Here is a 52652-nt window from a genome sequence, read left to right as displayed (position 1 = left end):
ATCGCAAGGCGCCGGAGCGCCCTCGTGGCGGAGCCACGTGGGCGTTTCGGCAACGCGGCGAGCGTGCGTGCCAGGCGCCGCGAGGCAGGCGGGAAATTTGACGACAGGGCCTAGAGGGCCGGGGCTCAGCGCAGTTCCTTGGGACAGGGTGTGCCCCGGGGCAGCTGGTAGGGCGCGGCAAGCCGGTAGACGCCGGGGCGCGGGGCGAGGAGTTCGGTCCACTTGTCGCCGGCCGTGTCCTCCTCGGTCTCCATCAGACAGCCGTTGTCGTTCCGGAACATCTTCGGAGTGCCCTCCTCGCGCTGCTTGGACGCCTCCGTCTCCTTCGGCGGCTCGACGCCCTTGCCCTCGGCGTCGACGAGTCCGAGCCACGGCGAGTACGGAATGCGGATGAGCACCAGTCCCGCCTGCTTCACCTCGATGGTCAGCTCGCCCTGTTCGGCGCGGTCGACGGTGGCGTTGGGCTCGGCGAGCGCGGTCGGGTCCTTGACGGCGAACAGCCGCCAGTTGGCGTCGGCCCACACCTGCTCGAGATAGGGCTGTCCGCGCAGTACGAGCTCGCGCTCCCGCTCGCCGCCGTGCCCGTCGGGCTCGTCCTTCGGAAGGACGACGTAGTGGACGGCCCAGCGCTTGAGCCAGTCGTGGTAGTTCGCGGAGTTCAGGGTGTCGTCGTAGAAGAGCGGGTTGCGCTCCATGTCGGCCTGCCGGTTCCAGCCGCGGGCCAGGTTCACGTACGGCGCGAGCGCGGACGCCTCGCGGTGCGAGCGGGCCGGGACGACCTCGACGCGGCCCTTCTCGGCACCGACCACCTGCAGCTGGTGGACCAGCGGGGCGAGCTCCCGCGCCCAGGACGCGGCGGGCGTCGTGTGCACCGCGTCGTCGGCCGCCTTGAAACCGATCCAGGCCACGGACCCCGCGACGGCGACGACGATCGCATACCACTTGCGTGTACGCGGCTCGGCGAACGGCAGCGCTGCCAGCAGCACCACCCCGGCGAACAGCATGGCGAGCCGGGTGATGTTGGAGCCGATCTGGGAGCTGATCAGCCAGGTGAGCAGCACGGCGAGGGCGTAGACGGCCGTGGTGAGGCGCACGGTCGTCCACTCCTTCGGTACGAGGAAGAGGACGAAGCCCGAGAACAGCAGCGGCAGCACGGCCGAGCCGAACCCCATCGGCTGGGTGCCCGAGAAGGGGAACAGCCAGGCGCACAGGCCGACCACGGCGGTCGGGGCGAGCCCCAGCGCATAGGCGCCCGGGCGTCTCTTCTGCAGGAACAGCGCGACGGCGACGAGCCCGACGAAGAGCCCGGCGACGGGTGACGAGGCGGTCGCGAGGCCGGCGAGCGGCGCGGCGACGGCGGCCTTCGCCCAGCGCCTGTACCGCCAGCGGTAGGGCCAGCAGAACACGGCGGCGACCGCCGCCAGCCCGAACATCGTGCCGAGGCCGTATGTCACACGGCCCGACACCGCGTTGCACAGCAGCGCGAAGACCGCGCCGGCCGCGGCCCACAGCGGCCGACGCACAGCACGGCTGCGGACCAGTATCAGCGTGACCAGCCCGGCCGAGACCGTGCCGGCGATCATCATCGTCGTCCGCACGCCGAGCAGGGACATCAGATACGGCGACACGACGCTGTACGACACGGGGTGCATGCCGCCGTACCAGGCGAGGTTGTACGCGGAGTCCGGGTGCCGGCCGACGAACTCGGCCCAGGCGTCCTGGGCCGCGAGATCGCCCCCGCTGTTGGCGAAGACGAAGAACCACACGATGTGCAGGACGGCCGCGACGGCCGTCACACAGGTCACCGGGTGGCGGAGCAGCATCAGCAGCCCGGGCCGGCCCGGACGTCCCCCGCTCGCGGAGGCGGTCGGGGGCGATGTGGGTTTCTGGGGCGACCGGGTGGGGGCCGCTTCAGAAACCTCGGGTGCGGCGTACTGCTCACGCCGCTGGGCGGGCAGCGCTATTCGCGCACCACCCTTTCCGTCATCCGGCTCCGCGTCGTCGGCCCGCGTCGGCTCCGCAGTGGCCACTCAAGACACTCCCCGTACGTGTGTAGTCCTCGTTCGGGGTCCCGGGGTCGTCCACCCCGGGCAAGCCCCGGCACCCGCCCCGATCCCCGCGACGCTAGCACGGGGACCGCCGGGAGGCTCCCTGACGGTTCGTCCCGGGGACGGTTCCAGGTCGTCTGGCGGACGGCTCGCGGTCACCCCGGGGGCATCGCCCCGGGGTGACCGCGGGCAGGGTCACCCCAGCCGGGTCAGCGCAACCGGGTCAGCCTGGCGCTGAAGGCGGGCTCCTTGAGCTCGTCCCGGAGCGCGATGGGGACCTCGACGGCGGTGCCGGAGCCGTCGCCGACGCTCAGCACGCCGACCTTGGCACCGGCCTTCGCCGTGTGCGGGACGGTCGTGCCGTCGTCGCCGAGCTTCAACCGGACGGTGAGCCCGGCCCAGCCGACCGCGGACACGTCCTTCGTGACGACCACCGGCGTGTGCCCGCCGAGACCGTCGTCCACGTACCCGACGACATCGCCCTTCTTCAGGATCGTCGCCCCCTTCAGGGCCTCCTGGGCCGCGAGCATCGCCGTCTTGCTGACCGCGTTGACGGTGTCGATGATCGGCGGCGTGTGCTGGCCGAGCACGGCGCCGACGACGGTCACCGTCTCCCCGCCGACCTCTTTGGTGGCGGCGAAGAGGAGGTTGCCGCCGGCCTTGGTGGTCGAGCCGGTCTTGATGCCAATCGCGTTGTCGTACGGCACCAGGCGGTTGTAGTTCTGCCAGACCGTGCCCGAGGGGTCCTTCCAGGTGGGCAGCTTGGTGATGTCCGTCAGCGCCTTGATCTTCACCAGCTCGTTGCCGAGCTTCACCTGGTCCTCGGCGGTGGAGACGGTGGTCTCCTTCAGCCCGGAGGGGTCCGTGTAGGTGGTGTTGGTCATGCCGAGCTTCTTGGCGGTGGCGTTCATCTTCTTGACGAACGCCTCCTCGGAACCGGCGTCCCAGCGGGCCAGCAGCCGCGCGATGTTGTTCGCGGACGGAATCATGATGGCGGCGAGGGCGTCCTTCTCGGAGAGCTTGTCGCCCTCCTTGACGGTGTTGAGCGTCGACTCGCCGTCGGCGTCGTACCCGCCCTCCTTCTGCGCCGTCGCGTCGACCGTGATCGACGGACCGTTCGCGCCGGACTTGAGCGGGTGGTCCTGCAGCGCGACGTACGCGGTCATGGCCTTGGCCACGGAACCGATCGGTACGGACTTCTGCTCGCCGAACTCGTCCATGGTGCCGAGGCCGGTGACGTCCATCCAGCCCTGGCCCTCCTTCGGCCACGGCAGCGACACCTTGCCGCCGTCGAAGGCGTACTTCGAGTCGGCCGTCAGCGTGAGCACCGGCGTCGGCAGCGGGCGCACCGCCTGCACGACCCCGAACACGATCACGAGCAGGATGACCAGCGGCGTCCAGATCTTGACCCGGCGCACGACGGTACGCAGCGGGGTCTCCGGCGGCGGAGGCGTGTTCGTCAGCTCGGCCAGCAGATCGAGCGGCGGCCTCGGCGGCAGGGGCTGCTGCGCGGTCCGCTCGGGACCGGCGTTCCCGGGCACCGCGGATCCCGTGGGGGCGGGGGCGGGGGCGCCGGGCTTCTTCGCCGCAGCGGGCTCGTCGAGCGGCTTCAGCGCCACGAACTTGCTGGCGCGCTCGGCATCGGGTTCGTCCTTGCGACGCCCGGCGCCGCGCGCCGCGTCCCCGCCCGCGGGACCACTTTTGCGGTCGCTCGGGGCACCCTGCGCCCCGTCGGACCGCTTCTCGTCGCCGCCCGGCTCGGCCGCACGGCCGTCAGCGGCCTTCTCACCGGGCTTCCGGCCGCCGATCTTCAGCATGGTCGTCGGCTGATCGACGGGGGGCCGGACGGTCCTGAACACGGCGGTGGCCTGATCGACACCGGGACCGGAGTCACCACGGTCACCGGTGTCGGCGGGCTCGGCGTCTGCGTCGGCGTCGGCAGGGGTGTCGGAGCCGGACGGGGCGTCGTCCGCGGAGCCGGTCTCGACGGCGGCATCGGCACCGGAGCCGTCGTCAGTTCGTGAATCGGCGTCAGCGGCGGAGCCGGCGTCACCCTCGGTCTCGGAGTCCGCGTCGGCGCCGATGGCCGAAAGCGAACCAGCACCATCGGCGGTACTCGGCTTGCCGTCTCCGGCGTCCGCCGCGTCCGCCGACATCGACTCCGGCTCCGACTCCGGCTCCGGCTCCGGCTCCGCACCAGCAGCAGGCCGAGGCCCGGCGGCCTCCGCCGCAGAGCGGGACTTCGGCTCGGCTTCGGCATCCCGGCGCGCATCCGCGCTCTGCGCGGGCTCGTCCGCGGCCGCTGCCGCAGACCCGGCATCCGCAGCCGACTCCCCCGGCTCCTCGCCGGCGTCGGCCGCGTGGTCCGCGTCGGCGTCCGCACCCGCCGCCCCCGCCGCGGACACGCGCTCAGAGCCCGAGCCTTCAGCGTCCGCGCCCGTCACCCACGCGGCCACAGCCGCACGAAGCCGCGCGTCGCCGACCGCGTCGGCACCGTCATTCGCGCTCTCCCCGTCACCGGACCCGCCCGACGCGACCGCGTCGGCGTCGGCCGGCGTCCTCGTGTCCGAAGAACCCGCCGTGTCCGCGTTCTCCGTCGCAGACGACGCCTCCCGGCGCGCCCGCGTCGCGAAGACCGCCGTCGGCTGGTCGACGCGGATGGAGACCTCGCGGGCGACCGCGAGCCGGGGGTCGCCGCCCCCCGAGGACGGCGCCGGAACCGGCACCTCGGCCGGATCCCCCGACGACTTCTGCTGCTCCGACATGTCGGGGGACTCGCCCGCCACCGATGCCTCCTTCATACGTCCGGCGCCCAACCGCTCAGTCTGCCGAACCCGCTGTCCGAACCATGTACCAGTGTCCTGTGTGAGGGCTTGGCCCTGCTGCCAGACGAGAACGACATACCTACCGGTTCCCTTACGAACCGGTCACGCACCCTCGACAGACCATTGTGAGAGGGGTCACCCTGTCATTCATCCACGCGGGGAGGCATGGATGGGCAGGAGCCGCAGAACTATTCCGGAGGAGCTACTGCTTCTCGCTCTGGACCCGGCCACGGGTACCACAGCGCAGCCGCAGTCGCTCGACCTCGGTCTGGCCGGAGCGCAGCTAGTGGAGCTGGCGCTGGCCGGACGTATAGCCCCAGACGGGGATCGTATCGCCGTGGTGGTACCACGGCCGACAGGAGATCCGACCTTGGACTCCGCACTGGAGCTGCTGCGCAGGCGCGGCGCTCCGGTCCGGGCTGTCCACTGGATCGGCGGGCCCCGCCTGGGGCTCCGCCAGACGTATCTCTCGCATCTCGAGCGGTGCGGCATGGTGCATGCCGTGCCGGGACAGATGTGCGGGGTACTGCCGACCACTCGCTACCAGGCGACCGACACGGAGATCAGCCGGGAGATAAGGACCCGGCTGGATTCGGCGATCCGTACCGGCGTGCCGCCGGACCCACGGACCGCGGCGCTCGCCGCACTGGCCCACGCGGTCGGACTCGGCAAGCACCTCTACCCGGGGAACGAGGGCCGCTCGTCGCGCTCCCGCCTCCGGGACCTGATCAGGCACGACCCCATGGGCGGCCTCGTGGCGCACGCCGTGATGGACGTCCAGAACGGTGTCGGTGTGCAGCCCCGCCGGGGCGCAGCCGCCGCCGGTGGTCGCCAGGGCGGCAGGGCGGCGGATCCCGGCAGGGTTCCGATGCAGGCACACCACGGGTCCATGGCACGCGCCGTGGCCCACTGAGCGGCACCACCCGCGCCACAGCAACACCGCAGCACCGCAGCACCGCAGCACCGCAGCGAGTGAGCCGAAGGGGCCAATGGCGCCCCGGAGGCGAACGAGCCCGAGAAAGCAGTCCCCTGACCCGGTTCGGGAGCCGCTGGACCGCGCGGGGCAGTGACGCCGGACCGTCGGAACGACGATTCGGCGCACCGCCCCGCGCGGCCGCTTTTCAAGGGCCCCGACGACCCCGTCAAGCCGCCGCCAAGGGCCCCATCACCGGCCCCAGGACTCGCAGGGACCCGACTGGCGTACTGCTGGCCCGTACAACTGACGCGTATGCGCCGAACATCCGGTGTTTTCCAGCGGTAGGAAGCACGTTGGTGGCAATCTGCTGAGCACCAGATACGCGAAGTTGACAGGCCCACAGCCGGAGGTGCACGTCCCGTGGCGTCCAATGTCAATCCCACCGTCAGGCGACGCCGACTGGGCCAGGAGCTGCGCCGGCTCCGAGAACAGAAGGGCATGACCGCCGAGGAGGTGGCGGAGCGACTGCTCGTGTCGCAGTCGAAGATCAGCCGCCTCGAGAACGGCCGCCGCTCCATCAGCCAGCGCGACGTCCGTGACCTGTGCGGCGTGTACGAGGTCGAGGACCACCGCATAGTCGACTCGCTGATGCAGATGGCCAAGGACTCGCGCCAGCAGGGCTGGTGGCATTCCTTCGGCGACATCCCCTACAGCGTCTACATCGGCCTGGAGACGGACGCGGCCTCCCTGCGCGTGTACGACCCGCAGGTCGTGCCCGGCCTGCTCCAGACCCGGTCGTACGCGGAGGCGCTGATCGCCGGCGCGCTGCCGGAGACGGCGCCCACCGACATCGACAAGCGCGTCCAGGTCCGGATGCGCCGTCAGGAGCGGATCTCCTCGCCCAGCAATCCGCTGCGGCTGTGGACCGTGCTGGACGAGGCGGCGCTGCGCCGGGTCGTCGGCAGCCGCAACGTGATGCGCGATCAGCTCGAGCACCTCGTGGAGCAGTCCCAACTGCCGCATGTCACGGTGCAGGTCATCCCGTTCGACATGGGCGCCCACCCGGGCCTCAACGGCCAGTACGCCATCCTCGAGTTCCCCGACACGGCCGACTCGAGCGTGGTCTACATCGAGGGCGTCACCAGCGACCTCTACCTGGAGAAGGCGAACGACGTCCACAAGTACAGCGTCATGTACGAGCATCTGCGCGCGCAGGCGCTGAATGTGGAGCAGTCGCGGAACTTCATCGCGGACATCGCCAAGGACTACGCCCGGTGATCCCGTCGATCCCGTCGACGAACAGGCCGTAAGAACCGCGAAGGGGACATGGATCCGCCCGAACCGGGAAGGCGCCGCACCGTACACCTTCGCCACATCCGGGCGGAAGCCTCCAATGGAATATGCCATCCGGTCGAGTGAATGGCAGCTTCGGTTCCGGATGTTGGCGGGTAGCGTCGATCACGCCACCGTGCAAGAACGTTGGCGCACACCGCACAGTCCCGACGGCGTTGGCCTCGGCCAGCATCCGCACGGCACTGCGGGAGCAACTCGACAACTGGGTAAACCGGAGCAAACATGGCAATTCAGCAGGGCGCCACGGATACGTGGGTCAAATCCTCGTACTCCACGGGAAACGGCGCATGTGTCGAGGTCAGGTCCCCGGTTCTGCACGCGATCGCCGTGCGGGACTCCAAGGTTCCCGAAGGCCCCGCCCTGGGCTTCGCGCCTGACTCCTGGAACACGTTCGTGTCCGAGGTGAGCCGGGGAGCCTTCCGCCTCGGCTGATGCACCACTCACACCGGAAGACCAGCACAACCGACAACTGCACAAGCACCACCCGACAGCCCTCTCGACTGGCCCGCCGTCCCGGCCGAGGGGGCGCTCCCTTTTTTTAAAGCTCGGTTCGCTGTGGGGAAGACAGCTCAGCCGACAGGGCGCGACCAGATGGGTCTGCCTACGGTCAGCGCAAGTTGTCCACGTACTTGTCCGTTCCCGGCACCGTCGGAATGAACGGCGCCACCAACTCCACCCGACCCAACCCCGTCTCGGCCACCTGGGCATCCAGCCCCCTGAAGTGCCCCTCCCAGCACTCCCTCGGGTCCGCCTCCAGGAACCACAGCAGCGTCAGCCGTGTGTCGACGCCCTCGACCTGCTTCACATACGTCATCCGGTCGCCCGGCAGCGGCGTCGGCCGGAACACCGTGACCATCGCGGCCGGTGAGCCCGCCAGCCGGTTCGGCAGATGCCGCGACCGCAGCCACTCCAGCAACTCCGCCCGCGCGCCCGGCCCTTCCGCGTCGACAACCTCGACGACCAGCCCCGCATACGGATGGTCGAGCGCATGGAAGTCGCGCGGGCCGGCTGCGCCGTCCCGGTAGACCGTCGCCTCGTGGTCCTGGAACGCCGTGAAGACGTGGCGGCGCTCCCGGTAGACCCGGCCGTCCCTGTTGAGCCGCTTGTTGATGCCGACGGTCCACTTCATGTGCTCGTCGTAGCGGCCCTCGGTGACCCAGTACACCGAGATGTAGCAGCCCGCGGTCACCGGCTCGGCGACCGCCGACTTCTCCGGGTAGCGCAGCAGTTGCAGGTCGCGTGTGGCGACCCAGCGGCGGCCGGCGTACATCCAGGGCATCGCCATCGCGCCCGCGTAGAAGTGGTCGTCCTCGTACCAGCGGTTGTAGGCGTACTCATGGCCGGGGTGCGGTTCCACCATGGTGATCAGGGCGTGGCCGGGGTGCACGCCGTAGGGCCCCACGGCGGCCAGCTCCGCGTACACGTCGCTGCGGGTGCCCGCGGTCGCCTCCGCGGCGGTCCCTGCGGCTGACTCCTCGTTCATGGCTGTCCCCTTCCTTCCTCCGCCGGACGGCCCTAACCTGACCCCGCCCACTCTGACGCTCCGTCAGAAAATCCACCAGACCCCGGAGGCGCATGTGTTGCTGGAGGGGAAGACCGTCGTCGTATCAGGCGTCGGCGCCGGGCTCGGTCACCGCGTCGCCTCGGCCGTCGTACGCGACGGGGGCAACGCCGTGCTGGGCGCGCGCACCGAGGCGCATCTCGCCAAGTCCGCCGCCGAGATCGACCCGGACGGCACCCACACCGCGTATCTGCCGACGGACATCCGGGACGAGGGCCGGTGCGAGGCGCTCGCGGCGCTGGCGCGGGAGCGGTTCGGGCGCATCGACGCGGTGGTCCATGTCGCCGCGTGGGACAGCTACTTCGGAGGTCTCGAGGACGCCGACTTCGCCACCTGGCAGGAGGTCATGGACGTGAACCTGCTGGGGACGCTGCGGATGACCCGGGCCTGTCTGCCGGCGCTGAAGGAGCGCGGCGGGTCGGTCGTCATCATCGGTACGCAGTCGTCGGTGGCCGCCCCGTCGCAGGTGCGGCAGGCGGCGTACGCGGCGTCCAAGGGCGCGCTGACGTCGGCGATGTACTCGCTGGCGCGCGAGCTCGGCCCGCACCGGATCAGGGTCAACACGGTGCTGCCGGGCTGGATGTGGGGCCCTCCGGTCGAGGCGTACGTGCAGCTCACGGCGCTCACCGAAGGGGCGCCGGAGGAAGAGGTACTGCGACGGCTCACCGACAGGATGGCGCTGCCCGAGCTGGCCACGGACGGGGATGTGGCGGACGCGGCGGTGTTCCTGGCGTCCGACCGCGCGCGGGCGATCACCGGACAGTCGCTGCTCGTGAACGCGGGGGAGCTCATGCGGTAGCGAACGGCGTTCGCGTCACCTCCTTCTCGGCCGCCGCACGGGACCCGCATCCCGCGCGGGCGTACGTCTGTGCCTTCGTAGCCCTCGTAGTTGCACGGCGCCTGACGAAGCGCCCGCCCATGGTGGGCGTTTCGTCGCGCACACGACAACGCCCCGAAAGGTCAAGAACAAGCAAAATGGTTCGACTTTCTGATCCCTGTTCACGTCCATGACCGAAATGACGTCTTGACCGGTCCGCCGAACCGAGAGTTGAATCCCCGAAGTCCCCAACTCCCGCACGGGGGCGCCCGCTGAAACGGACGTACTGACGAAGAGCCGCAACGTTCACAAGGCGGACCCCTGGAGGGGGCACATGAACAGTCTCGACTGGGTCGTGCTCATCGGCTACTTCGGCGTGATGGTCGCGATCGGGCTGTGGTCGCACAAACGCGTCGACAACGTCAGCGACTTCTTCACGGCCGGCGGGAAGATGCCGTGGTGGCTGTCCGGCATCTCGCACCACATGTCCGGCTACAGCGCCGTGATGTTCACCGGCTTCGCCGGTATCGCCTACCAGTACGGCATCACGTCCTTCGTCACCTGGTCCTTCCCCATCGCCATCGGCATCGCGATCGGCGTCCGGCTGTTCGCGCCGCGACTGAACCGGCTGCGCTCGCGCCTCGGCGTCGCCTCGCCGCTGGAGTACCTGAAGGACCGCTACAACATCGCCACGCAGCAGGCGCTCGCCTGGTCCGGCGTCCTGCTGAAGATCGTGGACGTGGGCGCCAAGTGGGCTGCCATCTCGACGCTGCTGTCCATCTACACGGGCATCACCATCACGCAGGGCATCTTCATCACGGGCTTCATCACCGGCATCTACTGCACGGTGGGCGGCCTGTGGGCCGATGCGCTGACCGAGATGGGGCAGTTCGTCATCCAGTTCTTCGCGGGTATCGCGATGCTGGTGGCGGTGCTCGTGGAGCTGGACGGCATCTCCACTTTCTGGACCGTCTGGGACAAGCTGCCCGAGGGGCACGGCCATCCGACGGCCGGGCCGTACACGGTGACGTTCTTCGTCGCGATCACCTTCATCAAGACCTTCGAGTACAACGGCGGCATGTGGAACCAGGCCCAGCGCTACATGGCCACCCACTCCGCCCGTGACGCGGCCCGTTCCGCGGCCCTCTCGGCCGTCCTGTGGGCCGTCTGGCCGCTGATCCTCTTCTTTCCGATGTGGTGCGCCCCGCTGCTGGTCAAGGCCCAGAAGCCCGACGCGTCCGATTCGTACGCCCTGATGACCGAGCAGTTGCTGCCGCACGGCCTCCTCGGCCTGGTCATCGTCGGGTTCTTCTCGCACACGATGGCCATGTGCTCCTCCGACGCCAACGCCATCTCCGCGGTCTTCACCCGGGACATCGCCCCGGCGCTGGCGAAGAGGGCGCGCACCTGGTCGGAGAAGGCGGGCCTGGTGGCCGCCCGCTGGTCGACGATCACGTTCCTGCTGCTGTCCATGGCGATCGCCACGCAGGTCAACTCGGCCACGTTCAAGGACATCATCACCGTGGTGGTGAAGTGGGTCGCCGGGCTGATGGGCCCGATCGCGATCCCGTTCATGCTGGGCCTGCTGGGGACGTTCCGCAGGTCGGGCCCGACGGCCGCGCTGACCAGCTGGGCCGCGGGTCTGCTCGCCTTCTTCTTCGTCAACTACAACCTGGACTTCTCGCAGCGCACGGACGTGCCGCTGCAGTACCAGGTCTCCGTGCCGCTCGCGATCTCACTCGTCCTGTACATCGTGATCGGTTTCGTGAAACCCGAGGACACACCCGAGCGCGACGCGATCATCGACCGCATCAATGTGGACGGAGACTCGGCGGCCGCGGCGGTTCCGGCGCCGGCGGGTCCGGTGGAGGACACCCTGGGGGCGCGGGCGAAGGAGTGAGAGGGCGGCGGCTGCGGGGCATCGTTTCGGCGGCTCGCCCGGTGCCCCGCTGCTGCCCCGCCTCACCCTCGCGGATACCGCGCCAGCCACCCGGGAGACGACCCGGCCGGCCCGTGCAGGGCCGGCCCCTGGGTCATCTCCATCGCGAAGTCGTCGGCGAGTTCGAGAAGCGTGGGACGGCCCTCCAGCTCGGCGAGCCAGCCGGGCGGGAGGGCCGTCTCGCCGTGCAGGGCGCCGAGCAGCGCGCCCGTGAGCGCCCCCACGGCGGCCGAGTCGCCGCCGTGGTTGACGGCCATGCACAGCCCGTGCCGCATGTCCTCGGCGACGAGCGCGCAGTAGACGGCGGCCGCGAGCGGCCCCTCCGCCGTGCCGGGCGGCCCGGCCAGCTCCTCCACGCGGGCGGGCGTGGGCAAGCCCTGCCGCACCGCGCCCAGTGCGTGCTGCAGGGCGTCCGTGACGGGCTGGTGGCCCGGGCGGGCGGCGAGCAGCGACAGGGCCCGCTGCACGGCCGCGTCGAGGATCTCGCCGCGGGCCAGCGCATGCACGATCACCGCGTACGCGCCTGCCGACAGATGCGCGACCGGGTGACCGTGCGTCTGGACGGCGCACTCGACGGCGAGCTGCGCGACGAGCCCCGGCTCCCAGCCGACGAGCAGGCCGAAGGGCGCGGAGCGGAGCGCGGCCCCGGCGCCCCGCTCCTCGGGGTTCTTCGGCTTCTCGAGCGTGCCCATGGTGTCGTCGCCGAGTCCGTTGAGGCAGGCGCGGGACGGGTCGCGGCGGGCGTAGAGCCACTCCTCGCGGGCCAGCCAGCCGTCGTCCTCGCGGCGCTCGTCGGGGCCCCAGTCGCTCTGCGTCGCCGCCCAGCGGCGGTAGGCGCGGTGCAGGTCGGTCGGCGGATGCCAGGCTCCGGTGTCGCGCCGGACCTGGGCGCGGATGAGCCCGTCCACGGTGAACAGGGTGAGCTGCGTCGTCGCGGTGACGGCGCCGCGGCGGCCGTGTGCGGAGGCGAGGTCGGTGAGACCTTCGTCGCCGTGCTCGGCCCGGATCTCCTCCAGCGAGACGGTCGCGACGGGGGCGCCCAGGGCGTCGCCCACGGCGACCCCGAGGAGCGTGCCGCGGACCCGGCTGCGGAAGTCCTGTTGTTCCGCACGGCCCCAGACCGCGCCGAGTGCTGCGCTCACCGGGCCCTCCTTCCTGCCCTCCCGCGTACGGCTGACTGCGCAGCACTGTAATCGAACGCGAATCGCCGGTTCAGGACCTTGATCGGAACGGGTGCGGGGCGCCCACGGCGCCCGCCGTTCCGGTTGGCGCGAACGCCACAACCGTTGGGCGGGCTTGGCGGTCAAGGTGAACGACTGCCGTACACAGACCCAACTGCCGGTGCCGCGCGTGCTGGTGCCGCCGGCGAACCGACGTACTGGAGAAGAGCCGATGTCCCACGCCTCCCGCCACCGGGCCGTCGCCGCGCGCTGCGCCGCCGTGGCCGCCCTGCTGACCACCCCCTTGGTGGTGTCCGGCGGTCTCGCCGCACCGGCCGTCGCCGCCCCCGGCGGGGCGACGCCCGTCGTCGACTTCAACGGGGACGGATACGCGGATCTGGCCATTTCCGCGCCCTACGGAACCGTGTCCGGGATCCCCGAAGCGGGCTACATCTCCGTCGTGTACGGCTCCTCAGCGGGCACCGACACCGCGCATCCGCAGCTGATCACGCGCGCGACCGCGGGCGTGCCGGGGGACCTCGCGCAGTACGAATCCTTCGGCCGCACCACGGCCGCCCGCGACCTCGACGGCGACGGCTGCACGGACCTCGTCGTGGGCGACTACGCCGCGCCGGCGGTGCTCTGGGGCTCCGCGAAGGGCCTGCGCACAGCGACCGCCCTCCCCCTGCACGCCTACACACTGGCGGCGGGCGACATCAACGGCGATGGCCACGCCGACCTCCTGACCAAGGGCGACGAGGGCCTTCAGGTGAGTTACGGCCCCTTCTCCCGCGCCGGGGTCCCCTCCTCCACGGAGACCCTCCCCTTCGAGGACGGGGACTTCCCCCAGGCCGTCGCCGTGGGCGACATGACGGGCGACGGCGCCGACGACATCGTCACGACCCACGGCTTCGAGGAGAAGCAGGGCAAGTCCCGCTTCTGGGCGGGCGGGAAGGACGGCCTCAGCCACACCTTCAAGACCACCGGCTACTACACGGTCGGCGGGATCATCGCCGACGTGGACAAGGACGGCTACGGCGACTTCATCGCCCTGCAGACCGACCAGGTCTCGGAGGACCGCGACTGGGAAGCCGGGGCGATCCGCGTCGTCTACGGCTCCGCGTCCGGGCCCTCCACGCGTACGGCGAAGATCGACCAGGAGACGCCGGGCGTCCCCGGAGTGAGCGAGGAGGGCGACCACGACCTCCATTCCGGCGACCAGTTCGGGTACTCCCTCGCCGCGGGCGACGTCACCGGCGACGGCTACCCGGACGTCGCCGTGGGCGTGCCCGGCGAGGACATCGGCTCGGTCCCCGAGGCGGGCGCCGTCGTCCTGCTCAAGGGCAGCGCAGCGGGCCTCACCGGCAAGGGCGCGCAGGCCTTCCACCAGTCGACCAAGGGCGTACCCGGCATCTCGGAGGAGGGCGACTACTTCGGCATGTCCGTGTTCCTCGCCGACGTCAACGCCAACAACCGCGCCGACCTGGCAGTGGGCACCCCCTACGAGGACGGCACCTACGCGGACTCGGGCGCCGTATGGGTCCTGCGCGGCTCGAAGTCCGGCCTGACCACGAACAACATCACGTCGTTCGGTCCGCGGGCGCTGGGCGCGCCGCAGAAGGAGGCGCGCTTCGGGGACAGCTTCGCGCGGTAGGGACAGCTTCGCGCGGTAGGAGGACGCCCAGCGGCGGCGGCCGTCAGTCCAGCACCGGCAGCAGCTCCGGCAGATGCCCGTCCGACGCCTCCGCCGCGCGCTGCCGCTCCTCCGAGACCTCCCCGTACACCGTCGTCCGCGGCCGGGCCGGGCGGCCCGCCGCATCGGCGATGGCGACGAGGTCCTTGATGGAGCGGTACGAGCCGTAACTCGAACCGGCCATCCGGGAGATGGTCTCCTCCATCAGCGTGCCGCCCAGGTCGTTCGCGCCGGAGCGGAGCATCTCCGCCGCGCCCTCCGTGCCGAGCTTGACCCAGCTGGTCTGGATGTTGGGGATGTGCGGGTGGAGGAGGAGGCGGGCCATGGCCGTCACCGCTCGGTTGTCGCGGGTGGTCGGGCCCGGGCGGGAGATGCCCGCCAGGTAGACCGGGGCGTTGGTGTGGATGAACGGGAGCGTCACGAACTCCGTGAACCCGCCGACGCCCTTCGCGAGCGCCGTCTCCTGGATGCGGGACAGGGTCCGGAAGTGGCCGAGCCAGTGCCGCGGCTGGTCCACATGGCCGTACATCATCGTGGACGAGGAGCGGATGCCCAGCTCATGGGCGGCCTCCACGACCTCGATCCAGGTGGCCGTGGGCAGCTTGCCCTTGGTCAGGACCCAGCGCACCTCGTCGTCCAGGATCTCCGCCGCCGTGCCGGGGATCGAGTCGAGCCCCGCCTCCTTCGCGGACGCCAGCCAGTCCCGTATCGACATTCCGGTGCGCGTGGCGCCGTTCACGACCTCCATCGGGGAGAAGGCGTGGACGTGCATGCCGGGCACGCGCGCCTTCACGGCGCGGGCGATGTCGAAGTACGCCGTGCCGGGCAGGTCCGGGTGGATGCCGCCCTGCATGCAGACCTCGACCGCGCCCACGTCCCACGCCTGGGCGGCGCGGTCGGCGACCTGCTCCAGCGAGAGCGTGTACGCGTCGGCGTCCGTGCGGCGCTGCGCGAAGGCGCAGAAGCGGCAGCCCGTGTAGCAGACGTTGGTGAAGTTGATGTTCCGCGTGACGATGTACGTCACGTCGTCGCCGACGACCGATTTACGCAGGTCGTCCGCGATGGAGCACAGGGCGTCCAGCGCCGGGCCGTCCGCGTGCAGCAGCGCCAGCGCCTCGTCGTCCGTCAGCTTCGTCGGGTCGTCGGCGGCCGTGGCGAGGGCGGCGCGGACGTCGCCGTCGATGCGCGACGGCACCATCCCGGGCGCGGCCTGCTCGCGCAGCGCCTCCCAGTCGCCGTAGACCTCGTCGAAGTCGTCACGCCGGTCGGACGTACGCCCCTCGGTGTCGATCGTGCGGTGCAGGTCCGTACGGCCGGCGGCCACGAACCCCTCGTCGGGCTCCTGCCAGGGGCGGCCCACGACCTCCGCGTCCGGGTTCGCCAGGCCCGTCTCCGGGTCCGCCAGCGCCCGCACGTGCGGCAGCAGCCGCGGGTCCAGCCAGGGCTCGCCGCGCCGCACGAACTCCGGGTAGACGCACAGGCGTTCCCGCAGCTCGAAGCCGGCGGCCGCGGACCGCTCGGCCAGCAGCTCGATCCCCGGCCACGGCCGCTCCGGGTTCACATGGTCGATCGTCACCGGGGAGACCCCGCCCCAGTCGTCGATCCCGGCGCCGATCAGCCGCTCGTACTCCGCGTCGACCAGGTTCGGCGGGGCCTGCAGACAGGCCGACGGGCCCATGATGTGGCGGGCGACGGCGACCGTGGCGACCAGGTCGTCGAGCTCGGCGTCCGGCATCCCGCGCATCGCCGTGTCCGGCTTGGCGCGGAAGTTCTGGATGATCAGCTCCTGGATGCCGTGGTACGAGCGGGCGACGCGGCGCAGCGCGAACAGCGAGTCCGCGCGCTCCTCGTACGTCTCGCCGATGCCGATCAGCAGGCCGCTGGTGAAGGGGACGGAGGAACGGCCCGCGTCCTCCAGGACCCGCAGCCGGACCGCGGGCTCCTTGTCGGGCGATCCGAAGTGCGGCCCGCCGGGCTCGCTCCACAGCCGCTCGGCGGTCGTCTCCAGCATCATGCCCATGCTCGGCGCGACCGGCTTGAGCCGCTGGAAGTCCGTCCACGACATGACCCCCGGGTTGAGGTGCGGCAGCAGACCGGTCTCCTCGAGGATGCGGATCGCCATCGCCCGGACGTACGCGATGGTGTCGTCGTACCCGTGGGCGTCCAGCCACTCGCGGGCCTCCGGCCAGCGGTCCTCCGGCTTGTCGCCGAGGGTGATCAGGGCCTCCTTGCAGCCCAGTTCCGCGCCGCGGCGGGCGATGTCGAGGACCTCGTCCGGCGACATGAACATCCCGTGGCCCGCGCGCCGCAGCTTGCCCGGCACGGTCGCGAACGTGCAGTAGTGGCACTTGTCGCGGCACAGGCGCGTGAGCGGGATGAAGACGCTCTTCGAGTACGTGATGACACCCGGGCGCCCCGCGGCCGCCAGGCCCGCGTCCCGCACCCGGGCGGCCGACGCCGTGAGGTCCCGCAGATCGTCCCCGCGCGCCTGCAGCAGCACCGCCGCCTCGGCGGTGTCCAGCGCGACGCCGTCCCGCGCCCGCCTCAGCGCACGGCGCATGGCGTTCGCGGTGGGGGCGGCCCCACCGGCGGGCTGGGTTCCGAGCGGCTGCGCAGGCTGCGGATCATTCATGCCCCCGAGCATACGAGCGCGCACCGACATCGTCTGCGACGCGTCGAGTGCCACTGATCACGCCTTTTCATGTGCCCGTTCACGTTTGGTCTCGCCGTCGGTGGTGGCGCGCGGCGCCAACCACGGTCGGCTTCCGGCCGAGAGAGGCGCCTGCTGGGCGATACCTGCCGCTCCCCTTCCCTTACAAGGACGTCACGGCTCACCACCAGGGTTAGGTGTATGACCCACCGTCACCGGCGACCCCCGGGAGCCGGCATGTGCGAGGACCACGACATCGGACGACGCGTTCGTGACGGAACCGGTGCACCCGACTTTGTGTACCTCCCCGTCGAAATCCCCGGCGGCGCAAGCGAGATCCGCGTCGGCTACACCTACGACAAGCCGGCCGTGCCCGCCGGAGCGGGCCAAGGGCCGGGGCCGCGCCCGGTACCGCGGCGACTGCCATCTGCACTCCTGGTACTCGGACGGTCCGAGTCCGCCGCTCTGCGCACCTGGCTCAGCGAGCATCGGGCGTGGTCCGGGTGGCCAGCGATCTGGCACGCGTCGAGGTTCACCAGCAGCACATTGCGCCGTGCCGCTGCTGCCCTCCCACGGGCCGTCACGGCGCTCAAGGGAGTGCACCTCATTCCGCTGGGCGACCGTGTGGTGACCAAGGCCATGTCTGTCGGCGACTCGGCACTCCGCAGCATCGACGCACTGCATCTGTCATCAGCCATGCTGCTCAAGCCGCGGCTGACGCACTTCGTCGTCTACGACAAGCGGCTCTACGACGCAGCCCAGGCTGAGGGCCTGCACCCGATGCGGCCGGGAGCGTAGCCGTGGTCGGCCTCACCCCTGCCACACGATCGCCTGCAGCTCGCTGTACGCATGCAGGGCGTACGAGCCGACGTCCCTCCCGACCCCGGACTTCTTGAACCCCCCGAACGGCGCCTCCATGTTGCGCCCGACCGTGTTGACGCCGACCCCGCCGGCCCGGAGCCGCCGTGCGACGCGGAAGGCGCGGGCCACGTCGCCGGACCACACGTAGTCGATCAGCCCGTAGTCGCTGTCGTCGGCGAAGGCGACGGCCTCCTCCTCGTCGTCGAAGGGGACGACCACGACGACCGGGCCGAAGATCTCCTCCCGGACGACCCGCATGTCGTTGGTGCAGTCGGTGAGGAGGGTGGGGGCGACGTAGAAACCCCTGTCGAGCTCCGGCCGCATCCCGCCCGCGACCACCCGCGCGCCCTCCTTGCGGCCCAGCTCCACGTACGACTCGACCCGGTCCCGGTGGGCCGCCGAGATCACCGGGCCGACGACCGTGCCCTGCTCCCTCGGGTCGCCGACCTTCATGAAACCGATGTACCGCGTCAGCTGCTCGACGAGCCGGTCGTGGACGGGCCGCTGGACGAGCACGCGGGTCGGTGCGGTGCAGATCTGCCCGCTGTAGAAGGCGTACGTCGTGCCGATGCCCGCCACGGCCGCGTCCAGGTCGGCGTCCTCGAAGACGACGGCCGCGCCCTTCCCGCCCAGCTCCATCAGCTGCCGTTTCATGCCGCGGCCGCACACCTCGGCGATGCGCTGTCCGACGGCGGTCGAGCCGGTGAAGCTCACCATGTCGACGTCCGGGGATTCGACGGCGGCCTCGCCGACGCCGGCGTCCGCGCCGGAGACGACGTTCACGACGCCCGGTGGAGCCCCGGCCGCCTGAAGCGCCTCCGCCATCCGGTACACCGACAGCGGGTCCTGCGGCGCGGGCTTCACGACCACCGTGTTGCCCATCGCCAGCGCGGGCGCGACCTTCCCGGCCGGGTTCGCCCAGGGGTTGTTGTACGAGGTGATGCAGGTGACGACGCCGACGGGCTGCCGTATGGCCAGGGCGCCCATGACGCCCGCCTTCCCCATCGGGCCCGCCTCGTTGATCTGCGGCGGAAGCGGGGTCTCGACAGGCTCCAGCGCCCCCTTCGCGTACCGCCGGAAGCGGGCCACGCTCACCCCGACCTGCATGGCGCGCGCCGTGCCCGTCGTGGCGCCGCTCTCGGCCTGGGCGAGGTCTGCGTACGGGACGAAGTTGCGCTGGATCTCGTCCGCCGCCCGGTCGAGAATCGCGGCGCGCTCCTCGGGCGCCGTACGCGACCAGGACGCGAAGGCCTCGCGCGCCGCGCGCGCCGCCTCGTGCACCTGGGCGCGGCTCGCCTCCGGTGCGAGCCCGACGGTCTCCTCGGTCGCCGGGTCGGTCACCTCGTAGTGGCCGCAGTCCGGCTCGGCCCACTCGCCGCCGATGAACAGCCGCTGTGTATCGGTCACCGGGTGCTCACCGTCCTCGTGTCCCGCCCTGAGCGCAGCACCTTGCCGGGCACGGCGCCGGTCACCACGTCGTCGCGGATCGCCTCGACGCCGTTGACCCACACCGCGTTGACGCCGATCGCCTTGGCGTCGAGGCGCGGGCTGTCGCCGGGCAGGTCGTGGACGAGGGTGGCCTGGCCCGCCTCGATCCGCTCGGGGTCGAAGAGGACGAGGTCGGCGTGGAAGCCCTCGGCGATGCGCCCGCGCTCCCGCAGGCCGAAGAGCCGCGCCGGATCGTCCGTCAGCATCTTCACGGCCTGCTCCAGCGTGACGAGTTTCCGCCCGCGCAGGCAGTCCCCGATGAAGCGTGTCGTGTACGGGGCACCGCACATACGGTCCAGGTGGGCGCCCGCGTCGGAGCCGCCGAGCATGACGTCCTCGTGGGCCCAGGTCTCCTGGCGCAGCGCCCAGGACGCCGGGTCGTTGTCGCTGGGCATGGGCCACAGCACCGTGCGCAGGTCGTCGTTGGCGCAGATCTCCACGAGGCACTGGAACGCCTCCTGGCCGCGTTCGGCCGCGATGTCCTTCACGACCCGTCCGGTGAGGCCCTCGTTCTCCTCGCTGTACGTGTCGCCGATGACGTACCGCCCGAAGTTCGCGAGCCTGCGGAAGACTCCGGCCTCCTTGGAGTCGGCGCGGCGCAGCATCTCCGCCCGTACGTCCGGGTCGCGGAGCCTGGCGATCCGCTCGGGCACGGGCAGGCCCAGGATCTCGCCCCAGCCGGGGATGAGGTTGAGCGCGCAGAAGGTGCCGAGCGACATGTTCATGGGCGTGAGGATCGGCATGGTCAGCGCCACGATCCGGCCGCCCGCCTTGCGGGCGCGCTCGCTGGGGATGAGCTGGCGCGGCACGCGCTCGGGCACGGCGGCGTCGACCGTCAGCACGTTCCAGTTGAGGGGCCGTCCCGCGGCCGCGCTCATCTCCACGAAGAGGTCGATCTCGTCGTCGGAGAACTGGTCGAGGCAGCCGGCGACGATCGCCTCGAGCTGGGTGCCCTCGTGCTCGCCGACGGCCTTCGCCAGCGCGATCAACTCGGCCGGTCCTGCGTGCCGGGACGCGACGGGTTCGCCGTCCCCGTCCGAGTGCGTGGAGGACTGGGTCGTGGACAGGCCCCACGCGCCCGCGTCCATCGACTCGTGGAACAGCCGGAGCATCTCCTCCAGCTGCGCGGGCGTCGGCTGCCCGCCGACCGCGTCCGCCCCCATGACGTACCGCCGCAGCGCGCAGTGCCCCACCATGAAGCCCGCGTTGACGGCGATGCGCCCCTCCAGCGCGTCGAGGTAGTCGCCGAAGGTGTGCCAGTTCCAGGGCGCGCCCTCCTCCAGCGCGACCAGCGACATCCCCTCGACCTTGGACATCATCCGCCGTGTGTAGTCGGCGTCCTCGGGCCGCTCGGGGTTGAGGGGCGCGAGCGTGAAACCGCAGTTGCCGCCCGCGACGGTCGTCACGCCGTGGCCCAGGGACGGCGTCGCGTACGGGTCCCAGAAGAGCTGTGCGTCGTAGTGCGTGTGCGGGTCGACGAAGCCGGGAGCGAGGACGAGCCCGGTGGCGTCCTCGCTGGTCCTGGCCTCCTCGGTGACGGTGCCGGGCTCAGCGACGACGGCGATGCGGCCGTCGCGTATGCCGACGTCGGCGGTGTACGAGGGCGCGCCCGTGCCGTCCACGACGGTCGCGCCCTTGACGAGGTGGTCGAGCATTGGCGGCGCCCCTTTCGAGTACGAGTCCGCGTACGAGAGGTCAGGCGGCCTGGCGGAACCGGGTGGTCCGGTGCACCGGATCCGTGTCGATCTTCGGGATGACGTGCTCGCCGATGAGCCGGATCGACTGCAGCGTGTCCTCGCGCAAGATCCCGACCGGCAGGCCGAAGGAGATCTGGTCGGCGCCCGCCTGCTCCCAGCGCTTGCACTGCCTGAGCACCTCCTCCGGGTCGCCGCAGATCAGCAGCTCCTCGGCGATGAGGAGTTCGATGATCTCCTCGTTGTACTCGGGCAGCGTCTCGGGCCACTCGGGGAAGCCCTCGGGACGCGGGAAGGTGTCGTGGTAGCGGAAGACGAGGGACGGCAGATAGTGCAGTCCGCCGTTCGCGGCGATCCGCACGGCCTCCTCGTGCGTGGGCGCGCAGACGGCGGTCGTCGTCACCATGACGTTGTCGTTGACGAAGTCCCCGACCGGCTCGGCCTTGGCGATGTTCGACTTGTACTGCTCGAGGACCCACTCCATGTCGGAGACCTTCTGGACGCTGAAGCCCAGCACCCCGAGGCCCTTCCTCGCCGCCATGGCGTACGAGGGCGGGGACCCGGCCGCGTACCACATCGCCGGGTGCGACTTCCCGTACGGCTTGGGCAGGATCTTGCGCGGCGGCAGCTGCCAGTGCTTGCCCTGGAACCCGGCGTACTCCTCCTGGAGCCACATCTTCGGGAACTCGGCGATGGTCTCTTCCCAGATCTCCTTCGTGTGGTTCATGTCGGTGATGCCGGGGAGGAAGCCGAGGATCTCGTGGCTGCCGGCGCCCCGGCCGCTGCCGAACTCGAACCGGCCCTCGCTCAGGTGGTCGAGCATGGCGACCTTCTCGGCGACCTTCACCGGGTGGTTGACCTGCGCGAGCGGGTTGAAGATCCCCGAGCCGAGGTGGATGCGCTCGGTGGCGTGGGCGAGATAGCCGAGGAAGACGTCGTTGGCGGAGAGGTGCGAGTACTCCTCCAGGAAGTGGTGCTCGGACGCCCAGACGTACTTGAAGCCGGACTTGTCCGCCTGGATCGCGTACTCGGTCTCCTCCATCAGCGCCTTGTGCTCCGCGAGCGGGTCGGTCTCGGCCCGCTTGCCCAGATATCCCTGTACGAAGAGCCCGAATTCCAAGGAGGTTCACCGTCCCCTGTCAGAGTTTCTGACGTACCGTCAGATTCACAGCTAGCGCCGACTGTCGCACCGCACCCTCGGCCCGTCAATACCTGACCGACCGTCAGATCACGCTGACCCCCGCCAGCCACCCGCCGTCGATCACGAACGGCTGTCCCGTGATGTACGAGGAGTCCTCGCTGGACAGGAACAGCGCGAGGCGCGCCACCTCCTCCGGCTGTCCGATCCGGCCCATCGGCACGAGCTTGCGGTAGAGCTCGTCGACGGCCGCCGAGATCTCCTCGGCGTGCGCCGCGCCGGGGTCGAGCTGCGCGGGATTGCTCATGGCGGTGTCGATCGCACCCGGGCAGACGGCGTTGACCCGGATGTTCTTCGCGGCGAGCTCCAGCGCGGCGACCCGGGTGAGGCCGAGGATGGCGTGCTTGGTCGCTGTGTACGCGCCCACGCCGGCCATGCCGGTCACCCCCGCGTACGAGGCGGTGTTGACGATCGTCCCGCCGCCGGCCGCCGCGATCTCGGGCGCGACGGTCTTGATGCCGAGGAAGACGCCGACCTGGTTGACCTGGAGGACCTGCTGGAACTCCTCCAGAGGCGTGGAGACGAGCTCGTTGAACCGCAGGATGCCCGCGTTGTTGACCAGCCCGTCGATCCGTCCGTACGCGCCCTTGGCCGCGGCCACGGCGGACCGCCACTCGGCCTCCTGGCTCACGTCCAGGTGGAGGTAGAGGCCGCCCAGCTCCTTGGCCAGCGCCTCGCCCTGGTCGTCCAGTACGTCTCCGAGGACGACCTTGGCCCCTTCGGCCGCGAAGAGCCGGGCCTCCTGTTCGCCCTGCCCGCGTGCCGCGCCGGTGATGATGACGACGCGGCCGTCCAGCTTGCCCATGACGCTCCCTAGGTGAGGTGAGGTGTGGTGTCGGTGCGGCTTGGATGCAGTGCGGTGCGGATCAGCTGAGATGCGGCGCGACGTCGGTGCCGAAGGCCGCCATCTGGTCGGTGAGTTCGGTCCGGCTGCGGCTGCGGAACCGCACCTGGATCTGGTGGACGCCCATCGCGGCGTACGCGCGCAGCGATTCGGCGAGCGCGTCGGGAGGGCCACTGAGGGTGCGGCGTCCGACGTCCCAGCCGGGCTCGCCGACGTACAGGGGTTCGGTGACGGCGCCGATGGTGACCGGGGCCGTGATCCCGGCCTCCTCCCGGAGCCGCCTGAGCCGGGCGATCTGCTGCGGCATCCGGTCGCGCGGGTCGCCCTGCGGCAGCCAGCCGTCGCCCTTGAGGGCGGCACGGCGTACGGCGGCGGGCGAGGACCCGCCGACCCAGAGCGGGACCCGGGCCTGGGCGGGCCGGGGCCGCTGCCCGAGCCCCTCGAACGCGTAGAGCTTCCCGTGGTGTTCGGGGAACTCGTCCGGCCCGAGGGCCGCCTTCAGCGCGTCGATGGCCTCGTCGAGGACGGCTCCGCGCCCCGCGAAGTCGACGCCGAGGGCCTCGAACTCCTCCGCCACGTGCCCGGCGCCGACCCCGAGGATCAGCCGGCCGCCGGAGAGATGGTCGAGCGTCGCGTACTGCTTGGCCGTGACGAGCGGATGGCGGAGCCCGACGACGGCGACATGGCTGAGAAGCCGTACGCGCTCGGTCACTCCCGCGAGGAAGGCGAGGGTGGCGACGGGGTCGTACCAGACGGTGCTCATCGCCGTGGCGAGGCGCCGCGGGATGGCGACGTGGTCGCAGCCCGCGATGTAGTGGAACCCGCTGCGGTCGGCGGCCCGGGCGATCTCGGCGAGGTCGGCGGGGCCGGCGGTGGCCTCCCAGGGCTCGGCGTAGATCGTGCTCTGCGACTGGACCGGGAGCTGCATTCCGTAGACGAGCTCGACATCCTGGGCCATCGCTAGACCCCCGCCCACAGGCCGTCCTCCGTCAGCCCGAGCAGATCGATGGCGTTGCGCCGTACGATCCGGTCGACGACGTCCGGCGGCAGGTGTCCCATCTGGGCCTCGCCGACCTCCTTGGACTTCGGCCAGGTGGAGTCCGAGTGCGGGTAGTCGGTCTCGTACAGGACGTTGCCGACCCCGATGGCGTCCAGGTTCCTGAGGCCGAAGGCGTCGTCGAAGAAGCAGCCGTAGACGTGCTCGGCGAAGAGCTCGGACGGCGGCCGGTGGACCTTGTCCGCGACTCCGCCCCAGGCGCGGTTCTCCTCCCAGACGACGTCGGCGCGCTCGAGGATGTAGGGGATCCAGCCGATCTGCCCCTCGGCGTACATGACCTTGAGGTGCGGGAAGCGTTCGAACTTCCCGCTCATCAGCCAGTCGACCATCGAGAAGCAGCAGTTGGCGAAGGTGATGGTGGAGCCGACGGCGGGTGGCGCGTCGGCGGATGTGCTCGGCATCCTGCTCGACGACCCGATGTGCATGGCGATCACGGTGCCGGTCTCGTCGCAGGCGGCGAGGAGCGGATCCCAGGCGTCGGTGTGAATGGACGGCAGGCCGAGGTGGGGCGGGATCTCGGAGAAGGCGACGGCCCGTACGCCGCGGGCGGCGTTGCGGCGGACCTCGGCGGCGGCCAGCCCGGCGTCCCAGAGGGGGATGAGGGTGAGCGGTATGAGCCGCCCCTGCGCGTCAGGGCCGCACCACTCCTCGACCATCCAGTCGTTGTAGGCCCGGACGCCGAGCAGCGCCAGCTCGCGGTCCTCGGCCTCGGTGAAGGTCTGCCCGCAGAACCGGGGGAAGGTGGGGAAGCAGAGGGCCGACTGGACGTGGTTGACGTCCATGTCGGCGAGCCGCTGCCGCACGTCGTACGAGCCCGGGCGCATCTGCTCGTACGTGATGACCTCGAGCCTGATCTCGTCCCTGCCGTATCCGACGGCCGTGTCGAGGCGCGTGAGGGGCCGGTGCAGGTCCTCGTAGACCCACCAGTCGCCGACCGGCCCGTCGTCGCCCTTGTCGCCCATGACGGGCGCGAACTTCCCGCCCAGGAAGGTCATTTCCTTCAGCGGCGCGCGCACGATGCGCGGTCCGGCGTCCCGGTACCTGGACGGGAGCCGGTCCTGCCAGACGTGGGGCGGCTCGACCGTGTGGTCGTCCACCGAGATGATCTCCGGGAAGGTTGCCGAGGTCGTGTCCGAGGTGTCCGTGGTCTCCATACGGCTCACGGTAGCGCCGATCTGACGAACCGTCAGCTATCGTGCGGGCCCTCGGCAACCGGTGATGACCTTGTGAGAGGCGGCCCTCGGAGCTGACGCATCCGCCATGAACAAGGCAAACTGACGGGTGCGTCATGACGGACGTGACGACGGATGTGGCGACGGCCGCGACGACGGCCGTGGCGACAGGCGTGCAGGACGCGTGCAGGGGGACAGCGATGGGCGATGTGCCGCGAGTAGCGGAGCAGCGGAGTCCGGCGTCGGGGCCCGGCCCCGAGCAGCCGGACCTGCGCTTCAGCGTGCTCGGACCGGTACGCGCCTGGCGTGGCGGCGAGCCGCTGCCCACCGGCTCGCCGCAGCAGCGGGCCCTGCTGGCCGCCCTGCTGCTCCGCGACGGCCGCACCGCCACCGCCCCCGAACTGATCGACGCCCTGTGGGGCGACGAGCCCCCGTCGCAGGCCCTGGCGGCCGTCCGTACGTACGCCTCCCGCCTGCGCAAGATCCTCGACCCGGGCGTCCTGCTCAGCGAGTCGGGCGGCTATGCGATCCGTACGGGCGGCCAGGCCCTGGACCTCTCGCTCGCCGAGGAGCTGTCGGCGGACGCCGAGAAGGCCCGGAACGCCGGCGACCTGTGCCGGGCCCGCGCACTGATCAACAAGGCGCTGGGCCTGTGGGACGGCGAGCCGCTGGCGAACGTACCCGGGCCGTACGCGGAGACGCAGCGGACGCGGCTGGAGGAGTGGCGCCTGCAGCTGGTGGAATCCCGCCTGGACATGGACCTGGAGCAGGGCTGCCACGCGGAGGCGGTCTCGGAACTGACGGCCCTCACAGCCGCGCATCCCCTCCGGGAGCGGCTGCGCGAGCTGCTGATGCTGGCGCTGTACCGCTCCGGCCGCCAGGCGGAGGCGCTGGCCGTGTACGCAGACACGCGCCGCCTGCTCGCCGACGAACTGGGCGTCGACCCGCGCCCGGGCCTCAGGGAACTCCAGCAGCGCATCCTGCAGGCGGACCCGGCCCTCGCGGAACCGTCGGCTCCGGCCCCGGAACCCGCGGCCGGTCCGGTACGCCCGGCGCAACTCCCCGCCACGGTCCCGGACTTCACCGGCCGGGCGTCCTTCGTATCCGAACTGAGCGAGGTGCTGTCCAGCGCCGAGGGCCGCGTGATGGCGGTCTCGGCGCTGGCCGGGATCGGCGGCGTCGGCAAGACGACCCTCGCCGTGCACGTGGCGCATACTGCGCGCGGCTCCTTCCCGGACGGGCAGCTGTACGTCGACCTGCAGGGCGCGGGCCCGAGGCCGGCGGAGCCGGAGACGGTGCTCGGCGCGTTCCTGCGGGCGCTCGGCACGACGGACTCGGCGATCCCGGACTCCCTGGAGGAACGCTCGGCGCTGTACCGCTCCGTCCTCGACGGCCGCCGGGTCCTGGTCCTGCTGGACAACGCCCGGGACGCGGCCCAGGTGCGCCCTCTCCTCCCCGGCACGGAGGGGTGCGCGGCGCTGGTGACATCCCGGGTGCGGATGGTGGACCTGGCGGGCGCGCACCTGGTGGACCTGGATGTGATGAGCCCGGAGGAGGCCCTCCAGCTCTTCACGAAGGTCGTGGGCGAGGAGCGGGTGGCGGCCGAGCGGGAGGCGGCCCTGGACGTGGTCGCCGCCTGCGGCTTCCTGCCGCTGGCCATCCGCATCGCGGCGTCCCGTCTGGCGTCCCGGCGGACGTGGACGGTGTCGGTCCTGGCGGCGAAGCTCGCGGACGAGCGGCGCCGCCTCGACGAACTCCAGGCGGGCGACCTGGCGGTCAAGGCGACGTTCGAGCTGGGGTACGGCCAGCTGGAGCCGACGCAGGCCCGCGCCTTCCGCCTCCTGGGCCTGGCGGACGGCCCGGACATCTCGCTGGCGGCGGCGGCCGCGGTACTCGACCTTCCCGTCGAGGACACGGAGGACCTGATGGAGTCCCTGGTCGACACATCCCTGCTGGAGTCGGCGGCTCCCGGCCGCTACCGCTACCACGACCTCGTACGCCTCTACGCGCGTGCATGCGCGGAACGCGACGAGCAGCCGCCGAGCGAGCGGGAGGCGGCGATGTCGCGGTTGCTGGACTTTTATCTGGCTACGGCGGCGGGGGTCTATGCGATCGAGCGGCCGGGGGATCGGTTGGTGGATCACCTGGAGCGGACGGAGTATCCGGGGCTGGCATTCAAGGACCGCCATGAGGCCCAGGACTGGTTGTACGCCGAGGCCAACTGTTTGCTGGCCTGTGTAAGCCAATCCGCTTCAGCGCACGGGCTGCGGCGAGCAGTCGACCTCCTCTGGGCAGCCAAGGATCTAGCCGAGTCCGGGGCGAACTCGCGTCAGTACGAGACCGTTGCCGTAGCGATACGGCGCATCGCCCAGTCGGTCAGCGACACCCAAGCCGAAGCACGCGCTCGAACGGCACTGACGGATGCGCATCTCGCGGCCGGCCGCTTCGATCAGGCGGAGGAGGAATCCCGTCACGCGACAGCACTAGCCGAAACGCTCGAGGACGCAGCCCTCAATGCCTGGGCACCGAATCACCGTGGGGTGATCGCGGTTTACAACAACCGCCATGCAGAAGGGGCCACGTATCTGCAGAAGGCAATCGACAGCTTCCGGTCAGACGGCAACCTGGCAGGCGAGGCGAGCGCCTTGTGCAACTTGTCGCGTTCACACCTCGCCATGGGGCGTACTGCCAGTGCGATCGAACTCGCAAAGCAGGGCGTCGACCTCTATGACGAGCTCGGGCACTTGCTCCGGGGCGCCAACGGCCGCTATGCCCTCGGGCTCGCTCTCGCACAGTCGGGTCAGATCAACGAAGCCACGGCCCGCCTCCAAGAGGCGCTCGTTGTCTTCCATGACAGCCGTCAGCGCCTCTGGGAGGGCATGACACTTTTCCGGCTCGCAGAGGTCGACCTGACCGCGCAGCGCCCAGCGCAGGCCGCTGCCAGTGCCGAGTCGGCGCTGACCATCCTGCGCGGCATTGGCGGCGAGTGGCGGCGAGGCAACGTCCTCACTCTTCTCGGTCGCGCACTCCACGCGATCGGCCAACCAGGAAGGGCACAGGTCTGCTGGCGGGAGGCAGTCGCCATCTATGAGGGCCTCAACTCGCCCGAGGCAGCCGAAGTGCGCTCACTGCTGACGCCCGTTGCTGCTGCGTGATCGTCCTCCGGGACGTTCATCGTTCGTTTATCGCCACGCGGCACTCTCATACACGCCGATCCGTCGCGTCGGGGGGCAGACGGGTTGACCACGGCCGCACCGCTATGGTGAGCGGCCCTGAATGACCCGTCCGGCGGCCACGGGGGAGTCGCCGGACGGGTCTATCCGCCACTGTCAAGGGAGCTGAACGCCATGGCCGAAGCCAAGAAGACCGACGGCACCGTCACGCCGCAGGACACCCACATCACCGACGCAGACGACGTCACCGTCACGCCGCAAGACACGCACATCACCGACGCAGACGGCGGCACGGTCAAGCCCCTGGACACCCACATCACCAGCGAAGAGGCCTAAGAGAGCCATCTCCAACGGGGGTCGGCCGCGGCGGCGCGGAGGGGAGCCGTCGCGGCCGATGCATGCACGGGGAAAGTATCAGGCCTTTCGCTGGCGAAAACCGTTCGAGCCGCTCGACCAGCCACCCCACGTGTCACTAGGGTCCCTCGGAGTAGGGAAATCCCCCATTCATCAAGAGAGTCGTGATGACCCGCACCAAGAAGATCCTCGTGACCGTCGCCGTTGCAGCCGCGGCTGCGCTCGGTACCGCGGGCCCCGCCCTGGCAGACGACCACGCCACCGTGACGCCGCAGGACGACCACGCCACCATCGTCACGCCGCTGGACGCCCGGGCGAGCTGAGTCCGCCACTCTCATAGGGGCCGAGCGCTTTGCTCGGCCCCTATTGCCGTTCAGCGAAACATCCGCACTACGTCTCCCCCACCTCACACCACACCGTCTTGCCCGCCACGTCCTGCTCCACGCCCCACCGCAGCGCGACGGCATCGAGCAGGGCCAGCCCGCGCCCCCACTCGGCGTCGCCGTGGCGTGCACAAGCACGGGGAGCGCGGAGCGATCCGGGTCGGTCACCTCGACCCGAGTTCGACCATCGGCTCGCGCCACGCGCACGCGAACCGGCGTGCCCTCGCCCAGGTGCCGGATGACGTTGCCCACCAGCTCGGTGACGCACAGCTCCACGTCGGGACAGGGAGCACCCACGTACTGGCGCACGCTGCGACGCAGCTCGGGTACGGCCTTGGGGAGGGCCAGCAGGTCGATCTCCAGGCCCGTGCCGTTCACTTCGCCCCCGCTTCACGGAGGACGGTCGCGAGCCGGCGCGCGGTGGCGGTGTTGCAGTTGCCGAGCGCGACCAGGCCCGCCGGAGGCGCGTACGTGCCCGCGAAGGTCGGCAGGTCGACGCGGAGGGAAGGGAGCGTGATGCCGTGTACGGCGAGGGCATCGCGCAGTTCCTCGACGCAGCGGGTCATGTCGTCGGCGGTGGGACGGGGACTGGCCGCGGCGGCACTGTGGTCCTGGTTCGGGGTCATGGAGGGGTGCGTCTTCCTGTGCGCTCTGTGATGAACCAGTCACACGGTGGCGCGAAGTGGCCTACCGTGAAAGAGGTTTGGGCTCCACAGCGCGGAGTGTGGACGCGTGGAAGGCGGTCAAGGTGCCGGGGCGTAAGGACGTTGACGGGTCGGCAAGTGTGTCGCAGTTCTACGGCACGGAGCTCCGATGGAAGCGGGAAGCAGCTGGCCTGACGCTTCAAGGCACGATCGAGGGCAGCTTCTACAGCGCGAGTTACCTGAGCGAAATCGAACGTGGTACGCGGATGATGCCGCTCGACCTTGCCTGTCACGTCGACCGCGTACTACGGACCGACGGCTTCTTCGAGCGGCGCTGCGAGGACGTACGCAAGGCCCGGAAAGGCGCCCACGCGGGCTACTTCGCTCCGGTTGCCGAGTCGGAGAAACGGGCGCGGAGCATCGAGCGATGGAGCAACGCGCTCATCCCCGGCCTGTTGCAGACCGAAGCGTACGCACGAGCCGTCATCCACTCCACGCATCCGCTGGACCTCACCGAGGAGGTCGACGCGAAGGTGCAGGCCCGATTGCAGCGGGCCAGCCTGTTCGATGACCCGAAGAAACCCGAGTACTGGAGCATCCTTCACGAGTCCCTGTTGCGTGAGCCGTTGCTTCCGTCCTCGGAGATGGCCGAACAGCTGGACCACATCGCAGCACTGGCGCGGCGACGTCGGATCGTTCCACAGATCCTGTTGTGGAACGCCCCGACTCGGCCGTTCATGGAACTGTCCTTCATGCTCATGGAGTTCGACGATGAGCCGCCTTTGCTTTACACAGAGGGGCCGTATCACGGCCAGGCCATCGACGATCCGGCCCTCGTGAAGCAGTACCGCAAGGCATACGATCGGCTCAGGGCCGCCGCACCGCCGCCGGAGGCGTCCCTCGCCCTGATCGAGGAAGCGGCTGAGGACTATCGAAATGGCACACGATAACCCGGACTTGAGCGCCGCGCGCTGGCGGAAAAGCAGCTACAGCAACGGTGACGGCGGCGAGTGCGTCGAGGTCGCCGACGGCCTCCCCGGAGTAGTCCCGGTCCGCGACTCCAAGATGCAGAACGGCCCCGCCCTCCTCTTCGGCACCGCCAACTGGACCGCCTTCATGGCAGAGTTGAAGCGCTGACCCCGCCTCTCTATGGGGCAATTGGCAAATTGGGGCCACTCAGGTGACGTAGTAGCCGTGCCAGAACGTCACATGAGTGGCCCAAACCTGCCAGTCCCTCCGACCGTCAGCCGCCCCCTCCCCGTTATCCACAGGGCGTGCGGGAATCCCCAGCCTTCAGGAGAGTGGGGGCGTGGAGCGGGGGGAATTGCGTGGGCTCGTCGAAGGCAGGGTGCTGCTCACCTCGCGTGCCCTGGAGGCGGGGTGGCCGCGGCGGTCCCTCCTCCGGAAGCTCGGTGCGGAGGGGTGGACCCGCATCCAGGCCAGCGCCTGGGCCGAGCCCGGGTGGGACGTCGACCTGCCCACCCGCCTGCGGGCCGCGCAGCTCGTCGTGAGCCACCGCTCGGCGGCCGCCCTCTGGCGGATCGAGGTGCTGGGCTCAGGGCAGCGGCAAGCGGAGATGGAGTTCAGCGACCCCGGGCTCGCCGTCCGGCGGGAGGGGCGAGGGGTGCGCGTGTATCGGGTGCCCCTCGCGCCCGACGAGGTGGTGGAGTGCCGTGGGCTGCGGGTCACCACCGTCAACCGTACGCTCGGGGACCTGCTGCGGGCCGGGCCGAGGGACGACGCGCTCGTCTCCGTGGAGTCGGCGCTCACCCGGCGCACCGTCGGCCACGTCCGCCGCGGGCCGCTCACGACCCTCGGGGCGATCGCCACCGCCCTTCAAGCTCCCGGCGCTTCGCCGCGCGGGGCGGCCAGAGCCCGCCGCCGGCTGGAGCTCGCCGACCCGAACGCCGGCTCACCGGCCGAGACGATCGCACGCCTGCGCATGCATGACGCGGGTCTCCGCCCCGAGAGCCAAGCCGAACTCCTCACCCCCGGCGGCCGCCGCTGCTTCCCGGATTTCCTCTTCCGAGCCGAAGGCCTGGCCGTCGAGATCGAGGGCTATGCCTACCACGGCACCCGCGAGTCGCACCGCCGTGACCTGGCACGCTTCAACCAGATCCTCCAGTGCGCAGAGGTCCGCACACTCCTCCGATACACGGCAATGGACGTCTTCCACCGGCCCGCTCACCTGATCGAGGAGATCCGCGACGCCCTCGTCCGGCTCCGAGCCGGGCGCGCACCCTCGCAGAGCGCGGCGCAAAACCCCATGGACGCAAGCGTCGCCCCGTGGCGATAGTGGCGCCCATGACTTCTCTCGTGCGTCACGTGACCTTCGACTGTGCCGATGCCTACCGCCTCGCGAGCTTCTGGGCCGAGGTGCTGGAAGGTTCGCTTGCGGAGGACGACAAACCCGGCGACCCGGAGGCGCTGGTCACCGCCAAGGGAGTCGGGCTCCTGTTCATCAGCGTGCCCGAGCCCAAGAGCGTGAAGAACCGCGTCCATCTCGATCTGCAGCCGCAGGACCGGTCACGGGACGAGGAGGTCGAGCGGCTCCTCGCCCTCGGCGCCACGCTCGTGGGTGATCACCGGCGTCCCGACGGGACGGGGTGGGCCACACTCGCCGACATCGAGGGCAACGAGTTCTGCGTCGAGCGCAGTGCGGCCGAGCGGGCGGCCGTCTGATCAAGGCCCGGGACCGCAGGTCCGTCTCGATGAATAATCGAGACGAACACGCTGCGTGACCGGTAACACCTGCCGCACCGTAGGCATGGCACGGTCCCAGGGAAGGATCAGGATGACCGCACAGCACATCGAACCCGGTGGGCCCCTCATCCCCCGGCCCGAACGGACACCCGCCGCTCTCCGTGTAGCACTGGCGCAGGTGTCGCCCCACCGCCTGGCCGAGATGGAGCGACAGAAGGACGAGGCCATCGCGCTGGCCGCGCGTACCGGCAACCTCGGACCGATCGTCCAGTTCCTCGACACCTGGGCCGTCGTCGTGGGGATCGCAAGGGTGCCTGCCATGGCCGCACGGCTTCGGGCCGCCGAGTACACGGCGCAGAGCGTCGACCGAGACGATCCCGCTTGGCGAGCGGCCATGAACGAGATCCACGCGCTCCACACGACTACCCGGGAGTCGCTCGACCGTGAGTAGCCGGCGGTGGGAATACGACCCGGATGAGGCCCATGTGGTCGGTGGCCCCACACCCGCCCCGCCCGCCTTCGTCGTCGAGGTGGAAAAGCGCGCCGACGAGATCGTGCGTGCGGCGGAGGCCATTCACCTGGACGGCACCGCCTACCAAGGCGCCGCAGAAGGAGTACAGACCGCCTACGTGCCCGGCGGCATGTTTCTATACCTGACCGTCGCGCGGCATGAGTGCGTCTACATCCAGGTCACGGCTTGGCCCACCTGACGCATCAACTGTCAGACCACCTTCAGGTGGTCATCACAAGCCCGTCCCGAAGGCGTCGGCAACGTCGTCGGGCACTTCGTCGAAGTCGTCCGGGATGTGGATCCGGACCGGCGCACGCGTCACTGCCACGCCCGATGTTCACGTCGCCCAGCCGGTTCCGTGCCGCCCGCCCCGCCCCCGCAACTCCCCCTTCACCACCTTCCCGCTCGCGTTCCGCGGCAGCTCCCCCACGAACTCCACCGACCTCGGCACCTTGTAGTTCGCCATCTCGCGGCGTGACCACGCGATCAGGTCGTCCGCGGTCGCCACGGCTCCCGGTCGCCGCACCACGTACGCCTTGCCCACCTCCCCCAGCCGGGGGTCCGGGACGCCGATGACCGCCACGTCCGCCACGTCGGGGTGCAGGCCGAGCAGTTGCTCTATCTCCGCCGGGTACGCGTTGAAGCCGCCGACGATGAACATGTCCTTGATGCGGTCCGTGATGCGCAGGTTCCCGGCGGCGTCCAGTACGCCCACGTCGCCCGTGTGCAGCCAGCCGTCCGGCGTCAGTACCTCCGTGGTGGACCGCGGGTCCTCGAAATAGCCCCGCATGACGTTGAAGCCGCGGACCAGGACCTCGCCCGGCGACCCCGGCGGCAGCGGCTCGCCTGCCGCCCCCACCACCCGCACCTCCGTCCCGGGTATCGCCCGGCCCGACGTCGACGCGATCACCTCCGCCGCGTCCCCCCGCCGGCACATCGTCACGATGCCGCTCGCCTCCGACAGGCCGTACGCCGTGAGCACCGTGTCGACGTGCAGCTCCCCGCGCAGCCGCTCCACCAGCTGCAGCGGCACCACCGCCGCGCCCGTCACCACCAGCCGCAGCGCCGACAGGTCGTACGCGTCCCGGGACGGGTGGTCCAGAAGCGACTGGTGCAGCGTCGGCGGGCCCGGCAGGACCGAGATGTGCTCCGCCGCGATGTTCGCCAGCACGGTGTCCACGTCGAAGACGGGCTGCGGGATCATCGTCGCGCCCCGCATCAGGCAGGCCACGATGCCCGCCTTGTAGCCGAAGGTGTGGAAGAACGGGTTCACGATCAGGTAGCGGTCGCCCTCGCGCAGGCCCGCCAGGTCGCTCCACACCTCGTAGCCGCGGAGCGTCTGGGCGTGTGTGATCACCGCGCCCTTGGGGCGGCCCGTCGTGCCCGACGTGAAGATGATGTCGGAAGGGGAACCTCCGGTGATCCCGTCGGCCCGTGCGCGGACCGCCCCCTCCTCCACGCCCTCCCCGCTCGCCAGGAAGTCCTTCCACGTACGGAAGTCCGCCGGTGCGTCGTCCGACAGCACCACCACCTGCTCCAGGTGCGGCAGGCCCGGCAGCGGTCCCGCGCCCGGCCCCTTACCCGCGGCGCGCCTCAACGAAGCCACATACGACGTCCCGAGGAACGTCCCCGTCACGAACAACAGCTTCGCGCGGGTCCGTTCCAGTACGTACGCCGTCTCCGTGCCCTTGAAGCGCGTGTTCAGGGGTACGAGGACCGCCCCCGCCGTCACCGCGCCCAGCGCCGAGACGATCCAGTCCAGGGTGTTCGGGGCCCACACCGCCACCCGGTCCCCGGCCTGCACCCCGTTCGCCATGCACGCGGCCGCCGCCCGTTCCACGCGCTCGCCCAGTTCCGCGTACGAGATCCGGGTGCGGCCCTCGACGACCGCCTCCCGGGCCCCGTACCGCTCGGCCGCCGCCCGTACCAGCCCCGGGATGCTCCCCCACTCCAGGTCCCCGCGCATCGCACGCCTCCCACAAGGCCATACGGCAGTAGCTGACTGTCCGTCAGATTAGCTGTACCCTGACGGCCTGTCAGCACTCGGGGATCCCACTGTGGAGGTGGCAGGTGGCGGCTAGCCTCAAGGACGCTACGGCGATAGCCGGGATAGGCCAGACCCCGTTCGCCAAACGACTCCCCGAATCGGAGAGGACCCTCGCCTGCCGCGCCATCCTCGCCGCCCTCGACGACGCCGGGATCGCGCCATCCGAGGTCGACGCCTTCGCCTCCTACACCATGGAGGAGACCGACGAGGTCGAGATAGCGAAGGCCATCGGGGCCGGCGATGTCACCTTCTTCAGCAAGGTGGGGTACGGGGGCGGGGGCTCCTGTGCCACCGTCGGCCACCTCGCCGCCGCCGTCGCCACCGGGCAGGCGAGCGTCGGGGTCGCCTGGCGGTCACGGAAGCGAGGCAGCGGCCCCCGCCCCTGGAAGAACACCGCCGTCCAGCTGCCGACCCCCGCCCAGTGGACCCGGCCCTTCGGGCTGCTCCGGCCCGCCGACGAGATCGCGATGCTCGCCCGCCGCTATATGCACGAATACGGAGCGACCCGCGACCACCTCTTCAACGTGGCCCTCGCCTGCCGCAACCGGGCGAACCAGAACCCGGCCGCGATCATGTACGAGCGGCCGCTGACCCGCGAGATGTACATGACCTCCCGGTGGATCAGCGAGCCCCTCTGCCTCTTCGACAACTGCCTGGAGACCGACGGGGCGCTGGCCTGCGTCATCGTCTCCGCCGAGCGTGCCCGCGACTGCCGCCAGGCACCGGTGTACGTCCACTCGGTCGCCCAGGGGCTGCCCTCGCAACACCACGGCATGGTCAACTACTGGAACGACGACCCCCTCTCCGGGCCCGCCTGGACCGCCGCCCGGCACCTGTGGAAACAGGCCGACTTCGGGCCCGAGGACGTCGACGTCGCCCAGATCTACGACGCGTTCACGCCCCTCATCCCGCTCTCCCTCGAGGGCTACGGCTTCTGCGGCCGCGGCGAAGGCGGCGCGTTCACCGAGGGAGGCGCACTCGAGATCGGCGGGCGGCTCCCCATCAACACCGGGGGCGGCGGGCTGAGCGAGGCCTATGTCCACGGCTTCAACCTCATCAACGAAGGCGTCAAACAGCTGCGCGGCACGAGCACCGCACAGGTCCCGGACGCCGCCACCTGTCTGGTCACGGCGGGCGAGGGAGTCCCCACGTCGGCTCTGCTGCTGAGGAGTTGAGATGCCCCGGTCCGACACCCTGCTCTCGCCTGTCGTCGACGACGACGGCGTGCCCTTCTGGGAGTACGCATCCCAGGGCGAACTCCGCATCCAGGCCTGCGCCCGCCCCGGCTGCGGCGAACTGCGCTTCCCGCCGCGGCCCTGCTGCCCGCACTGCCAGTCGTTCGACAGCGAGTGGCGCAGGATGAGCGGACGCGGGCGTATCTGGTCGTTCGTCGTCCCGCATCCGCCGCTCCTTCCGGCCTACGCCGAGCAGGCCCCGTACAACGCGGTCCTCGTGGAGCTGGCGGACGCCCCGCGCATACGGCTGGCCGGCAACCTCGTCAGCGAACCGGACGCCCCGCTGAACTCGGTCCCGCCCGAACGGCTGCGCATCGGCGCGAAGGTGCAGGTCGTGTTCGCGGACCTCGATGGTGTGGCGGTGCCGCGCTGGGTACTGGAGCGGCCATGACGCTCCGCACCGAGGTGCACAAGGAGACAGGGGTGGCCGTCGTCACCCTCGACCGCCCCGGGCGGCACAACGCCATCGACCTCGAGACGGCCGGTGAACTGGCCGCTGCGTGGCGGGAGTTCCGGTTCGACGACACCGTACGGGCGATCGTCGTCACCGGCGCCGGGACCAGGGCCTTCTGCACCGGGATCGACCGCTCCGCCGACGTTCCGCAGCCCGCGTCGCCATACTCGACCGACGACCCTCTCCTCACCATCGGCCCGAAGGCGAACGACCTCTGGAAGCCCGTCATCGCCGCCGTGGGCGGTATGGCCTGCGGCGGCGCCTTCTATCTCATCGGCGAGGCCGAGTTCGTGGTCGCGGACGAGACGGCGACGTTCTTCGATCCGCACACGACGTACGGCATGGTCAGCGCGTACGAGCCGATCCTCATGGCGCAGCGCATGCCGCTCGGGGAGGTCGCGAGGATGGCGCTGATGGGCACGGCCGAGCGGATCTCGGCGCGCCGGGCGTACGAGACAGGTCTTGTGTCGCAAGTGACCGCGCCGGGTGAGGCGTTGGGCGCCGCCCTCGACTGTGCCCGGGTGATCGCCTCGTATCCGACCGAGGCCGTGCAGGGCACGGTCCGTGCCGTGTGGGCGGCGAAGGAGGCGGCGCGCGCGCACGCGTTCGCGCAGGCTCCGCACCTCCTCGCGCTGGGCAGTCTGCCGCCCGAGCGGCAGGCGGAACTGTTCGCCGCCCGCCACTCGGGCCCTTCGGCCGGCCACCGCATCCGCTAGGCGTCGCGCGTCGGCGGGCGGTTCGCCCACGCCTTTGGCGGGTACCCGCGCAGTGCTCGCGGGCGTCCCGGGCTGGGGTGTTGCCATATGGCGCGGCTCGCACACGAAGCGTAGCGTCGTGATCGAGAGCTGCTGAGGAGGCGTGCGATGGTCCGGTACGTCCTCGGGTCCGTCCTCGCTCTCATCGGAGCGACGGCCGCCGTCTGGAGCCCCTTCCGTGCCTGGTACGACGGCCGTCTCGGGCGCGAGTACCGCCTCGGAGACCTGTTCGCCGGCACCGGCGTCACCGCCGTGCGGGCCGCGCTGTTCGGCTCGCTCTTCCTGCCGTTCGTCGTCGCGGCGGTGGTGGCGCTGGCCGGGATCGCCCTGCGGTCGCGCGGCCTGGTCGCCCTGGCGGGTGTGATCGTCCTGGGCTTCGCCGTGCTGTGGATGGTACGGCTGGGGTTGGCCCAGGGCAGCCTGACCGTCGGCGGACCCGGTCCCGGCCTCCAACCGGGTGTCGCGAGCGCGGTCGGAAGCGGCGTGGTGCTGCTGCTCGCGTCGCTGGTGATGCCGGGGCGCAAGCGGGGGCGCAGGCGGCGGACCACACCGCTGGCGCCGACGGAGCCGGCAGCCACCGGGGGGCCCACCCGTCCGGGCGGGGAACCGCCTCGGCCGGCACGTGACGAGCCGACGCAGCCGATCCGGCAGCGGCCACCGGACCACACCTGACCGGACCCGCACCCCCGCCCACGGGGGGGGCGGGTCCGACGCGAGGGCACCGTACGACGTGGGTTGAGCCCACCCGTTCCGCCCTGCGGAACGATGCCCACAACGGTAGGACGGTGGGCCGCCGCCTACCCCCGCGCCGTCCCCGTCCCCTTCTCCGCGTCCAGTGCGTACACGCAGCGGTCCTTGCTGCACGCGTACACGACGCCGTTCTGCACCACCGGCGAGCCGGTGATCTCGCCGCCCGTCGCGAGCTTCCAGCGCAGGCGGCCGTCGTCCGCCTTGAGGGTGTACAGCAGGTGGTCCGTCGAGCCGAAGTGGATGCGGCCCTCGGCGACGGCCGGCGCGCCGACCACGTCGCCGCCGGCCTGGAAGCGCCACTTCGGGGTGCCGGTCACGGCGTCCAGTGTGTACAGGCCCTTGCCGCTGCCCACGTGGACATGTCCGTCCGCGACGAGCACGGGGTCCACGGAGGACCGGGACTCGGTGGCGATGCGCCAGCGGTCGCGGCCGTCGGCGGCGTCCAGGGCGTACACCGTGCCGAGGTAGTCGGCGAGGTAGACCCCGCCGCCGGTGACCGCGGGCCCTGCCGCGTAGGCGGGCGGGCTCAGGAAGACCGCGGGCGCCTCGAAGTGCCAGCGGACGAGGCCGCTCACCACGTCGACGGCGAGGACACGGGTGCCCGCGGAGATGTACACGTTGCCGTCGGGCGCGTGCGTCAGCCGGACCGGCACACCCCCGCAGGACGCGGCGTCGCCGACCGGGTACGACCAGCGTTCGTTGCCGGTGCGCGCATCGAGGGCCCGCAGCCGCGCGTCCTTCCACACGTACACCGTCCCGTCGTGCACGACGGGCCCGGCCTCGGGAGTCTCGAAGTCGCTCTGGGCGTCGGTGATCTCCCACAGCATCTCGCCGCTCGCGGCATCCCAGGCCTGGACGCCGCCGCCGCGGGTCGCGGTGAGGACGGTGCCGCGGTCGGCCTTCAGCGAGTACACCCAGCCGTTGACGGGCAGCCGCCACAGGTCGGAGCCCTCGCGGGCGTCGAGGGCGAGGAGCGTGGGCCCGTCCGAGGCGTGGATACGCCCGTCGGCCACCGCCAGCGACCAGGCGACGTCCCGCGTCTTGAACCGGCGCCGGCCCGTGGAGACGTCCAGCGCGTGGACCTCGAACGACGTGACGTACACGAGGTCTCCGGCGACGACGGGCGTGCCCCACACCTCGTTGGACATCCGGAACCGCCAGGGCCGCCAGGGCGCCCCCGGGTCGGGCTCGGGCGGTGCCGCCGTGGGCGCGGGCACCGCCGGGGCGCCGTTGACCGCCGCGCCGGCCCGCGACCAGGAGGCGGCGAGGCCCGCGGCGGCGGGCGGGGCGTTCACGGCGGCCGCGCGGACGTCGGCCACGCGGGGCCCGGGCCCGATCGGCACCTGGGCGCCGGGCAGGCGTACCGGTCCGGCGTCGGGGGCCGGGGCACCCGTCCAGCCGCCGTCGCCGCTCACGCCGGGCGCGGGCTGCACGGGCCCCGGGGCGTGCTCGGGCCGCGGCGGAACCGCGGGGGCGCCCCGCCCGCCGCTGCGCCCGGAGCCGCTGCTCCGGACGGGCGGGCGGCCGTTGCGCCGGGCCTCGATCAGCGCCACCGCACGCTCGGGCAGCCACGCGGACGCCGTACCGCTGTCGTCGGAACCGGGTCCGAACAGATGCGGTGCGAGCTGGGCCTGGAGGTCGGCGGGGGTGGGGCGGGCGCCTGCCTCCATCTGCATGCAGGACTCGATGAGCGGACGGAGATCGTCCGGCAGCCCTTCGACGTCGGGGCCCTCGCGCAGCAGCATGAACACCGTCTCGACGGGGTTCGCGCCATGGAAGGGCGCGTGCCCGGTGGCGGCGAAGACGAGGGTCGAGCCGAGCGAGAACACATCGCTCGCGCCCGTCACGCTGCGGGAGTCCTTGGCCTGCTCGGGCGACATGTAGGCGGGGTGCCGACGGCGACGTTCGTCATGGTCAGGCGCGTGTTGGAGACGCCCGACGCGATGCCGAAGTCGATGACGCGGGGGCCGTCCTCGACCACGAGCACGTTCGACGGCTTGAGGTCGCGGTGGACCAGCCCCGCGCCGTGGATGGACTGCAGCGCCTCGGCGACTCCGGCCGCCAGCCAGCGCACCGCCTGGACCGGCAGCGGCCCGTGCTCGTTCACTATCTCTTCGAGCGAGGGGGCGGGGACGTAGGCGGTGGCCAGCCAGGGCACGGCGGCGCGCGGGTCGGCGTCCACGACCGCGGCCGTGTAGAAGCCGGACACGGCCCGGGCGGCCTCCACCTCGCGGGTGAAGCGGACGCGGAAGAGCTGGTCCTCCGCGAGCTCGGTCCTGACGGTCTTGATCGCCACGCGCCGGCCCGACGCCGACCGTGCGAGATAGACCAGCCCCATGCCTCCGGCACCCAGCCGGCCCAGCACTTCGAACGGCCCGATCCGCCTCGGATCGTGCTGCGTCAGCTGATCCACCACTTCCCTGCCACCTCCCCGTACGCGGCTGCGCCCGAAGCAGCCACTGCGCAGCGTCTCACCCCGGACCGACACGGTGCCGCGCACCCCGATTCTTCCTGCCTCGGGCACAGGTTGCTAACCCGGGCCCGCTTCGGGGTGTCTCAGGGCAAAACGTATCCCTTACCGCCCGGTCACCGCCCCGGTGAGGCCCTAGTCCTGGAGCACGGCGAACGCCGCGCCCTGGTCGTCCATGAGAACCGCGATGCGGCCGTACGGGATGTCGAAGGGTGGCGCCTGGACGCGGCCGCCCAGCCGGACCACCGCATCGGCTGTCGCGTCGCAGTCCGCGACGTCGAAATAGACGAGGAAATGGGACGGCATCTCGACGGGGAAGGCGCCGGACATCACGCTCCGGCCGCCGATCGCGGTGTCGGGCCCCGGCTCGGTGCCGCGGGGCGACCAGGTGCGGAAGTCGGCGCCGGCGTCCTCGAGGTCGAATCCGCCGTAGCCGAAGACGGTCTCGTAGAAGGGGTCGACGACCGTCTTGTCGCGTGAGTACACCTCGGTCCAGCAGAAGGACCCCGGCTCCTGCTGCTTCTCGAAGCCGGTGTGGGTGCCGCCCTGCCAGAGCCCGAAGACGGCGCCTTCGGGGTCGGTCGCGAGGGCCATGGTGCCGAAGGGCCCGACCGGCATGGGCTCCATGACCAGCTGCCCGCCGGCCTCGCGGATCCGGGCGGCGAGCGAGAACGCGTCGGGGGTGGCGAAATAGACGGTCCAGACGGTGGGCAGGCGCCCGTCCTGCTTGGGCGCGAGGGCCGCCACGTTCTTCCCGTCGCTGTACGCCTGCGTGTAGTAGCCGTACTCGGCGCCCGCACCCTCGTCGAAGGTCCAGCCGAAGACCTCGCCGTAGAAGCGCTTGCCCGCCTCGACGTCGGGGAGCATCGCGTCCACCCAGCACGGAACGCCTTCCGCGAAGGTTCTCTCGCCCATGAGCCCGCCCTGCCCCTTCTTCTCTGTGGCCTTCTCTGTGGCGTGTTCTCTCTCTGTGGCGCGTTCTCTGCGGCACCGCCTCGGCACGGACGTGTGGCGTCCGTCACACATAAGCTAATGGTCGCTCTCGGTGCCCGCAGGGGATTAATTCGAACACTTGGTCAATTCTTCATCCACCGATCTTGTCCACAGGCTGTTGATAACACGTGTGCATATCCGCCCGTACCCGTCCATCCCCCGGCGCACGAGACCCCGCCGGACACACGCCCGCAGAGGCCGCCAACCCCATTTGCAGTCGGCCGAATCGCGCTCCGATCACCCCTCGGTAAGCTGACGGCATGACAGGACAAGTACGTACCGTTGACGGCCGTGTGGCCGGAAGGCGCGGGCAGGCGACGCGTCAGAAGCTGCTCGAGTGCCTCAGTGAAATGCTCAGCTCGTCGCCGTATCGGGACGTCAAAGTCATCGATGTGGCCCGGAAGGCGGGGACCTCGCCCGCGACCTTCTACCAGTATTTCCCGGACGTGGAAGGGGCGGTCCTCGAGATCGCCGAGCAAATGGCCGCGGAGGGCGCCGGGTTGACCGAGCTCCTCGCCGGCCGCTCCTGGGTCGGCAAGGCCGGCTGGCAGACGGCCCAGGACCTTGTCGACGGCTTCCTCGACTTCTGGCGCAAGAACGACGCGATCCTCCGGGTCGTCGATCTGGGCGCTGCCGAGGGCGACAAGCGCTTTTACAAGATCCGGATGAAGATCCTCAACTCCGTCAACAACTCGCTTACCGAAACGGTCAAGGAGCTCCAGGCCAAGGGCAAGGTCGACAAGGAGGTGAGCCCGGCCGCGATGGCGGGTTCCCTCGTCGCCATGCTCGCCGCGGTCGCCTCGCACCAGAAGGGCTTCCAGACCTGGGGCGTCAAGCAGGCCGAACTGAAGCCGAGCCTCGCACTGTTGGTGCATCTGGGCATCACCGGGAAGAAGCCCACCCGGTAGCCCCAGTCAACCGAGTCCTGTCAGGCAGGCGGCAGATCACCCAGGTGATCTGCCGCCTGCCGCGTTGTGGGGGCCCGGTGCCCATGCCGCGGGGACGGAGCGGCCCGGATCGCACAGACCTGCCCGCATCGCCCGGGGACGTCACCTGGACGTCAGCCGGAAAACGCGGATCTCCCGGCTGACCCGGGACTGGTACAGCCCGTAGGGCGGCCAGAACGCAAGCGCCTCCTGCCACGCCCGCGCCCGCTCCTCCCCCTCCAGCAGCCGCGCGGTCACCGGGATGTCCCGCCCCCGCCAGCTGATCTCGACGTCCGGATGGGCGAGCAGGTTCCCGGTCCACAGCGGGTGTTCCGGCCGTCCGTAATTGGAGCCGATCACGATCCAGTCCCCGGATGCCTCCGGCATGCAGGCAAGGGGCGTACGCCGCGGCAGACCGCTCTTCGCGCCGCGTGCCGTGAGCACGAGGCCCGGCAGCATCTGGGCGCTGAGCTGCACCTTTCCGCGGGTGAGCCGGTGCACGGCAAGATCCATGGCAGGGATGAAGTACGGCGCGAGCCTGACGAAGACGCGGGAGGTGGAGACCTTCTGCAGGAGGCGCAGGGCGGGGGTGCCCGGGGTTGCGGCGGACATCAGAGGCAGACCTCCTCGAAGAGCCCGGACCGTTCCGCCGCATGGGCCCGCAGCCGGTGCACCGGGCCGAAGAGCAGTTCGTCGCCCGAGGCGCGTTTGAAGTAGAGGTGGGCGTCATACTCCCAGGTGAAACCGGTACCGCCGAGCAGCTGCACGGCTTCCGACGCGGCGGTGCGCAGCACCTCGAGCGCCTGCGCGAGGGCGAGGCCTCCCACGGCCGCCGCCCGGCAGGTCCGCTCCCCGCTGTCCGCCGCGGCCGCCCAGGCCGCGTAGTACGCGGCGGAGCGCGCGGCCTGCACCCGTACGTAGATGTCGGCCAGCCGGTGCCCCTCCGCCCGGAGGAAACCGCCCGTGCGACCGGACTGCTCGCGCTGCCGCACATACTCGACGGTCCGCTCGAGCACCCGGTCGGCCGCCCCCACGGCCTCCGCGGCGATCACCGCGGCGGCCGTGCCCCCGACGGCGGCCAGGGCACCGGCCACGCCGGCCTGGCTCGTACCACCGTCCTCACCCAGCAACTCCGCTTCGACGTCGCGCAGTTCGACGCGTGCCTGCGGCCGTGTCTCGTCCAGCGACGCCTGCCGGGTGCGCGCGAGCCCCGCGGCGCCCTCCCGTACGAGGAAGAGGAGCGTACGGGAGCGGGCGAAGCCTCCGGTGTGGGCGGCGACCAGGAGCAGGCCGGCGCTGTGGCCGTCCAGCACCCGCTCGGCCTGTCCGTACAGCCGCCAGGACCCGTCCGTGCGCCGCGCCTGTACGCCTCCCGCGCGACCTCCGCCCGCCCAGTCGCCGCGGTTGTCCCCGGCCAGTCCGAGTGCGGTGGCGAGGCCCGTGCCGGGGATCGCGAGGGCCGCGGTGAGCGTGCCGGAGGCGATACGCGGCAGCAGTTCCGCGCGCTGCCGCTCCGTGCCGAGGGACAGCAGGAGCGGGCCCGCCAGGACGGCGGTGGACAGGAGCGGGGAGGGCGCCAGGGCGCGGCCCGACTCCTCGAAGGCGAGGGCGAGTTCGGTGACCGAGCAGCCCGCGCCTCCGCACTCCTCGGGGAGGGCGAGCCCTGGCAGGCCGAGCTGCTCGCAGAGCGCCGACCACAGCGAGGTGTCGTAGCCGACGGCCGTTCGCGTCGCCGACTTCACCTCCTCCGGACCGCAGCGTTTGAGCAGGATCTCTCGCACGGTGCGGCGGAACTCGTCCTGCTCGGCGGTGAAGGTGGCGTCCATCGGCGAGGCTCCTCCCCGGGACCGGACGGTGTCGAACCCGATCGGACCTGAGCAGTCGTCCGAGCGGTCATTCAGTCAGCCATCCAGTACAGATCTGACGGGCCGTCATATTAGGCCCATGGTCCGCGGATGCACAGGGACAGGATTGGACGAGCCCTCCCGGCGCCCGAATAATCTGATGTACCGTCAGATTCATGCCAGGTTCAGCGACCTCCCGCGCCGCCGGGACCCGCAAGGCGGCCGTCGTCGGCATCGCCCTCTCGGACTGCGGCCGCGTCGACGAGGCCACCCCCTACGCCCTGCACGCCCAGGCCGCCCGCCGGGCCCTCGCCGACTCCGGGCTCGGCCGCGAGGTCGTCGACGGCTTCGCCTGCGCGGGGCTCGGCACCCTCGCACCGGCCGAGGTGGCCGAGTACCTGGGCCTGCGGCCCACATGGGTCGACTCGACGGCGGTCGGCGGCTCCACCTGGGAGGTCATGGCGGCCCATGCGGCGGACGCCATCGCGGCCGGGCACGCGAACGCGGTGCTGCTCGTCTACGGCTCGACCGCCCGCGCCGACATCAGGGCCGGCCGCCGCACCTCCGACCTGTCCTTCGGCGCGCGCGGCCCCCTCCAGTTCGAGGTGCCCTATGGGCACACGCTGATCTCGAAGTACGCGATGGCCGCCCGCCGCCATATGCACGAGTACGGCACGACGCTCGAGCAGCTCGCCTCCGTAGCTGTACAGGCGCGCGCCAACGCGGCGCACAACCCCGACGCGATGTTCCGCGAACCGATCACGGTCGACGACGTCCTGTCCGGCCCGGTGATCGCGGATCCCTTCACGAAGCTGCACTGCTGCATACGCTCAGACGGCGGGGCGGCCGTCCTGCTGGCCGCGGAGGAGTACGTACGCGACTGCCGCACCGCGCCCGTCTGGGTCCTCGGCACGGGCGAGCACGTCTCCCACACCACGATGTCGGAGTGGCCGGACTTCACGGTCTCCCCGGCGGCGGTCAGCGGCCGGCTCGCCTTCGAGCGCGCGGGCGTGCGGCCGGAGGAGATCGAGATGGCCGAGATCTACGACGCCTTCACGTACATGACCCTCGTGACGCTGGAGGACCTCGGCTTCTGCGCGAAGGGCGAGGGCGGGGCGTTCGTGGAGAAGGGCCGGCTGACGCTGACGGGCGACCTGCCGGTGAACACGGACGGAGGCGGTCTTTCGGCCCAGCACCCCGGGATGCGCGGCCTGTTCCTGCTCGTCGAGGCCGTGCGGCAGCTGCGCGGCGAGGCGGGCGAGCGGCAGGTACGCAGGCCCGGCGGCCGCCTGCCGCAGCTCGCCGTGGCGTCCGGCACGGGAGGGTGGTTCTGCTCGTCGGGGACGGTGGTGCTGGGCACCGCGTGACCGGCCTCTGACCCCGTACTCGCCACACGAATTCGCGTATGTTGAGACGCTGTTCGAGGCGGCTGTGGCTGCCGGTGTGCGTGCGCGCAGTGGTACGGGTGACGGGCTGGGGGCACCTCCCAGGCCCTTGAGGCTGGGAACGGGCGCTCAGGAACCGGCCACCGGGGACGATACTCGGGGCATGGAACCGGATCTTCACGAGTTGCTACGGTCGCAGCGCGTCTGGGACACCGAGTTGCCCGCCTTCGACCCGGACGACGTCCCGGAGGAGCCTCTCCCGCTCTTCGTACGGTGGTTCGCGGAGGCGGTCGCCGCCGGGCAGAGCGAGCCGCACACCATGTCACTGGCCACGGCGGACGCGGACGGGCTGCCCGACGTCCGCACGGTGATGCTGCACGGGGCGGACGAGCACGGCTGGGCCTTCGCGACGCACGCGACCAGCCGCAAGGGACACCAGCTCGCTGCCCGCCCCTATGCCGCTCTCGGCTTCTACTGGGCCGTACAGGGCAGGCAGGTCCGGGTCCGGGGAAAGGTCGCCGTGGCACCGCCCGAAGCCGGTCAGGCGGATCTGCACGCGCGGTCGACGGGTGCACTGGCGGCAGCTCTGGTGGGCCACCAGAGCGAAGTCCTCGCCTCATATGCCGAGTTGGAGCTGGCGTCGCAGGCGGCGTGGGAACGGGCGCAGCGTGAACCGGACGCCCAGGTCCCGTCCTGGACGCTGTACCGGGTCGTTCCGGACGAGGTGGAGTTCTTCCAGGGCGACGAGCGGCGGCGGCACGTCCGGCTCACGTATCGCAGGACCGGGTCGGGGCCGGGCTGGGTCAGGCGGCTGCTGTGGCCGTGAAGAGGAGGACCGTGGAGTCCTGCACGGGGCGGTAGCCGATGCGCTGGTAGAGGGCGTTGCTGGTGGGGTTGGCGAGGTCGGTGTAGAGGAGCACCTCGTCGGCGCCCGCGGCGAGCGCGGCCCGGCTCACCTCGGCGGTGGCGGCACCCGCGTAGCCACGGCCGCGCAGTTCGCGCGGCGTGTAGACGGGGGCGACGCGGACCATGCCCGCGGTGCGCCGCGTCGCGCCCGCCATGGAGACCGGGGTGCCGTCGGAGGTCTCCCAGAGCGTGACGCCGCCGTAGGCGATGCGGCTGTCGGCCCACTCGTCCGCGTCCATGCCGGGCCCGTCGCCGACGGCCTCGCTGAACTCGGTGTGCCAGCGCTTCAGCAGCTCCCGGTCCTGCGCACCCGCGACCCGCGCGCGGCCGGGTGGTGCCGGCTCCGGCGGCGTGAGTTTCTCGAGCCGGTAGAGGCGCTGGCGGAGACCGACACGGGGGACCGCACCGGTGCGCTTCTGCCAGGCCGCGCCGAACGCTTCGGCGGTCGACGGTTCGGCGGCCACCCCGGGCGCATACGAGGTCCGGTCGGCCAGCCGCTCCGCCAGCGCCGCCGCGGCCTCCGCCGGGACGGAGGTGAGCTGAACCGGAAACGGCGGCGTCCACAAGAAGGCACCGGCGACCTCACCCCGTACCACCAGCGTGCCGAACAGCGGGTCCTCCTCGCCGTAGACATGCAGGCCGCGCCCGCGCAGGTTTCCGGTGACGCTGAGCAGCACCGTGTGCAGGACGGGATCAGCGCGCAGGAAGTCCGCGGCGCGTCCCATGAAGCCGTCGAGATCGTGGGTCAGCTGCCAGTCGGTGTCATACGCATCGACGTCGTACGAGGGTGTGGTCATGCCTCATGGTGACGGGGGCTGTTGGCGCGGCGGAAGCGAATTCCGGGGCCGGCCTGGATTCCCGTGCCTCTGCTCCTCGGCTGCCCCTGCTTCTCGGCCGCCGCGGGCCGGAACACCGGCACCGTGAAGTCCTCGCCCGCCACGGCCCGGAACGCCGCCTCCAGTCTCATCCCGATCCGCAGCGCCCCCTCCTCGTAGTCCACGACCTCCGTCATCATCCGCGGCCCCTCCTCGAGATCCACGACCGCGGCGACGTAGGGCGTGCGCGTGCCGAAGGGCGGCAGGTCGTTCCTGTGGACCACGGACCATGTGTAGAGCGTGGCGCGGCCGCTCGCCTGCTCCCAGTCGGCGTCCTCGCTCCAGCAGTGGGGGCAGAACTCGCGGGGATAGTGGTGGGCGAGGCCGCAGGCCCGGCACCGGCGCAGCAGCAGCTGCCCGTCGGCCGCCGCGTCCCAGTAGCGGCGGGTGAAGGCGTCGGGTTCGGGGAGGTCGAACCGTGCGGCCGCGCTTGTCCCAGTCATCCGAAGAGTCCGATCGCGCTGTCGAGGGACCAGGTCTGCCAGGACATGCCGAAGAGCGCGACCAGCGAGATCAGCGCCATCATCGAGTTCTGTCCCTGCTCGGCCCAGTCATGGATCATGAGGAGGAGGTAGAGGACGTTGAGCAGCAGGCCGCCGACCAGGGCGATCGGCGTCAGGAAGCCGAGGACCAGGCCGAGCCCGAGGGCGAGTTCGGCGTAGACGACGACATACGCCATGGCCCTGGGCCTGGGCGCGACGACGGCGTCGAAGCCGCTGCGCACCGCGTTCCATCTGTGCTTCGCGGCGACGTCCGCCGCCCATGCGATCCCCGTGCCCCGCTCGAACCAGCCCTTCTTGTCCTTGTGCCGCCAGCTCTCCAGCCACCACAGACCGAGTCCGATGCGGAGCACGGCGAGCCATTCGGCGCCGCTGAGCCAGATCGACTCCATGGGACGGGCTCCTCCCGCTGCTGCACGCTGCCGCACGGCACTGTCTTGACTCGCACTCCATGTTTTCTGACGGTACGTCAGTTCAGCGCATCGCGCGGCGGCCGGCAAGGGTTCCGTCGCCGTTCGCGACGAGTCGGTCACCGGGAAGGGGGATCCGGCGAATCCGGTTGACGGCCGTGATCGATTCGCAATGGATTTCCGCATTGACCAGGTCCTTTCCAGGGACAACGCGGATACGCTCCCGCCCATGACCGACTCGAATGCCCCCGCACGCCCCTCGGTGCCGCATCACGAAGACCGCCCCGTCTACGTGATCGGCGGCGGGCCCGGCGGGCTTGCCGCGGCGGCCGCACTGCGGGCGCGGGGCGTACGAGCCGTCGTACTGGAACGAGCGGACCACGTCGGGGCCTCCTGGCGCCGGCACTACGACCGGCTCCATCTGCACACCACCCGGCGGCTTTCCGCCCTGCCGGGACTCGCCATGCCGCGCTCCTTCGGACGGTGGGTCTCGCGCGACAACGTCGTCCGCTACCTGGACAAATACGCCGAATACCACGGGCTCGAGATCGTCACCGGCGTCGAGGTCTCGCGCGTGGAGCGGTCCCCCGACGGATCGGGCTGGCTGCTGCACGCCACCGGCGGCCGCGAACTGACGGGCAGCGCGGTCGTCGTCGCCACCGGCCACAACCACACCCCGCACGTGCCCGACTGGCCCGGCCGCGACTCGTACACCGGTGAACTGCTGCACGCCTCCGACTACCGCAACGCGGGGCCCTACGCCGGCCGCGACGTCCTCGTCGTCGGCGTCGGCAACACGGGCGCCGAGATAGCCGTCGACCTGGTCGAGGGCGGGGCCTCGCGGGTACGGCTCGCGGTGCGCACGGCGCCGCACATCGTGCGCCGGTCCACGGCGGGCTGGGCGGCCCAGTACACCGGGATCCTGGTGCGGCGGCTGCCGGTCGCCCTGGTCGACCGGCTCGCCCGGCCGCTCGCAAAGATCAGCGTCCCCGACCTGACGGAACACGGCCTGCCGCGCCCCGGCACAGGGCTGTACTCGCGCGTCAACGAGGGCTCCATCCCGGTGCAGGACGTCGGCCTGATCGACGCCGTACGCAAGGGCCGGGTCGAACCCGTGGCAGCCGTCCAGTCCTTCGAGGACGGCAAGGTCGTCCTCGCGGACGGCAGCCGCATAGGCCCGGAGGCCGTCATCGCGGCCACCGGCTACGCCCGGGGGCTGAAGGATCTGGTCGGCCACCTCGGCGTACTCGACGGGCGGGGCCGCCCGGTGGTCCACGGCGCACGCACAGCGATGGGGGCCCGCGGCCTCTACTTCACCGGGTTCACCAATCCCATCAGCGGCATGTTCCGCGAAATGGCCCTCGACGCCGAGAAGATCGCCAAGGCGATAGCCCGCGAGGTCTCGTCGGCGGCAGCAGCGCAGCACTGAGCGCCGCCTGCGGGCGCCCCGGCGGCATCCACTGGGCCGGCACCGAGACGTCGGCGTACTGAAACGGGGCACGGACGGCGCGGTGCGGTCCGGCGAACGCGTGGCCGCGGGGCCCCTGACGGCACTCTCATGACCCACACGACCGACAGGTTCACGTCAATACGCAGCGGGTACGAATCACGTGCCCGCTGCACCCGTCTCCGTACACGCGGTAACACCCCTTCCTGACGGGGCATCAGATACGTAATCTGACTATGCGTCAGTTAATCGCTGTCACACAGGAGCGGGCGGACCGATGCTTGGATCGACTTACGGCACCCTCACCACCGACTCCCGCCGCACGCGCGTTGTGGCCTGCGGCGAGACCCTGCCGCCTGCCGTGCACGGCAGCGCCGCGACGACCGGCGACCTGGACGTCAGCGGACGGCCGCTGAGCGCCGCCGTTCCCGACCTGGACCGCCTCTTCCGCCCCGAGTCCGTGGCCGTCGTTGGCGCCTCGGACGCCGAGGGGCGGCCGAACACGGGCATCACCAGGCAGCTGCTCTCCTGGTCCGAGCGGGTCGGCGCCCGGCTGCACCCCGTACACCCGACCCGCCAGTCCGTCTTCGGCATGCCGTGCTTCCCTTCCCTCAGAGACCTGCCCGAACAGGTCGACCTGGCCGTACTGCTCGTCGCCGACCCCCTTCCCGTCATCGAGGAACTCGCCGAGACAAAGGTGAAGTTCGCGGTGGCCTTCGCCTCGGGCTTCGCCGAGACCGGCGAGGCGGGCACGGCCGCCCAGGACCGGCTCGCCGCCGCCGTCGCACGCTCCGGCATACGACTCCTCGGCCCCAACACCAACCTCAACGCCTTCGAGCGGTTCCGCGACGACCTGGACGGCCCGGCGATCGCGCTGATCACACAGTCGGGCCACCAGGGCCGCCCCGTCTTCGCCCTGCAGGAGCTGGGCATCCGCCTCTCCCACTGGGCACCGACCGGCAACGAGGCCGACCTGGAGACCGCGGACTTCATCTCCTACTTCGCCGAGCAGCCCGAGGTCGGCGCCATCGCCTGCTACGTCGAGGGCCTCAAGGACGGGCGCTCCTTCCTCCTCGCCGCCGACCGCGCGGCCCGGCGAGGAGTGCCGGTCGTCGCGGTCAAGGTGGGCCGCACCGAGACCGGCGCCCGGACCGCCGCCTCACACACCGGCAAGCTGACCGGCGCGGACGCGGTGGTGGACGCGGCGATGCGGCAGTACGGCGTGGTCCGCGTGGACGGACTCGACGAACTCCAGGACACCGCGGCCCTGCTGGCGAGGGCCCGCAAACCGGTGGCGGACGGGGTCGTCGTCTATTCGATCTCGGGCGGCACGGGCGCGCACTTCTCGGACCTGGCGGTGCAGGCCGGCCTGAAGCTGCCGACGCTCTCCGATGCGAAGCAGGCCGAGCTGCACCAGTGGATACCCCCGTACCTGAACGTCGCGAATCCCGTCGACAACGGCGGGCACCCCGTGGGCGACTGGCGCGGCCGCAAGATCATCGACGCGATCCTCGACGACCCCTCCGTAGGCGTACTGATCTGCCCGATCACCGGCCCCTTCCCGCCGATGAGCGACAAGCTCGCGCAGGACCTGGTGGACGCGGCGGAGCGGACCGACAAGCTGGTGTGCGTGGTCTGGGGGTCGCCGGTCGGCACCGAGGACGCCTACCGCAGGACACTCCTCGGCTCCTCGCGTGTGGCCACCTTCCGGACCTTCGCGAACTGCATCACCGCGGTGCGCGCCCATCTGGACCACCACCGGTTCACCGCCGCCTACCGTTCGCCCTTCGACGAGGCGCCGCGCACCGCGTCCCCGGCCTGCCGCAAGGCGCGGGCGCTGATGCGCCCCGGCCGGCAGCTGAGCGAGCACGCGGCCAAGCAGCTGCTGCGCACCTACGGCATCCGGGTGCCCCGCGAGCAGCTGGTGACCAGCGCGGCCGCGGCCGTGCGGGCGGCGGGCCTGGTGGGCTACCCGGTGGTGATGAAGGCGTCGGGAGCGCAGCTCGGCCACAAGACCGAACTGGGCCTGGTGAAGATCGGGCTGACCTCGGCCAGCCAGGTCCGCGACGCCTACCGTGAACTGACCGACATCGCCCGCTTCGAGGGCATCACTCTGGACGGTGTCCTCGTCTGTCAGATGGTCGAGCGGGGCGTCGAGATGGTCGTCGGCGTCACGCAGGACCCGCTGTTCGGGCCGACGGTGACCGTCGGCCTCGGCGGCGTACTCGTCGAGGTGTTGCGGGACGCGGCGGTGCGTGTGCCGCCGTTCGGCGAGGACCAGGCGCGGGCCATGCTCGGCGAACTGCGCGGGCGGGCCCTGCTCGACGGGGTCCGGGGTGCGCCCCCGGCCGATGTGGACGGGCTGGTCGAGGTCGTGCTGCGCGTCCAGCGGATGGCGCTCGAACTCGGCGACGACCTCGCGGAACTCGACATCAACCCGCTCATGGTGCTGCCCAGCGGGCAGGGGGCGGTGGCGCTGGACGCGCTGGCCGTGTGCCGCTGAGGCTCCACGCGCGGGCACCTCGGCCGGCGGCGGCATGGGGGCCATGGCCCGCGGCCCTGGCCCTACCCGCACTCGCATCCACACCCATGCCCGCACCCGGACCCACGG

44 protein-coding genes and 1 pseudogene are annotated in these 52652 nt (G+C 71.2%); 25 read left to right on the top strand and 20 right to left on the bottom strand.

Translation table 11 applies throughout. The features are described 5' to 3' along the window. Window positions 1–125: 125 nt before the first annotated feature. The gene (locus ACWD4J_RS27795; protein WP_451398158.1) at window positions 126–2030 is read right to left on the bottom strand and encodes an MFS transporter; all 1905 of its coding nucleotides are present in this window, start codon (window positions 2028–2030) and stop codon (window positions 126–128) included. Window positions 2031–2257: 227 nt separating this feature from the next. Continuing rightward, window positions 2258–4834: a D-alanyl-D-alanine carboxypeptidase gene (locus ACWD4J_RS27790; protein WP_451398157.1), complete on the bottom strand. Its 2577-nt coding sequence runs from the start codon at window positions 4832–4834 to the stop codon at window positions 2258–2260. Between the two features lie 208 nt (window positions 4835–5042). On the opposite strand from ACWD4J_RS27790, the gene ACWD4J_RS27785 reads away from it, so the two are divergent. The 3 genes from ACWD4J_RS27785 to ACWD4J_RS27775 all read left to right on the top strand — a co-directional run bounded on the left by ACWD4J_RS27785 (window position 5043) and on the right by ACWD4J_RS27775 (window position 7574). Next, a complete protein-coding gene (locus tag ACWD4J_RS27785; protein WP_451398156.1) occupies window positions 5043–5786 on the top strand; it encodes a GOLPH3/VPS74 family protein in 744 nt (247 codons plus the stop codon). Window positions 5787–6209: 423 nt separating this feature from the next. Beyond that, complete coding sequence (locus tag ACWD4J_RS27780) at window positions 6210–7067, top strand: helix-turn-helix domain-containing protein (RefSeq protein WP_451398155.1); 858 nt, start codon at window positions 6210–6212, stop codon at window positions 7065–7067. Window positions 7068–7364: 297 nt separating this feature from the next. After that, entirely contained in the window at window positions 7365–7574 is a 210-nt protein-coding gene (locus tag ACWD4J_RS27775; RefSeq protein ID WP_451398154.1) for a DUF397 domain-containing protein, read from the top strand. A gap of 175 nt (window positions 7575–7749) precedes the next feature. Here ACWD4J_RS27775 and ACWD4J_RS27770 read toward each other — a convergent pair whose 3' ends face one another. After that, entirely contained in the window at window positions 7750–8625 is an 876-nt protein-coding gene (locus ACWD4J_RS27770; protein ID WP_451398153.1) for a hypothetical protein, read from the bottom strand. 94 nt (window positions 8626–8719) lie between these two features. On the opposite strand from ACWD4J_RS27770, the gene ACWD4J_RS27765 reads away from it, so the two are divergent. Together ACWD4J_RS27765 and ACWD4J_RS27760 are read left to right on the top strand one after the other, a co-directional pair. Further along, a complete protein-coding gene (locus ACWD4J_RS27765; RefSeq protein ID WP_451398165.1) occupies window positions 8720–9502 on the top strand; it encodes an SDR family oxidoreductase in 783 nt (260 codons plus the stop codon). A gap of 352 nt (window positions 9503–9854) precedes the next feature. Next, window positions 9855–11420, top strand: coding sequence for a sodium:solute symporter family protein (locus ACWD4J_RS27760; RefSeq protein WP_451398152.1), 1566 nt, complete (start codon window positions 9855–9857; stop codon window positions 11418–11420). 62 nt (window positions 11421–11482) lie between these two features. On the opposite strand, the gene ACWD4J_RS27755 is transcribed toward ACWD4J_RS27760, so the two are convergent. After that, window positions 11483–12601 carry an ADP-ribosylglycohydrolase family protein gene (locus ACWD4J_RS27755; protein WP_451398151.1) on the bottom strand — a complete coding sequence of 373 codons (1119 nt, stop codon included), beginning with the start codon at window positions 12599–12601 and terminating at the stop codon, window positions 11483–11485. 250 nt (window positions 12602–12851) lie between these two features. Between ACWD4J_RS27755 and ACWD4J_RS27750 the strand changes: the two genes are divergently transcribed. Further along, a complete protein-coding gene (locus tag ACWD4J_RS27750; protein ID WP_451398150.1) occupies window positions 12852–14273 on the top strand; it encodes an FG-GAP-like repeat-containing protein in 1422 nt (473 codons plus the stop codon). A gap of 43 nt (window positions 14274–14316) precedes the next feature. Here ACWD4J_RS27750 and ACWD4J_RS27745 read toward each other — a convergent pair whose 3' ends face one another. Beyond that, window positions 14317–16944, bottom strand: a complete 2628-nt coding sequence (locus tag ACWD4J_RS27745) for a bifunctional FO biosynthesis protein CofGH (protein WP_451398149.1) — start codon at window positions 16942–16944, stop codon at window positions 14317–14319. A gap of 255 nt (window positions 16945–17199) precedes the next feature. Here ACWD4J_RS27745 and ACWD4J_RS27740 point away from each other — a divergent pair, with 255 nt between their 5' ends. Beyond that, complete coding sequence (locus ACWD4J_RS27740; protein ID WP_451398166.1) at window positions 17200–17760, top strand: hypothetical protein; 561 nt, start codon at window positions 17200–17202, stop codon at window positions 17758–17760. A gap of 12 nt (window positions 17761–17772) precedes the next feature. Here ACWD4J_RS27740 and ACWD4J_RS27735 read toward each other — a convergent pair whose 3' ends face one another. The 6 genes from ACWD4J_RS27735 to ACWD4J_RS27710 all read right to left on the bottom strand — a co-directional run bounded on the left by ACWD4J_RS27735 (window position 17773) and on the right by ACWD4J_RS27710 (window position 25258). Continuing rightward, window positions 17773–19230 carry an aldehyde dehydrogenase family protein gene (locus ACWD4J_RS27735; protein ID WP_451398148.1) on the bottom strand — a complete coding sequence of 486 codons (1458 nt, stop codon included), beginning with the start codon at window positions 19228–19230 and terminating at the stop codon, window positions 17773–17775. Beyond that, window positions 19227–20966 carry an N-acyl-D-amino-acid deacylase family protein gene (locus ACWD4J_RS27730; protein WP_451398147.1) on the bottom strand — a complete coding sequence of 580 codons (1740 nt, stop codon included), beginning with the start codon at window positions 20964–20966 and terminating at the stop codon, window positions 19227–19229. The genes ACWD4J_RS27735 and ACWD4J_RS27730 overlap by 4 nt, the downstream gene beginning before the upstream one ends. Window positions 20967–21006: 40 nt before the next feature. Continuing rightward, entirely contained in the window at window positions 21007–22125 is a 1119-nt protein-coding gene (locus tag ACWD4J_RS27725; protein WP_451398146.1) for an LLM class flavin-dependent oxidoreductase, read from the bottom strand. Window positions 22126–22228: 103 nt separating this feature from the next. Next, window positions 22229–23008, bottom strand: coding sequence for an SDR family NAD(P)-dependent oxidoreductase (locus tag ACWD4J_RS27720; RefSeq protein ID WP_451398145.1), 780 nt, complete (start codon window positions 23006–23008; stop codon window positions 22229–22231). 61 nt (window positions 23009–23069) lie between these two features. Continuing rightward, the gene (locus ACWD4J_RS27715) at window positions 23070–24005 is read right to left on the bottom strand and encodes an LLM class F420-dependent oxidoreductase (RefSeq protein ID WP_451398144.1); all 936 of its coding nucleotides are present in this window, start codon (window positions 24003–24005) and stop codon (window positions 23070–23072) included. Window positions 24006–24007: 2 nt separating this feature from the next. Next, complete coding sequence (locus ACWD4J_RS27710) at window positions 24008–25258, bottom strand: amidohydrolase family protein (protein ID WP_451398143.1); 1251 nt, start codon at window positions 25256–25258, stop codon at window positions 24008–24010. Window positions 25259–25476: 218 nt separating this feature from the next. Between ACWD4J_RS27710 and ACWD4J_RS27705 the strand changes: the two genes are divergently transcribed. The 3 genes from ACWD4J_RS27705 to ACWD4J_RS27695 all read left to right on the top strand — a co-directional run bounded on the left by ACWD4J_RS27705 (window position 25477) and on the right by ACWD4J_RS27695 (window position 29126). Beyond that, a complete protein-coding gene (locus ACWD4J_RS27705; protein WP_451398164.1) occupies window positions 25477–28431 on the top strand; it encodes a BTAD domain-containing putative transcriptional regulator in 2955 nt (984 codons plus the stop codon). Between the two features lie 192 nt (window positions 28432–28623). Then, entirely contained in the window at window positions 28624–28785 is a 162-nt protein-coding gene (locus ACWD4J_RS27700; RefSeq protein ID WP_451398142.1) for a hypothetical protein, read from the top strand. A 185-nt stretch (window positions 28786–28970) separates the two neighbouring features. Continuing rightward, complete coding sequence (locus tag ACWD4J_RS27695) at window positions 28971–29126, top strand: hypothetical protein (RefSeq protein WP_451398141.1); 156 nt, start codon at window positions 28971–28973, stop codon at window positions 29124–29126. Between the two features lie 434 nt (window positions 29127–29560). Here ACWD4J_RS27695 and ACWD4J_RS27690 read toward each other — a convergent pair whose 3' ends face one another. After that, window positions 29561–29812, bottom strand: coding sequence for a hypothetical protein (locus ACWD4J_RS27690; RefSeq protein WP_451398140.1), 252 nt, complete (start codon window positions 29810–29812; stop codon window positions 29561–29563). 122 nt (window positions 29813–29934) lie between these two features. Between ACWD4J_RS27690 and ACWD4J_RS27685 the strand changes: the two genes are divergently transcribed. From ACWD4J_RS27685 to ACWD4J_RS27660, 6 genes are all read left to right on the top strand, one after another. Next, window positions 29935–30780: a helix-turn-helix domain-containing protein gene (locus ACWD4J_RS27685; protein ID WP_451398163.1), complete on the top strand. Its 846-nt coding sequence runs from the start codon at window positions 29935–29937 to the stop codon at window positions 30778–30780. Further along, complete coding sequence (locus tag ACWD4J_RS27680) at window positions 30767–30967, top strand: DUF397 domain-containing protein (protein WP_451398139.1); 201 nt, start codon at window positions 30767–30769, stop codon at window positions 30965–30967. The genes ACWD4J_RS27685 and ACWD4J_RS27680 overlap by 14 nt, the downstream gene beginning before the upstream one ends. Before the next feature lie 172 nt (window positions 30968–31139). Beyond that, window positions 31140–32126: a hypothetical protein gene (locus ACWD4J_RS27675; protein WP_451398138.1), complete on the top strand. Its 987-nt coding sequence runs from the start codon at window positions 31140–31142 to the stop codon at window positions 32124–32126. An 8-nt stretch (window positions 32127–32134) separates the two neighbouring features. Next, window positions 32135–32512, top strand: a complete 378-nt coding sequence (locus ACWD4J_RS27670) for a VOC family protein (protein ID WP_451398137.1) — start codon at window positions 32135–32137, stop codon at window positions 32510–32512. A gap of 112 nt (window positions 32513–32624) precedes the next feature. Beyond that, window positions 32625–32984 (top strand): DUF6247 family protein, encoded by a 360-nt coding sequence (locus ACWD4J_RS27665; protein ID WP_451398136.1) that lies wholly within the window; start codon window positions 32625–32627, stop codon window positions 32982–32984. After that, window positions 32977–33243 (top strand): hypothetical protein, encoded by a 267-nt coding sequence (locus tag ACWD4J_RS27660; RefSeq protein ID WP_451398135.1) that lies wholly within the window; start codon window positions 32977–32979, stop codon window positions 33241–33243. The genes ACWD4J_RS27665 and ACWD4J_RS27660 overlap by 8 nt, the downstream gene beginning before the upstream one ends. 138 nt (window positions 33244–33381) lie before the next feature. Here ACWD4J_RS27660 and ACWD4J_RS27655 read toward each other — a convergent pair whose 3' ends face one another. After that, a complete protein-coding gene (locus ACWD4J_RS27655) occupies window positions 33382–35010 on the bottom strand; it encodes a FadD3 family acyl-CoA ligase (protein WP_451398134.1) in 1629 nt (542 codons plus the stop codon). A gap of 104 nt (window positions 35011–35114) precedes the next feature. On the opposite strand from ACWD4J_RS27655, the gene ACWD4J_RS27650 reads away from it, so the two are divergent. The 4 genes from ACWD4J_RS27650 to ACWD4J_RS27635 all read left to right on the top strand — a co-directional run bounded on the left by ACWD4J_RS27650 (window position 35115) and on the right by ACWD4J_RS27635 (window position 38207). Next, window positions 35115–36266 (top strand): lipid-transfer protein, encoded by a 1152-nt coding sequence (locus ACWD4J_RS27650; RefSeq protein ID WP_451398133.1) that lies wholly within the window; start codon window positions 35115–35117, stop codon window positions 36264–36266. A 1-nt stretch (window position 36267) separates the two neighbouring features. Next, a complete protein-coding gene (locus ACWD4J_RS27645; protein WP_451398132.1) occupies window positions 36268–36717 on the top strand; it encodes a Zn-ribbon domain-containing OB-fold protein in 450 nt (149 codons plus the stop codon). Then, window positions 36714–37496 (top strand): enoyl-CoA hydratase/isomerase family protein, encoded by a 783-nt coding sequence (locus ACWD4J_RS27640; protein WP_451398131.1) that lies wholly within the window; start codon window positions 36714–36716, stop codon window positions 37494–37496. The genes ACWD4J_RS27645 and ACWD4J_RS27640 overlap by 4 nt, the downstream gene beginning before the upstream one ends. Window positions 37497–37643: 147 nt before the next feature. Further along, entirely contained in the window at window positions 37644–38207 is a 564-nt protein-coding gene (locus ACWD4J_RS27635) for a hypothetical protein (RefSeq protein ID WP_451398130.1), read from the top strand. A 125-nt stretch (window positions 38208–38332) separates the two neighbouring features. Here the strand turns inward: ACWD4J_RS27635 and ACWD4J_RS27630 are convergent. Both ACWD4J_RS27630 and ACWD4J_RS27625 read right to left on the bottom strand, forming a co-directional pair. Continuing rightward, a pseudogene (locus tag ACWD4J_RS27630) lies at window positions 38333–40701 on the bottom strand (outer membrane protein assembly factor BamB family protein). Window positions 40702–40890: 189 nt separating this feature from the next. Then, window positions 40891–41670 carry a VOC family protein gene (locus ACWD4J_RS27625; protein WP_451398129.1) on the bottom strand — a complete coding sequence of 260 codons (780 nt, stop codon included), beginning with the start codon at window positions 41668–41670 and terminating at the stop codon, window positions 40891–40893. A 338-nt stretch (window positions 41671–42008) separates the two neighbouring features. Between ACWD4J_RS27625 and ACWD4J_RS27620 the strand changes: the two genes are divergently transcribed. After that, complete coding sequence (locus ACWD4J_RS27620; protein WP_451398128.1) at window positions 42009–42656, top strand: TetR family transcriptional regulator; 648 nt, start codon at window positions 42009–42011, stop codon at window positions 42654–42656. Window positions 42657–42797: 141 nt separating this feature from the next. On the opposite strand, the gene ACWD4J_RS27615 is transcribed toward ACWD4J_RS27620, so the two are convergent. Together ACWD4J_RS27615 and ACWD4J_RS27610 are read right to left on the bottom strand one after the other, a co-directional pair. Next, on the bottom strand, window positions 42798–43286 hold the full coding sequence (locus ACWD4J_RS27615; protein WP_451398127.1) for a nitroreductase/quinone reductase family protein: 489 nt from the start codon (window positions 43284–43286) through the stop codon (window positions 42798–42800). Further along, window positions 43286–44500, bottom strand: coding sequence for an acyl-CoA dehydrogenase family protein (locus tag ACWD4J_RS27610; protein WP_451398126.1), 1215 nt, complete (start codon window positions 44498–44500; stop codon window positions 43286–43288). Before ACWD4J_RS27610 ends, ACWD4J_RS27615 begins: the two co-directional genes overlap by 1 nt. A 194-nt stretch (window positions 44501–44694) precedes the next feature. On the opposite strand from ACWD4J_RS27610, the gene ACWD4J_RS27605 reads away from it, so the two are divergent. Together ACWD4J_RS27605 and ACWD4J_RS27600 are read left to right on the top strand one after the other, a co-directional pair. Further along, window positions 44695–45885, top strand: a complete 1191-nt coding sequence (locus tag ACWD4J_RS27605; RefSeq protein ID WP_451398125.1) for a thiolase C-terminal domain-containing protein — start codon at window positions 44695–44697, stop codon at window positions 45883–45885. Between the two features lie 181 nt (window positions 45886–46066). Then, window positions 46067–46729 (top strand): pyridoxine/pyridoxamine 5'-phosphate oxidase, encoded by a 663-nt coding sequence (locus ACWD4J_RS27600; protein WP_451398124.1) that lies wholly within the window; start codon window positions 46067–46069, stop codon window positions 46727–46729. Here the strand turns inward: ACWD4J_RS27600 and ACWD4J_RS27595 are convergent. From ACWD4J_RS27595 to ACWD4J_RS27585, 3 genes are read right to left on the bottom strand one after another with little or no spacing between them, the layout of a single operon-like run. After that, complete coding sequence (locus ACWD4J_RS27595) at window positions 46707–47606, bottom strand: GNAT family N-acetyltransferase (protein WP_451398123.1); 900 nt, start codon at window positions 47604–47606, stop codon at window positions 46707–46709. The two genes, ACWD4J_RS27600 and ACWD4J_RS27595, sit on opposite strands and share 23 nt — an antisense overlap. Next, entirely contained in the window at window positions 47603–48127 is a 525-nt protein-coding gene (locus ACWD4J_RS27590) for a Zn-ribbon domain-containing OB-fold protein (RefSeq protein WP_451398122.1), read from the bottom strand. Before ACWD4J_RS27590 ends, ACWD4J_RS27595 begins: the two co-directional genes overlap by 4 nt. Continuing rightward, window positions 48124–48576, bottom strand: coding sequence for a DoxX family protein (locus ACWD4J_RS27585; protein ID WP_451398121.1), 453 nt, complete (start codon window positions 48574–48576; stop codon window positions 48124–48126). The genes ACWD4J_RS27590 and ACWD4J_RS27585 overlap by 4 nt, the downstream gene beginning before the upstream one ends. Before the next feature lie 247 nt (window positions 48577–48823). Here ACWD4J_RS27585 and ACWD4J_RS27580 point away from each other — a divergent pair, with 247 nt between their 5' ends. Both ACWD4J_RS27580 and ACWD4J_RS27575 read left to right on the top strand, forming a co-directional pair. Then, on the top strand, window positions 48824–50023 hold the full coding sequence (locus tag ACWD4J_RS27580) for a flavin-containing monooxygenase (RefSeq protein ID WP_451398120.1): 1200 nt from the start codon (window positions 48824–48826) through the stop codon (window positions 50021–50023). 295 nt (window positions 50024–50318) lie between these two features. Then, complete coding sequence (locus tag ACWD4J_RS27575; protein WP_451398119.1) at window positions 50319–52544, top strand: acetate--CoA ligase family protein; 2226 nt, start codon at window positions 50319–50321, stop codon at window positions 52542–52544. The last annotated feature ends 108 nt before the right edge of the window (window positions 52545–52652 follow it).

The organism is Streptomyces sp. NPDC002577 (assembly GCF_053594815.1).
Note: the sequence above shows the minus strand (reverse complement) of the source record. Positions and strands in the feature narration are given on the sequence as shown.

Bases quoted from the DNA above. Each gene is read 5' to 3' on its own strand.
- ACWD4J_RS27715 (WP_451398144.1), bottom strand. From the start codon at position 24,005: ATGGCCCAGGATGTCGAGCTCGTCTACGGAATGCAGCTCCCGGTCCAG.
- ACWD4J_RS27600 (WP_451398124.1), top strand. From the start codon at position 46,067: ATGGAACCGGATCTTCACGAGTTGCTACGGTCGCAGCGCGTCTGGGAC.
- ACWD4J_RS27575 (WP_451398119.1), top strand. From the start codon at position 50,319: ATGCTTGGATCGACTTACGGCACCCTCACCACCGACTCCCGCCGCACG.
- ACWD4J_RS27625 (WP_451398129.1), bottom strand. From the start codon at position 41,670: ATGGGCGAGAGAACCTTCGCGGAAGGCGTTCCGTGCTGGGTGGACGCG.
- ACWD4J_RS27615 (WP_451398127.1), bottom strand. From the start codon at position 43,286: ATGTCCGCCGCAACCCCGGGCACCCCCGCCCTGCGCCTCCTGCAGAAG.
- ACWD4J_RS27590 (WP_451398122.1), bottom strand. From the start codon at position 48,127: ATGACTGGGACAAGCGCGGCCGCACGGTTCGACCTCCCCGAACCCGAC.
- ACWD4J_RS27580 (WP_451398120.1), top strand. From the start codon at position 48,824: ATGACCGACTCGAATGCCCCCGCACGCCCCTCGGTGCCGCATCACGAA.
- ACWD4J_RS27700 (WP_451398142.1), top strand. From the start codon at position 28,624: ATGGCCGAAGCCAAGAAGACCGACGGCACCGTCACGCCGCAGGACACC.
- ACWD4J_RS27710 (WP_451398143.1), bottom strand. From the start codon at position 25,258: ATGGAGACCACGGACACCTCGGACACGACCTCGGCAACCTTCCCGGAG.
- ACWD4J_RS27645 (WP_451398132.1), top strand. From the start codon at position 36,268: ATGCCCCGGTCCGACACCCTGCTCTCGCCTGTCGTCGACGACGACGGC.
- ACWD4J_RS27680 (WP_451398139.1), top strand. From the start codon at position 30,767: ATGGCACACGATAACCCGGACTTGAGCGCCGCGCGCTGGCGGAAAAGC.
- ACWD4J_RS27635 (WP_451398130.1), top strand. From the start codon at position 37,644: ATGGTCCGGTACGTCCTCGGGTCCGTCCTCGCTCTCATCGGAGCGACG.
- ACWD4J_RS27760 (WP_451398152.1), top strand. From the start codon at position 9,855: ATGAACAGTCTCGACTGGGTCGTGCTCATCGGCTACTTCGGCGTGATG.
- ACWD4J_RS27720 (WP_451398145.1), bottom strand. From the start codon at position 23,008: ATGGGCAAGCTGGACGGCCGCGTCGTCATCATCACCGGCGCGGCACGC.
- ACWD4J_RS27585 (WP_451398121.1), bottom strand. From the start codon at position 48,576: ATGGAGTCGATCTGGCTCAGCGGCGCCGAATGGCTCGCCGTGCTCCGC.
- ACWD4J_RS27785 (WP_451398156.1), top strand. From the start codon at position 5,043: ATGGGCAGGAGCCGCAGAACTATTCCGGAGGAGCTACTGCTTCTCGCT.
- ACWD4J_RS27605 (WP_451398125.1), top strand. From the start codon at position 44,695: ATGCCAGGTTCAGCGACCTCCCGCGCCGCCGGGACCCGCAAGGCGGCC.
- ACWD4J_RS27690 (WP_451398140.1), bottom strand. From the start codon at position 29,812: ATGACCCCGAACCAGGACCACAGTGCCGCCGCGGCCAGTCCCCGTCCC.
- ACWD4J_RS27770 (WP_451398153.1), bottom strand. From the start codon at position 8,625: ATGAACGAGGAGTCAGCCGCAGGGACCGCCGCGGAGGCGACCGCGGGC.
- ACWD4J_RS27665 (WP_451398136.1), top strand. From the start codon at position 32,625: ATGACCGCACAGCACATCGAACCCGGTGGGCCCCTCATCCCCCGGCCC.
- ACWD4J_RS27705 (WP_451398164.1), top strand. From the start codon at position 25,477: ATGGGCGATGTGCCGCGAGTAGCGGAGCAGCGGAGTCCGGCGTCGGGG.
- ACWD4J_RS27620 (WP_451398128.1), top strand. From the start codon at position 42,009: ATGACAGGACAAGTACGTACCGTTGACGGCCGTGTGGCCGGAAGGCGC.
- ACWD4J_RS27655 (WP_451398134.1), bottom strand. From the start codon at position 35,010: ATGCGCGGGGACCTGGAGTGGGGGAGCATCCCGGGGCTGGTACGGGCG.
- ACWD4J_RS27640 (WP_451398131.1), top strand. From the start codon at position 36,714: ATGACGCTCCGCACCGAGGTGCACAAGGAGACAGGGGTGGCCGTCGTC.
- ACWD4J_RS27775 (WP_451398154.1), top strand. From the start codon at position 7,365: ATGGCAATTCAGCAGGGCGCCACGGATACGTGGGTCAAATCCTCGTAC.
- ACWD4J_RS27740 (WP_451398166.1), top strand. From the start codon at position 17,200: ATGTGCGAGGACCACGACATCGGACGACGCGTTCGTGACGGAACCGGT.
- ACWD4J_RS27745 (WP_451398149.1), bottom strand. From the start codon at position 16,944: ATGAATGATCCGCAGCCTGCGCAGCCGCTCGGAACCCAGCCCGCCGGT.
- ACWD4J_RS27750 (WP_451398150.1), top strand. From the start codon at position 12,852: ATGTCCCACGCCTCCCGCCACCGGGCCGTCGCCGCGCGCTGCGCCGCC.
- ACWD4J_RS27610 (WP_451398126.1), bottom strand. From the start codon at position 44,500: ATGGACGCCACCTTCACCGCCGAGCAGGACGAGTTCCGCCGCACCGTG.
- ACWD4J_RS27670 (WP_451398137.1), top strand. From the start codon at position 32,135: ATGACTTCTCTCGTGCGTCACGTGACCTTCGACTGTGCCGATGCCTAC.
- ACWD4J_RS27595 (WP_451398123.1), bottom strand. From the start codon at position 47,606: ATGACCACACCCTCGTACGACGTCGATGCGTATGACACCGACTGGCAG.
- ACWD4J_RS27695 (WP_451398141.1), top strand. From the start codon at position 28,971: ATGACCCGCACCAAGAAGATCCTCGTGACCGTCGCCGTTGCAGCCGCG.
- ACWD4J_RS27730 (WP_451398147.1), bottom strand. From the start codon at position 20,966: ATGCTCGACCACCTCGTCAAGGGCGCGACCGTCGTGGACGGCACGGGC.